General features: G+C 55.1%; 58 protein-coding genes and 1 other RNA gene (2 of these 59 only partly in view). 28 read left to right on the forward strand and 31 right to left on the reverse strand.

Annotation, left to right across the window (positions count from 1 at the left end; all coding sequences use genetic code 11):
• On the reverse strand, positions 1-356 hold the start of the coding sequence (gene ispA, locus AOY23_RS16660) for a (2E,6E)-farnesyl diphosphate synthase (RefSeq protein WP_054180476.1). It extends 544 nt beyond the left edge of the window; only the first 356 of its 900 coding nucleotides appear in the window; its start codon is at positions 354-356; its stop codon lies off the left edge, out of view.
• A complete protein-coding gene (gene xseB, locus AOY23_RS16665; protein WP_054180475.1) occupies positions 356-598 on the reverse strand; it encodes an exodeoxyribonuclease VII small subunit in 243 nt (80 codons plus the stop codon). Before xseB ends, ispA begins: the two co-directional genes overlap by 1 nt.
• Positions 599-793: 195 nt before the next feature.
• Here xseB and thiI point away from each other — a divergent pair, with 195 nt between their 5' ends.
• Positions 794-2,242 (forward strand): tRNA uracil 4-sulfurtransferase ThiI, encoded by a 1,449-nt coding sequence (thiI, locus tag AOY23_RS16670; protein WP_054180474.1) that lies wholly within the window; start codon positions 794-796, stop codon positions 2,240-2,242.
• A gap of 82 nt (positions 2,243-2,324) precedes the next feature.
• Here thiI and yajL read toward each other — a convergent pair whose 3' ends face one another.
• Positions 2,325-2,915, reverse strand: coding sequence for a protein deglycase YajL (gene yajL, locus AOY23_RS16675; protein ID WP_054180473.1), 591 nt, complete (start codon positions 2,913-2,915; stop codon positions 2,325-2,327).
• A complete protein-coding gene (gene panE, locus AOY23_RS16680) occupies positions 2,875-3,789 on the reverse strand; it encodes a 2-dehydropantoate 2-reductase (protein ID WP_054180472.1) in 915 nt (304 codons plus the stop codon). The genes yajL and panE overlap by 41 nt, the downstream gene beginning before the upstream one ends.
• Positions 3,790-3,934: 145 nt before the next feature.
• On the opposite strand from panE, the gene AOY23_RS16685 reads away from it, so the two are divergent.
• Entirely contained in the window at positions 3,935-4,426 is a 492-nt protein-coding gene (locus AOY23_RS16685) for a YajQ family cyclic di-GMP-binding protein (RefSeq protein ID WP_038155115.1), read from the forward strand.
• 26 nt (positions 4,427-4,452) lie between these two features.
• On the opposite strand, the gene AOY23_RS16690 is transcribed toward AOY23_RS16685, so the two are convergent.
• The 8 genes from AOY23_RS16690 to AOY23_RS16725 form a co-directional block, all read right to left on the reverse strand.
• Positions 4,453-5,817: an MFS transporter gene (locus AOY23_RS16690; RefSeq protein WP_054180471.1), complete on the reverse strand. Its 1,365-nt coding sequence runs from the start codon at positions 5,815-5,817 to the stop codon at positions 4,453-4,455.
• A gap of 172 nt (positions 5,818-5,989) precedes the next feature.
• Positions 5,990-6,877, reverse strand: a complete 888-nt coding sequence (cyoE, locus tag AOY23_RS16695) for a heme o synthase (protein WP_054180470.1) — start codon at positions 6,875-6,877, stop codon at positions 5,990-5,992.
• Between the two features lie 11 nt (positions 6,878-6,888).
• Positions 6,889-7,215: a cytochrome o ubiquinol oxidase subunit IV gene (locus AOY23_RS16700; protein WP_054180469.1), complete on the reverse strand. Its 327-nt coding sequence runs from the start codon at positions 7,213-7,215 to the stop codon at positions 6,889-6,891.
• Positions 7,215-7,829, reverse strand: coding sequence for a cytochrome o ubiquinol oxidase subunit III (locus tag AOY23_RS16705; RefSeq protein WP_054180468.1), 615 nt, complete (start codon positions 7,827-7,829; stop codon positions 7,215-7,217). The genes AOY23_RS16700 and AOY23_RS16705 overlap by 1 nt, the downstream gene beginning before the upstream one ends.
• Positions 7,819-9,810, reverse strand: a complete 1,992-nt coding sequence (gene cyoB / locus AOY23_RS16710) for a cytochrome o ubiquinol oxidase subunit I (protein ID WP_054180467.1) — start codon at positions 9,808-9,810, stop codon at positions 7,819-7,821. The genes AOY23_RS16705 and cyoB overlap by 11 nt, the downstream gene beginning before the upstream one ends.
• Positions 9,811-9,829: 19 nt before the next feature.
• The gene (gene cyoA, locus AOY23_RS16715; protein ID WP_054180466.1) at positions 9,830-10,774 is read right to left on the reverse strand and encodes a cytochrome o ubiquinol oxidase subunit II; all 945 of its coding nucleotides are present in this window, start codon (positions 10,772-10,774) and stop codon (positions 9,830-9,832) included.
• Positions 10,775-11,239: 465 nt separating this feature from the next.
• Positions 11,240-12,715 (reverse strand): muropeptide MFS transporter AmpG, encoded by a 1,476-nt coding sequence (ampG, locus tag AOY23_RS16720; protein WP_054180465.1) that lies wholly within the window; start codon positions 12,713-12,715, stop codon positions 11,240-11,242.
• A 47-nt stretch (positions 12,716-12,762) separates the two neighbouring features.
• Positions 12,763-13,341 carry a lipoprotein gene (locus AOY23_RS16725; RefSeq protein ID WP_038155100.1) on the reverse strand — a complete coding sequence of 193 codons (579 nt, stop codon included), beginning with the start codon at positions 13,339-13,341 and terminating at the stop codon, positions 12,763-12,765.
• Positions 13,342-13,646: 305 nt separating this feature from the next.
• On the opposite strand from AOY23_RS16725, the gene bolA reads away from it, so the two are divergent.
• The 11 genes from bolA to AOY23_RS16780 all read left to right on the forward strand — a co-directional run bounded on the left by bolA (position 13,647) and on the right by AOY23_RS16780 (position 24,673).
• The gene (bolA, locus tag AOY23_RS16730; RefSeq protein ID WP_038155098.1) at positions 13,647-13,964 is read left to right on the forward strand and encodes a transcriptional regulator BolA; all 318 of its coding nucleotides are present in this window, start codon (positions 13,647-13,649) and stop codon (positions 13,962-13,964) included.
• Between the two features lie 327 nt (positions 13,965-14,291).
• Positions 14,292-15,590: a trigger factor gene (tig, locus tag AOY23_RS16735; RefSeq protein ID WP_054180464.1), complete on the forward strand. Its 1,299-nt coding sequence runs from the start codon at positions 14,292-14,294 to the stop codon at positions 15,588-15,590.
• Between the two features lie 260 nt (positions 15,591-15,850).
• Complete coding sequence (gene clpP, locus AOY23_RS16740; RefSeq protein ID WP_038155095.1) at positions 15,851-16,474, forward strand: ATP-dependent Clp endopeptidase proteolytic subunit ClpP; 624 nt, start codon at positions 15,851-15,853, stop codon at positions 16,472-16,474.
• 126 nt (positions 16,475-16,600) lie between these two features.
• Complete coding sequence (clpX, locus tag AOY23_RS16745; protein ID WP_038155093.1) at positions 16,601-17,875, forward strand: ATP-dependent protease ATP-binding subunit ClpX; 1,275 nt, start codon at positions 16,601-16,603, stop codon at positions 17,873-17,875.
• A 185-nt stretch (positions 17,876-18,060) separates the two neighbouring features.
• Positions 18,061-20,415: an endopeptidase La gene (lon, locus tag AOY23_RS16750; protein ID WP_054180569.1), complete on the forward strand. Its 2,355-nt coding sequence runs from the start codon at positions 18,061-18,063 to the stop codon at positions 20,413-20,415.
• 210 nt (positions 20,416-20,625) lie between these two features.
• Positions 20,626-20,898 carry a nucleoid-associated protein HU-beta gene (gene hupB, locus AOY23_RS16755; protein WP_007373541.1) on the forward strand — a complete coding sequence of 91 codons (273 nt, stop codon included), beginning with the start codon at positions 20,626-20,628 and terminating at the stop codon, positions 20,896-20,898.
• Between the two features lie 201 nt (positions 20,899-21,099).
• Positions 21,100-22,974, forward strand: a complete 1,875-nt coding sequence (ppiD, locus tag AOY23_RS16760) for a peptidylprolyl isomerase (RefSeq protein WP_054180463.1) — start codon at positions 21,100-21,102, stop codon at positions 22,972-22,974.
• Positions 22,975-23,122: 148 nt separating this feature from the next.
• Positions 23,123-23,494: a helix-hairpin-helix domain-containing protein gene (locus tag AOY23_RS16765; protein WP_054180462.1), complete on the forward strand. Its 372-nt coding sequence runs from the start codon at positions 23,123-23,125 to the stop codon at positions 23,492-23,494.
• 107 nt (positions 23,495-23,601) lie between these two features.
• Positions 23,602-24,000: a YbgC/FadM family acyl-CoA thioesterase gene (locus AOY23_RS16770; protein WP_054180461.1), complete on the forward strand. Its 399-nt coding sequence runs from the start codon at positions 23,602-23,604 to the stop codon at positions 23,998-24,000.
• A 51-nt stretch (positions 24,001-24,051) separates the two neighbouring features.
• Positions 24,052-24,258 carry a type II toxin-antitoxin system HicA family toxin gene (locus AOY23_RS16775; protein WP_054180460.1) on the forward strand — a complete coding sequence of 69 codons (207 nt, stop codon included), beginning with the start codon at positions 24,052-24,054 and terminating at the stop codon, positions 24,256-24,258.
• Between the two features lies 1 nt (position 24,259).
• Positions 24,260-24,673 carry a type II toxin-antitoxin system HicB family antitoxin gene (locus AOY23_RS16780; RefSeq protein ID WP_054180459.1) on the forward strand — a complete coding sequence of 138 codons (414 nt, stop codon included), beginning with the start codon at positions 24,260-24,262 and terminating at the stop codon, positions 24,671-24,673.
• A gap of 30 nt (positions 24,674-24,703) precedes the next feature.
• Here AOY23_RS16780 and queC read toward each other — a convergent pair whose 3' ends face one another.
• A complete protein-coding gene (queC, locus tag AOY23_RS16785; RefSeq protein ID WP_054180458.1) occupies positions 24,704-25,399 on the reverse strand; it encodes a 7-cyano-7-deazaguanine synthase QueC in 696 nt (231 codons plus the stop codon).
• Between the two features lie 52 nt (positions 25,400-25,451).
• A complete protein-coding gene (locus tag AOY23_RS16790; RefSeq protein WP_054180457.1) occupies positions 25,452-27,167 on the reverse strand; it encodes an SgrR family transcriptional regulator in 1,716 nt (571 codons plus the stop codon).
• 125 nt (positions 27,168-27,292) lie between these two features.
• Here AOY23_RS16790 and cof point away from each other — a divergent pair, with 125 nt between their 5' ends.
• The 6 genes from cof (at position 27,293) to amtB (ending at position 34,159) form a co-directional block, all read left to right on the forward strand.
• Entirely contained in the window at positions 27,293-28,111 is an 819-nt protein-coding gene (cof, locus tag AOY23_RS16795) for an HMP-PP phosphatase (RefSeq protein ID WP_054180456.1), read from the forward strand.
• A 167-nt stretch (positions 28,112-28,278) separates the two neighbouring features.
• On the forward strand, positions 28,279-28,737 hold the full coding sequence (locus AOY23_RS16800) for an Lrp/AsnC family transcriptional regulator (RefSeq protein ID WP_054180455.1): 459 nt from the start codon (positions 28,279-28,281) through the stop codon (positions 28,735-28,737).
• Positions 28,738-28,781: 44 nt separating this feature from the next.
• Positions 28,782-30,554 (forward strand): SmdA family multidrug ABC transporter permease/ATP-binding protein, encoded by a 1,773-nt coding sequence (locus tag AOY23_RS16805; RefSeq protein WP_054180454.1) that lies wholly within the window; start codon positions 28,782-28,784, stop codon positions 30,552-30,554.
• Positions 30,541-32,325: a SmdB family multidrug efflux ABC transporter permease/ATP-binding protein gene (locus AOY23_RS16810; protein ID WP_054180453.1), complete on the forward strand. Its 1,785-nt coding sequence runs from the start codon at positions 30,541-30,543 to the stop codon at positions 32,323-32,325. The genes AOY23_RS16805 and AOY23_RS16810 overlap by 14 nt, the downstream gene beginning before the upstream one ends.
• Before the next feature lie 178 nt (positions 32,326-32,503).
• Positions 32,504-32,842 carry a P-II family nitrogen regulator gene (glnK, locus tag AOY23_RS16815; RefSeq protein ID WP_002891893.1) on the forward strand — a complete coding sequence of 113 codons (339 nt, stop codon included), beginning with the start codon at positions 32,504-32,506 and terminating at the stop codon, positions 32,840-32,842.
• A gap of 30 nt (positions 32,843-32,872) precedes the next feature.
• Positions 32,873-34,159, forward strand: coding sequence for an ammonium transporter AmtB (gene amtB / locus AOY23_RS16820; RefSeq protein WP_054180452.1), 1,287 nt, complete (start codon positions 32,873-32,875; stop codon positions 34,157-34,159).
• Positions 34,160-34,198: 39 nt separating this feature from the next.
• On the opposite strand, the gene tesB is transcribed toward amtB, so the two are convergent.
• On the reverse strand, positions 34,199-35,059 hold the full coding sequence (tesB, locus tag AOY23_RS16825; RefSeq protein WP_054180451.1) for an acyl-CoA thioesterase II: 861 nt from the start codon (positions 35,057-35,059) through the stop codon (positions 34,199-34,201).
• 213 nt (positions 35,060-35,272) lie between these two features.
• Between tesB and AOY23_RS16830 the strand changes: the two genes are divergently transcribed.
• Positions 35,273-35,845 (forward strand): YbaY family lipoprotein, encoded by a 573-nt coding sequence (locus AOY23_RS16830; RefSeq protein WP_038155073.1) that lies wholly within the window; start codon positions 35,273-35,275, stop codon positions 35,843-35,845.
• 34 nt (positions 35,846-35,879) lie between these two features.
• Here the strand turns inward: AOY23_RS16830 and AOY23_RS16835 are convergent, their stop codons facing one another.
• Positions 35,880-36,191, reverse strand: a complete 312-nt coding sequence (locus AOY23_RS16835) for an MGMT family protein (protein ID WP_054180450.1) — start codon at positions 36,189-36,191, stop codon at positions 35,880-35,882.
• A gap of 188 nt (positions 36,192-36,379) precedes the next feature.
• Between AOY23_RS16835 and ffs the strand changes: the two genes are divergently transcribed.
• Positions 36,380-36,476: signal recognition particle sRNA small type (ffs, locus tag AOY23_RS21975), an RNA gene on the forward strand.
• 50 nt (positions 36,477-36,526) lie between these two features.
• On the opposite strand, the gene AOY23_RS16840 is transcribed toward ffs, so the two are convergent.
• On the reverse strand, positions 36,527-36,925 hold the full coding sequence (locus AOY23_RS16840) for a RidA family protein (protein WP_054180449.1): 399 nt from the start codon (positions 36,923-36,925) through the stop codon (positions 36,527-36,529).
• Between the two features lie 140 nt (positions 36,926-37,065).
• On the opposite strand from AOY23_RS16840, the gene AOY23_RS16845 reads away from it, so the two are divergent.
• Positions 37,066-37,686, forward strand: coding sequence for a TetR/AcrR family transcriptional regulator (locus AOY23_RS16845; RefSeq protein ID WP_054180448.1), 621 nt, complete (start codon positions 37,066-37,068; stop codon positions 37,684-37,686).
• On the opposite strand, the gene AOY23_RS21980 is transcribed toward AOY23_RS16845, so the two are convergent.
• Complete coding sequence (locus AOY23_RS21980) at positions 37,650-38,078, reverse strand: GFA family protein (protein ID WP_072171039.1); 429 nt, start codon at positions 38,076-38,078, stop codon at positions 37,650-37,652. The genes AOY23_RS16845 and AOY23_RS21980 overlap by 37 nt on opposite strands.
• Positions 38,079-38,374: 296 nt before the next feature.
• On the opposite strand from AOY23_RS21980, the gene AOY23_RS16855 reads away from it, so the two are divergent.
• Positions 38,375-38,623, forward strand: a complete 249-nt coding sequence (locus AOY23_RS16855; RefSeq protein ID WP_054180446.1) for a hypothetical protein — start codon at positions 38,375-38,377, stop codon at positions 38,621-38,623.
• Positions 38,620-38,835: a hypothetical protein gene (locus tag AOY23_RS16860; protein WP_054180445.1), complete on the forward strand. Its 216-nt coding sequence runs from the start codon at positions 38,620-38,622 to the stop codon at positions 38,833-38,835. Before AOY23_RS16855 ends, AOY23_RS16860 begins: the two co-directional genes overlap by 4 nt.
• 129 nt (positions 38,836-38,964) lie before the next feature.
• Here AOY23_RS16860 and yczR read toward each other — a convergent pair whose 3' ends face one another.
• Positions 38,965-40,392: a MocR-like transcription factor YczR gene (gene yczR / locus AOY23_RS16865; protein WP_054180444.1), complete on the reverse strand. Its 1,428-nt coding sequence runs from the start codon at positions 40,390-40,392 to the stop codon at positions 38,965-38,967.
• Positions 40,393-40,479: 87 nt separating this feature from the next.
• On the opposite strand from yczR, the gene yczE reads away from it, so the two are divergent.
• From yczE to AOY23_RS16880, 3 genes are all read left to right on the forward strand, one after another.
• Positions 40,480-41,073: a membrane protein YczE gene (gene yczE / locus AOY23_RS22375; RefSeq protein WP_054180443.1), complete on the forward strand. Its 594-nt coding sequence runs from the start codon at positions 40,480-40,482 to the stop codon at positions 41,071-41,073.
• 94 nt (positions 41,074-41,167) lie between these two features.
• Entirely contained in the window at positions 41,168-44,239 is a 3,072-nt protein-coding gene (locus AOY23_RS16875; protein ID WP_054180568.1) for a beta-galactosidase, read from the forward strand.
• Positions 44,240-44,301: 62 nt separating this feature from the next.
• Complete coding sequence (locus AOY23_RS16880; RefSeq protein ID WP_054180442.1) at positions 44,302-44,655, forward strand: DUF1428 domain-containing protein; 354 nt, start codon at positions 44,302-44,304, stop codon at positions 44,653-44,655.
• A gap of 44 nt (positions 44,656-44,699) precedes the next feature.
• Here AOY23_RS16880 and AOY23_RS16885 read toward each other — a convergent pair whose 3' ends face one another.
• Positions 44,700-45,518, reverse strand: coding sequence for a nickel/cobalt efflux protein RcnA (locus tag AOY23_RS16885; protein ID WP_054180441.1), 819 nt, complete (start codon positions 45,516-45,518; stop codon positions 44,700-44,702).
• A gap of 132 nt (positions 45,519-45,650) precedes the next feature.
• On the opposite strand from AOY23_RS16885, the gene AOY23_RS16890 reads away from it, so the two are divergent.
• Entirely contained in the window at positions 45,651-45,923 is a 273-nt protein-coding gene (locus AOY23_RS16890) for a metal/formaldehyde-sensitive transcriptional repressor (RefSeq protein ID WP_054180440.1), read from the forward strand.
• A 3-nt stretch (positions 45,924-45,926) separates the two neighbouring features.
• Here the strand turns inward: AOY23_RS16890 and AOY23_RS16895 are convergent, their stop codons facing one another.
• The 11 genes from AOY23_RS16895 to acrB all read right to left on the reverse strand — a co-directional run.
• Positions 45,927-46,472: a flavin reductase family protein gene (locus AOY23_RS16895; protein WP_072171045.1), complete on the reverse strand. Its 546-nt coding sequence runs from the start codon at positions 46,470-46,472 to the stop codon at positions 45,927-45,929.
• A gap of 41 nt (positions 46,473-46,513) precedes the next feature.
• The gene (locus AOY23_RS16900) at positions 46,514-48,073 is read right to left on the reverse strand and encodes an EAL domain-containing protein (RefSeq protein ID WP_054180438.1); all 1,560 of its coding nucleotides are present in this window, start codon (positions 48,071-48,073) and stop codon (positions 46,514-46,516) included.
• Positions 48,074-48,190: 117 nt separating this feature from the next.
• Positions 48,191-48,850 (reverse strand): methionine ABC transporter permease, encoded by a 660-nt coding sequence (locus tag AOY23_RS16905; RefSeq protein ID WP_161804029.1) that lies wholly within the window; start codon positions 48,848-48,850, stop codon positions 48,191-48,193.
• Entirely contained in the window at positions 48,847-49,638 is a 792-nt protein-coding gene (locus AOY23_RS16910) for a methionine ABC transporter ATP-binding protein (protein WP_072171040.1), read from the reverse strand. Before AOY23_RS16910 ends, AOY23_RS16905 begins: the two co-directional genes overlap by 4 nt.
• Positions 49,635-50,441: a MetQ/NlpA family ABC transporter substrate-binding protein gene (locus AOY23_RS16915; RefSeq protein ID WP_054180436.1), complete on the reverse strand. Its 807-nt coding sequence runs from the start codon at positions 50,439-50,441 to the stop codon at positions 49,635-49,637. Before AOY23_RS16915 ends, AOY23_RS16910 begins: the two co-directional genes overlap by 4 nt.
• Before the next feature lie 20 nt (positions 50,442-50,461).
• Complete coding sequence (locus tag AOY23_RS16920) at positions 50,462-51,490, reverse strand: isopenicillin N synthase family dioxygenase (RefSeq protein WP_054180435.1); 1,029 nt, start codon at positions 51,488-51,490, stop codon at positions 50,462-50,464.
• A gap of 222 nt (positions 51,491-51,712) precedes the next feature.
• Positions 51,713-52,414: a GNAT family N-acetyltransferase gene (locus tag AOY23_RS16925; RefSeq protein ID WP_054180434.1), complete on the reverse strand. Its 702-nt coding sequence runs from the start codon at positions 52,412-52,414 to the stop codon at positions 51,713-51,715.
• Between the two features lie 78 nt (positions 52,415-52,492).
• A complete protein-coding gene (locus AOY23_RS16930) occupies positions 52,493-52,954 on the reverse strand; it encodes a YlaC family protein (RefSeq protein WP_054180433.1) in 462 nt (153 codons plus the stop codon).
• A gap of 210 nt (positions 52,955-53,164) precedes the next feature.
• On the reverse strand, positions 53,165-53,383 hold the full coding sequence (locus AOY23_RS16935; RefSeq protein ID WP_054180432.1) for an HHA domain-containing protein: 219 nt from the start codon (positions 53,381-53,383) through the stop codon (positions 53,165-53,167).
• A gap of 26 nt (positions 53,384-53,409) precedes the next feature.
• Complete coding sequence (gene tomB, locus AOY23_RS16940; protein WP_054180431.1) at positions 53,410-53,784, reverse strand: Hha toxicity modulator TomB; 375 nt, start codon at positions 53,782-53,784, stop codon at positions 53,410-53,412.
• Positions 53,785-54,293: 509 nt separating this feature from the next.
• A protein-coding gene (gene acrB / locus AOY23_RS16945; RefSeq protein ID WP_054180430.1) for a multidrug efflux RND transporter permease subunit AcrB crosses the window boundary here: on the reverse strand, positions 54,294-56,879 show its 3' portion. 564 nt of this gene lie beyond the right edge of the window; 2,586 of the gene's 3,150 nt are visible here — the last part of the coding sequence; the start codon falls outside the window, past its right edge; the stop codon is at positions 54,294-54,296.

Raw genomic sequence — 56,879 nt, forward strand, 5'->3', positions numbered from 1 at the left:
GTCTGCAGGGCATCACCCGCCAGAATGGCGTTCGCTTCGCCGAATTTAATATGACAGGTAGGTTGCCCGCGGCGTAAATCGTCATCATCCATCGCCGGAAGATCATCATGCATCAGCGAATAGGCATGAATGCATTCCACCGCGGCGGCCGGGGCATCAAGGGTTTCCAGGCTGACGCCGAACATACTGCCGGTCGCGTATACCAGGAACGGGCGCAGCCGCTTTCCCCCTAATAATGCACCGTAGTGCATGGCTTCAACCAGCGGAGTGTTCTGAAACGGCTGCGGATCGATAAAGCGATGCAGGGCGTCATTCGCCCGAACCACGCACGCCTGTAATTGTTGCGAAAAATCCATTACTCAGCGTCCGGGGTGAAAGGAGACAGTGGGGCCTCTTCGCTTTCCGCCAGCAGGATTTGCACACGCTGCTCGGCCTGTTGCAGTTTACTTTGCCCCTGACGCGCCAGCTGGACGCCGCGCTCAAATTCATTCAGCGCCTCTTCCAGCGGAAGCTCACCGCTTTCCAGGCGAGTGACGATTTGCTCAAGCTCATTCAGCGCAGTTTCAAAGCTGGCCGGGGCTTCATTTTTCTTTGGCATAGTGAATGTTTGACTCTGTTTTAGGGCGACCACGCTATGGTAACGAAGTCAGGTCGCTAAGCAAATAACGCATAATGGTAACGCGCAGGTTGGTGACGAAGGTGATATACTCCCGCGCCTGGATGCAGCTTCAGGTATGGGCTGCAATATTTTTTGTCATGCAAACCCAGAGTTTGCCAACGAACCATTACCGCCATGAAGTTTATCATTAAATTGTTCCCGGAAATCACAATCAAAAGCCAATCTGTGCGTTTGCGCTTTATTAAGATGCTAACCGGGAATATTCGTAACGTTCTGAAGCACTACGACGAGACGCTTGCCGTTGTTCGCCACTGGGATCACATCGAAGTCCGCGCGAAAGACGAAAACCAGCGTCCTGCCATCCGCGACGCGCTGACCCGTATCCCCGGTATCCACCATATTCTTGAAGTCGAAGATGTGCCGTTCACCTCGATGCACGATATCTTCGAGAAAACGCTGGATGCCTGGCGTGAGAAACTGGAAAACAAAACCTTTTGCGTGCGCGTAAAACGTCGCGGTAAGCATGAGTTTAGCTCCATTGAAGTGGAACGTTATGTCGGCGGCGGTCTGAATCAGCACGTTGAGTCCGCGCGCGTGAAGCTGACGAACCCGGACGTCACGGTCAATCTGGAGATTGAAGATGATCGTCTGCTGCTGGTGAAAGGGCGCTACGAAGGCATTGGCGGTTTCCCTATCGGTACGCAGGAAGATGTCCTGTCACTGATTTCCGGCGGTTTCGACTCCGGTGTTTCCAGTTATATGCTGATGCGTCGCGGTTGCCGCGTGCATTACTGCTTCTTTAACCTCGGCGGCGCGGCACATGAAATCGGTGTTCGTCAGGTGGCGCACTATCTGTGGAACCGCTTTGGCAGCTCGCATCGCGTGCGTTTCGTGGCGATCAATTTTGAGCCAGTGGTCGGCGAGATCCTCGAAAAAGTCGATGACGGCCAGATGGGCGTGGTGCTGAAACGCATGATGGTCCGTGCGGCGTCAAAAGTGGCTGAACGTTACGGCGTGCAAGCGCTGGTGACCGGCGAAGCGCTGGGGCAGGTCTCCAGCCAGACGCTGACCAACCTGCGCCTTATTGATAACGTGTCTGACACGCTGATCCTGCGCCCGCTGATTTCCTACGATAAAGAGCACATCATCAACCTGGCGCGTGAAATCGGCACCGAAGACTTTGCCCGTACAATGCCGGAATACTGCGGCGTGATTTCGAAAAGCCCGACCGTGAAGGCGGTAAAAGCGAAGATCGAAGCGGAAGAAGCGAACTTTGATTTCAGCATCCTCGATACCGTGGTTGCCGAAGCCAGCAATGTGGATATCCGCGACATCGCGCAGCAGACCGGTGAGGAAGTCGTCGAAGTTGAAACCGTGAAGGGTTTCGGTGCGAACGATGTGATCCTTGATATTCGTTCCATTGACGAGCAGGACGACAAGCCGCTGAAAGTGGAAGGCATTGATGTGGTATCGCTGCCGTTCTACAAGCTGAGCACCCAGTTCGGCAATCTCGATCAGAGCAAAACCTGGCTGCTGTGGTGTGAGCGTGGTGTGATGAGTCGCCTGCAGGCGCTCTACCTGCGTGAGCAGGGCTTTACCAACGTGAAAGTGTATCGTCCTTAATTCGTTGTGCCGGGTGGCGGCTGCGCCTTACCCGGCCTACGGACGTTGTAGGCCCGGCAAGCATAGCGCCGCCGGGCAAAACCTACTCGTAATAGTTATAGATCCCCGCCGCCATCACCAGTTGTGACGCCACCTCGTGCGCTTTCTCACGGCCGACCAGCAGATCAATAATCTTCAGCGCAAAATCAATCGCCGTGCCCGGCCCCTGGCTGGTGAGCAGATTCACCCGCGGATCCCAGACCACGCGTTTATCCTGCCATTGCTCATCGGGAATCGTCGCTTTAAGCCCCGGATAACCGGTCATATTGGCAATGGGAAAGAGATCGTGCGGCACCAGTACCGTCCCGGCGGCGGCACAGATTGCCGCGACGATGCGCCCGGAGAGATGAAACTGCCTGACGGTCTCCACCAGTAGCGGGCTGTCGCGGAACGCTTCCGCCCCTTTCAGACCGCCAGGCAGGACAATCACGTCATAGTCGCCGTCGGCGACCTGAACCAGCGGCGCATCGGCCAGCAGTTTCACGCCGCGTGAACAGGTTACCGTCAGGTTGCCATCGCTGGCGACGCTGGCCGTGGTGACGGCAATCCCGCCGCGCACCAGTAAATCGATAGTGGTGACCGCTTCGGTCTCTTCACTCCCAGGGGCGAGACATACCAGTGCTGACGCGCTCATATTCATTCTCCTTACGTTTAATCAGTTCGTAGAGTCTGGCGTTTTCCGGCACGCTGATGCCGTGGACGCGCGCACGTTTGAGCAGATAACCATTGATATAGTCTACTTCTGTATGACGCAGAGCCCGAACATCCTGCAGCATCGAGGAGATATTGCCCGCGGTGCTCTCCACCACCTGCCAGACGTAAAAAAGCAGATCGTCCTGGCTGGCGTGATGCCCTTCGCGCTGCATTACCGCGGCCACTTCATGACAAATGGCCGCCACTTCCTGCGGATAGTTCACCAGCGCCCCGTTAGGGCAGTCATAGACCACGGTCAGGGGATTAATGACACAGTTCACCGCCAGTTTTTTCCAGCTCGAGGCGCCCATGTCATCATGCCAGGCGACATCCGGTAACGCGGCCTGCAGCGTATCGGCCAGAAAGCTGTAATCCCGTGCAGCCGCATTGGCCGGGCCAATGTGGGTGGTGCCGTTGGCAACATGAACAATCACATTACCGTCACGGCGCGCCGCGTGCGTCGTCATGCCTGTCAGCAGCGGCTGTTGTATCGCACCCAGTTCATCCAGCGTTCCCATTCCGTTATGCAGCAACAGGACAGGACAACGGGCGGGCAACAGACCGACGAGATTTTTCACCGCCGTTGAGACCTGCCAGGCCTTGAGCGTGACCAGTAAAAGGTCGCTACTTTGCAGAAACTCAGGATCGTTGGCCGTCAGCAGTTCATTGAAGACGCTACCGTCGACTTCCTGCAGGTTCACGCTGCACCACGGTTGTGGGACGCGCAGCCATCCCTGCACTTCATGGCCCTGGCGATGCAACGCATTCAACCAGAGCTGCCCGAGGGCGCCGCATCCCAGCACGGTAATCTTCATTTTTCCTCCTCACCTGCAGCGATCACAGGCGTTATCCCTGTCAGTATAGCGCTATCAGCTATCCTTCAGACACAGGCATAACAGGTTGTGTTATCTCAGGTTGCAGGTATTATGCATCGCATCAAAAAGAGAGGGAGAGTAAAACATGCCATCTTTCGATATTGTTTCTGAGGTTGATATTCAGGAAGCGCGTAATGGCGTTGAAAACGCCGTGCGTGAGGTGGAGACCCGCTTCGACTTCCGTAACGTGGAAGCCACCATTGAACTGAATGAAAAGAATCAGACCATTAAGGTGCTGAGCGAGTCGGATTTCCAGGTCAATCAGTTGCTTGATATCCTGCGCGCAAAACTGCTCAAGCGCGGCATTGAAGGCAGTTCCATTGAGGTGCCGGAAGAGTTTCTGCACAGCGGCAAAACCTGGTCGGTGGAAGCGAAGCTGAAAACCGGCATTGATAGCGCCGTAGCGAAGAAAATCGTTAAGCTGATTAAAGACAGCAAGCTGAAAGTGCAGACGCAAATTCAGGGCGAGGAAATTCGCGTGACGGGCAAATCCCGCGACGATCTGCAATCCGTGATGGCGCTGGTACGCGGCGGTAATCTCGGCCAGCCGTTCCAGTTTAAAAACTTTCGCGATTAATAAAAAAGCGGGTTTTCCCGCTTTTTTTATGCCGGTTTCATCGCCTGCTCAACTTCAAAGCGATTCGTCACTTTGTTGTCGATTTTCACATACACCGTGCGTTCTTTAGGCACCACCAGCGCTTCGCTGACCCCGTTGGTTGCCAGCAAACGTGCCTGAAGCGACTCATCGGCATCAACGTCGTCAGGAATTTCCACCCGCAAGCTGCTGACGTACGGTGGTTCGCTCATTGTCATGGCAACCAGCAGCCAGAGCGTGGCCAGTAACGCGCCCGCTAAAAACACCGTTTGTGAGTCAAAGAACCCGTCGAGCCAGCCACCCAGTGAGCCGCCGATGGCCACGCCGAGGAACTGGCTGGTGGAGTAGACCCCCATCGCCGTGCCTTTATACCCGGCAGGCGACTCTTTGCTGATGAGCGACGGCAGCATCGCTTCCATCAGGTTAAAGGCGAGGAAGAAGATCTGTACGCCCGCCACCAGTTCCCAGAAATAATCGCCCGCACCCCACAGCACGATTTCGGCGATCAACAGGATTGCCACGCAGACCAGAAAGACGCGTTTCATGCGGCGTTTCACTTCCGCATAAATGATAAACGGTACGACGGAAACAAACGAAATCAGCATCGTCACCAGATAGAGTTTCCAGTGCTCTGCGGCAGGAAAACCGGCGGCTTCCAGTTGGCCGGGCAGGGCAACGAACGTCGACATCAACAGAATATGCAGGCACATGATGCCGAAGTTGAGCTTCAGCAGTTTGGGTTCGGCGAGCACCTGGCGGAAGCTGCCTTTGACCATTCCCGATTCGCGGTTCAGTACGTGGCTGCTGCTGTTCGGTACCACCCACAGTGTGAGAGCAATACCGACCATCGCCAGTACGGCAATCATCCAGAACAGGGCGTGCAGGCCCAGCGCATTGGTAATAATTGGCCCGAGCACCATGGCAATGGCGAAGGTAACGCCAAAGCTGACGCCGATAAAGGCCATCGCTTTGGTACGGTTCTGTTCGCGCGTCAGGTCAGACAGCAGCGCCATCACCGCGGCGGCAATGGCACCGGAACCCTGCAGGGCACGACCCAGAATCACCCCCCAGATGGAATGAGACAACGCGGCGATGACACTGCCGAAGGCAAAGACCAGCAACCCACTAACAATCAGCGGCTTGCGACCAATACGATCAGAAAGCAGGCCAAAGGGGATCTGAAAAATGGCCTGCATCAGTCCATAGATGCCGATAGCAATACCAATCAGCGCCTGGCTTGCCCCCTGAAGCGCCATGCCGTAGGTGGTCAGAACAGGCAGAACCATGAACATGCCAAGCATGCGCATTGAGAATACTGTCCCTAAACCCCAGGTCGCGCGCAATTCGACCGGCGTCATTTTAAAATCGTTCATTCCAACCTCAGCGTTTCAATTGCGCATAGTGTAAAGCGGGGAGAGAGCGGGGTAAACAAAGCCTTAGTGAACAAATATTAACCCCATCAATATTTCAGAGTGTCGCTCGGGGGAATTTGATAACGCGCATGAAAAAGGGTGCCGTAGCACCCTTTTTAAACTGTCCTGCCGCTTACCAGACGTAAGTCAGCAGGTGACGAGAATCCGGAACCATAAAGTCGACGGACATCATCACCGACAGCGACGTGATAGCCACGATAGAAAAGACGAACAGTTTACGTGCCCAGACACGGTCATCGGCCACTTTGTAGCCACGCAGCGCCATACCGAGCCACCAGACGCTTACCGCCGCTGCCACCACCAGATATTTATATCCGGCGTAGCCGCCCAGCGAGAGCATCAGCGTCGCCACAGCAAAGGCGATGATGTAAACCGTGATGTGGTTTTTCGCCACAGAGATACCTTTCACGACCGGCAGTACCGGAATGTTCGCCGCCTGATAATCCTTGAAACGGAAAATCGCGATGGCGTAAGAGTGAGGCATCTGCCACAGGCTGAAAATCGCCAGCAGGATCAGTGCGCCGCTGTCAAATTCACCGGTGACCGCGCAGTAGCCAATCACCGGCGGCGCCGCGCCGGAGAGAGAGCCAATCAGCGTGCCATAGACGGAGTGGCGCTTCATGTACAGGCTGTAAACGCCGACATAAACCACGAACCCCATCACCCCCAGCCAGCAGGCCAGAGGGTTGGCGCCAAACCACAGCAGCATGAAGCCAGCAATACCCAACAAGGTGGCGTACACCAGCGAGACCTTTGGTGATATCAGGCCTTTTACCAGCACCCGATTCTTGGTCCTTTCCATCTTCCTGTCGATATCGCGGTCGATGTAGTTGTTGAACACGCAACCTGAAGCCACCACCAGAGAGACCCCGACCAGCGTCCAGACGAACAGCGGGTAATCAATGCTGCCTTTTGAGGCCAGCAGGAAACCGCCGATCACCGAGATCAGGTTGCCAAAGATGATGCCAGGTTTTGTTACTTGCAGGTATTGCTTAAACATACGCGCCGCTCTTATCGAACCATCATGTTGTAGTTGAGGTTCCACATAATCCAGATTGAACCTATCACCACAATCGCAATGATCAGTATAGTGAAGACGAAGGCCGTCAGGTTCCAGCCCTCATCAGACTTGCTGTTCATATGCAGGAAGCAAACCAGGTGCACCAGAATCTGTACCACTGCGGTCGCCAGGATGGTGCCAAGAATGACACCGTGGGACGCAGTACCGTTCATCACCATCCAGAACGGAATGGCCGTCAGGATGATCGACAGGATAAAACCTGTCATGTACGTTTTTACGCTACCGTGGGAAGCGCCGTGATCGGTTGCATGACTCATTACATCGCCCCCATCAGATAAACTACAGAGAACACACAGATCCACACCACATCCAGGAAGTGCCAGAACAGGCTCAGGCACATGATGCGGGTGCGGTTAGTGCTGGTCAGGCCGCGACGCGCGATCTGAATCATCAGCACTGCCATCCAGATAAGACCAGACGTCACGTGCAGACCGTGGGTGCCGACCAGCGCGAAGAACGCTGACAGGAAGCCGCTGCGATCCGGACCCATACCTTCGACGATCAGGTGATGGAATTCATAGAGTTCCATCCCGATAAATCCGGCACCGAACAGCCAGGTCAACACCAGCCAGGAGATGACCTGGCTCTTGTTGTTCTTATACATGGCGATCGCCGCCATGCCATACGTGATGGAGCTGAACAGCAGCAGGGCGGTTTCAACCAGAACGAACGGCAGTTCGAAAATGTCCTTCCCTGTCGGGCCACCCGCAGTGCCGTTCACCAGAACGGCATAGGTCGCAAACAGGATGGAGAACAAAATACAGTCGCTCATCAGGTAGATCCAGAAGCCGAAGACTTTCGTCGACCCTGAATCATGGTGCCCATGTTCGTGCGCGTGGGCGTGCGCGTTGGTCAGAGTATCAGTTGCCATTTTTCAGCCCTGCTTTAGTGATTTCATCGAAATGCTGGTTTTCCAGTTTTTCGACTTCCGCAACCGGTACGTAGTAATCCACGTCCTCGTCAAAGCTCTTCACAATCCAGGAAATGATGATGCCGGCAAAGCTTGCGATCGCCAGCCACCAGATATGCCAGATCATGGCAAAACCGAAGACGGTTGCGAAAGCGGCGATGATAATGCCCGCGCCACTGTTTTTCGGCATGTGAATTTCTTCGTAGCCCGCAGGTTTCTTGTACGCTTCGCCTTTCTCTTTCATTTCCCAGAATGCATCACGCTCATGAATGTGCGGGACGTGGGCAAAGTTGTAGAACGGCGCAGGAGAGGAGATTGACCACTCCAGCGTACGACCGCCCCATGGGTCACCGGTCAGGTCACGGTTCTGCTCGCGGTCGCGGACAGAAACGAAGATCTGAATCAGCTGGCACAGGATGCCGCAGGCAATCAGCGCGGCGCCGCACGCGGCCACCATCAGCATCGGGTGGAACTGCGGATCAATCTGCTGGCTCAGGCGACGGGTCATGCCCATGAAGCCCAGCACGTACAGCGGCATAAACGCCACGAAGAAGCCGATGATCCAGAACCAGAATGCGCGTTTACCCCAGGTTTCGTTGAGCGTGTAACCAAAGGCTTTCGGCCACCAGTAGGTCATACCGGCGAAGCAACCGAACACCACGCCACCGATGATAACGTTGTGGAAGTGCGCGATCAGGAACAGGCTGTTATGCAGAACGAAGTCCGCGCCTGGTACCGCCAGCAGAACGCCAGTCATGCCGCCTACCGAGAAGGTCACGATGAAGCCAATGGTCCACAGCATTGCTGAGTGGAACACGATACGGCCCTGATACATGGTGAACAGCCAGTTGAAGATCTTCACCCCGGTCGGGATGGCGATAATCATGGTGGCAATACCGAAGAAGGCGTTTACGTTCGCGCCAGCACCCATGGTGAAGAAGTGGTGCAGCCAGACGATGAACGACAGTACGGTAATACAGATGGTTGCCCACACCAGTGAGGTGTAACCAAACAGACGCTTACGGGAGAAGGTCGCCGCCACTTCAGAGAAGACACCGAAGACCGGCAGAACCAGGATGTACACTTCCGGATGGCCCCAGGCCCAGATCAGGTTGATGTACATCATCATGTTGCCACCCATATCATTGGTAAAGAAATGGGTGCCCAGATAGCGGTCCAGGGTCAGCAACGCGACAGTGACGGTCAGGATCGGGAAGGAGGCGATAATCAGTATGTTGGCGCACAGTGATGCCCAGGTGAATACCGGCATTTTGAACATGCCCATACCTGGTGCGCGCATCTTGATGATCGTCACGAAGAAGTTAATACCGGTCAGCGTTGTACCAATACCGGAGAGCTGCAACGCCCATATCCAGTAATCGACCCCCACGCCCGGACTGTACTCAATTCCCGATAGCGGCGGATAAGCCAGCCAGCCGGTCTGCGCGAATTCACCCACGCCGAGAGACAGGTTAACCAGAATCACGCCGACAACCGTGAACCAGAAGCTCAGGTTGTTGAGGAACGGGAATGCCACGTCGCGTGCGCCGATCTGCAGCGGAACCACCAGGTTCATCAGACCGATAACAAACGGCATCGCCACGAAGAAGATCATGATCACGCCGTGGGCGGTGAAGACCTGATCGTAGTGATGAGGCGGCAGGAAGCCTGCTTCCCCGGCCGAGGCCAGCGCCTGTTGGCTACGCATCATGATCGCATCGGCAAAGCCGCGCAGCAGCATGACGATAGCGACGATGACATACATAATGCCAAGTCTTTTGTGGTCGACAGAGGTCAGCCACTCATTCCAGAGGTAAGACCACTTACCGAAGTAAGTGATCGCGGCGAGAAGCGCCAGACCCCCGATGATAATCGCAGCCACCGTAACCATGATAATGGGTTCATGGTAGGGCACTGCATCCAGTGTCAATTTTCCGAACATCGTTTTCTTCCTCGGCCCCTTAGTGAGCGGTTTCCGCGTGGCTCATGTCCATGCCTTCCATTCCGTCGTGTGACGCGTGTTCACCGTCGGTCTGGCCCATGTGCATGTCGCCGTGAGCCATGAATTTGTTGATGACATCAACAAACAGATCTGGCTTCACGCTGGAGAAGTATTCCACCTTGTTGTACTCGCTCGGTGCAGCCAGTTTCTCGAACGCCGCCATATCGCTGACGGTGTTCTGAGACTGCTTCACTTTCGCGACCCACTGATCGAATGCGGCGCGATCCGGTGTAGCGATGGCTTTGAACTTCATACCTGAGAAGCCCGGACCACTATAGCTGGCAGAGATACCGTCGTAGGTGCCTGTTTCATTTGCGATCAGGTGCAGGTTGGTCTGCATCCCGGCCATCGCGTAAATCTGGCTACCCAGACGAGGGATGAAGAACGAGTTCATCACGGAGTTGGAGGTCACTTTGAACTGAACCGGAACGTTCGCCGGGAAGGCAATTTCATTTACCGTTGCAATGCCCTGCTCCGGATAGATGAAGAACCATTTCCAGTCCATGGACACCACTTCGATGGTGATCGGTTGTTCGTCGTGCGCCAGCGGTTTGCTGGGTTCAAGCGAGTGAGTGGTTTTCCAGGTGAGTACGGCGAGGAACAGGATGATCAGAATCGGCACCGTCCAGACCACAGCTTCCACTTTATTGGAGTGTGACCAGTTAGGGCTGTACTTCGCATCTTTATTGCTTGCACGATACTTCCAGGCGAAACCAACTGCCATCAAGATGGCGGGAATAACGACAATTAACATCAGGCCGAATGCCGTCAGTATCAGTGAGCGTTGCTCCAGTCCAATCTGTCCTTTGGGGTCAAGCAGTGCAGAATCGCAGCCACTGAGTAAAACAGTGCCTGCGATTAATGACAACCATCCCAAACTTTTATTGTATTTCCTGAGTCTCATGTAACGACCTCAATTCCACAGGATCTGGTGGCGTTTAAAGTGTGTGGGCATTTTACGGGAAGGTTACATTACTGTAAACATGATTGGGGTTGTGTCTGTTATGTGTTACCGGGTTCTGCCGCTCATGTCACATATGTTACCTAATATGTCTAATTTTCAACCAGAAGCCGCATGCTGCCAGTGTTATAACGAAAGGGGACGCAATAAAATCCTAACGTGGTCAATTGGTATAACTATTGCCTGAAATATACAAATAATTAACAATAAATTAGCAAATAAAAGACATCGTCAGCATGGAAAAATAAACGCCTGATAGCTGAATCGTTAAGAAAATAGGATGTAGCCAGAAATTACCGATAATTTCCAAATTCTAAAGCGCACAAATTAACAAGTGATAATTATGCCCGTCATTCACCGTTATAATTACCTGATGTAATTACAACGGCGAATAACAACACGGAATTTTCAGGCGAATCGCGTCCTGCGCAGGGCCAGGAAATCCAGCACGCCACCGATGACGATACCGCCGACCGCGATCAACGCGGCGATTTCCAGCAGACCCGGAAGGAAGGAGAAGTCGGTGTAATCAAGGGCGTTGAGCGTCAGCATGAACAACCACAGCGCCAGTAACAAACAGCCCAGCATCAGCATATACAGCGCGAACTGATAACCGCCATTGAACTGACTGCGCGGCATAAAGTGCTCCGTCTGCTGGGTATATTCCAGCGTACGTCGACACACCAGCAACAGAATAAGCCCCGGAACCGCCGCCACAACAGAGAAGAGATAGAAGGTCGGCCAGCCGTGCGCTTCGACAAACCAGCCGGCGATGGGGCCGACATACACGCGCCCGACGGCAGATATCGCCGACAGCAGCGCAAATTGCGTGGCCGAGAAGGATTTATTGCACAGCGTCATCAGCAGGGCGACAAAAGCGGAAGTCCCCATGCCGCCGCACAGGTTTTCGAAAAAGACGGCCGTCGCCATGGAAATCAGGTGCTTATCGGTCACTGACAACAGCCAGTAACCAGCGTTGGATGCGCCCTGCAAAATGCCAAAAATGAGCAGCGCGCGAAACAGCGTCAGCCGCTGCATCAGTACGCCGCCGTACAGTGCGCCAATAATGGTGGCAAACAGTCCCAGCGTTTTATTGACCATTCCTACTTCACCCGCGTCAAACCCGACACCGCGAATGAGAAACGTGGTAGTCAGACTCATGGCAAACGCATCGCCGAGCTTATACATCACAATCAGCAGCAGGATAATCCACGCATTGTTGCGGCCGAAGAAATCGCGCAGAGGGGCGACGACTGCCTGTTCGAGCGTTTTAGGCACCGGGATCACGTCGCTGGGTTCCGGCGCCAGCAGGGTGGCGATGATACAAGGAATGAGCATGGCCGCCATCAGCCAGTACATGCCCTGCCAGCCGAGCCATTTGTCTGCCAGCCAGAGCGCCAGACCGCCGGACACCAGCATGCCGAGGCGATAACCCAGCACGCTGATCGCCGCGCCAGCGCCACGCTCTTCAGGCGGCAGTACGTCGGTTTTCCAGGCGTCAAAGACGATATCCTGCGAAGCAGAGCAGAAGGCAATGATTACTGCCAGCGCCGCCATCCAGCGCAACTGCGACGTCGGTTCGAGAAAACCCATGGCGGCGACGGATACCAGCAGCAATACCTGAGTCGTCAACAACCAGCCACGGCGGCGACCGAGAAACGGCGGTGTATAGCGATCCATCACCGGCGACCACAGGAATTTAAAGACGTACGCCTGCCCGACAAGGGAAAAGAAGCCGATGGTTTTAAGGTCGATATTTTCAACTGTCATCCACGCCTGCAGAGTGCCGGATGTCAGCGCCAGTGGTAGCCCGGAAGCAAAGCCGAGGATCAGCAGAATAGCGGCTTTAGGTTGCTGGAAGATGCGTAAGTATTGACTGGTCATGAGTCCTGACTGCTGACCCGGCGCCCAGCCGGGTCAGACAACGGCGATTAACGGGCGTTTTGCTTGATGAAGTCGTGGATGCTGGTGTCCTGAGCCATATCGGCGATGGTATCAGTCAGCACGCTATTCACTGCGTTAGCGATATTCTGGTTGTTTGCCGTGAAAGCACCTTCAACCGTGTAGCTGGCACGGTAGTTTTTCGTCATCTTATTGCCGTTTTTCGCGGTGGCGATGATCGCGACGTCAGCTTTGGTGGCGATGTTGTAACGCACGTTACCCTGAGACACATCGGCGTACAGCTGATTCACGATGATCTGCAGATCAACCGCGCCGCTTGGGCCAACCATATAACCGCGCGCGGTCATTTGTTTCTCCAGCACTTCCTGCAGCAGGAAACGCAGGTCGCGGGACGCGGTCAGGGTGACCAGCTGGTTGTCACGGGTGACTTTCGCCAGCGCCTGATCCTGACGCTGATCGGCACCGTTAATGCTCACGGTGACGCCCATCAGGCTAGGGTCCTGCTGCGGCAGAGCAATCTTCGGCGATACGTCGATGGTGGACGGTGGCGTGGCGCAACCCGCCAACATGAACAGGGCCACCAACGGGAAAAGGATTTTTTTCAACATGATGTCAGGCTCTCAACGCTTTGGTTAAGTAAAAGAAAAATTCTCGCCATCATAACATCGCCAACGGTAAGAGGAAGTAGCTGCGCATGTAAATTCATCGTGATGTGCGTTTTCTGACCGCTTCTTTACCGTTTTGCCGGCAGTCTGGCAGCGAAACGTTTGCATATATGAGTAAAGCGCATCCGTTTCGCTGACGAAATCGGACGAAAGCTAAATATTTGTTGTCTTCATGTAATGGAAACGGTAAAAGCGGCTAATATTTAAAGAGATGGGCGGCATCTCAGCGTCGTCGAAGGAGTAATGTCATGATGATACGCGAACAAATCGAAGCAAAACTAAGTGCAGCGTTTAAACCCGTAGTACTGGAAGTGGTTGATGAAAGTTATCGTCACAATGTTCCCGCCGGATCGGAAAGCCACTTCAAAGTGGTTCTGGTCAGCGACTGTTTTGCAGGCGAACGGTTTCTCAATCGTCATCGCATGATCTACAGCACGCTGGCTGATGAACTCGCTTCCACGGTTCATGCTCTGGCGTTACATACCTACACGATTAAAGAGTGGGAAGGGTTACAGGATACGGTATTTGCATCTCCGGCTTGCCGCGGTGCAGGAAGCATCGCCTGACAAACGCATTGCAACGGGCGGAAGTTTTCCAGTATGTTGCGTAAAGATTATGACAAAACGGCCACCTGGCCGTTTTATTTTGCCTGGAAAACGCACAGTACTGGCCGTATTCAGACAAAAAATCGCCGGGAACTGTGAAAAAAGCCGCATCAACATGCGACCGCTGTTCTCGACTCACTCCTGTGATGCCGCTATAATGCTGCGTCTTATTTTTCGGAATGTCTTCGGGATGATTCTGGCGACAGGGACGGTGATTCACCTTCATCCCGGTACTGCGCAGTCGAATTCAGAGTTGACCGAGCACTGTGATTTTTTTGAGGTAACAAGATGCAAGTTTCAGTTGAAACCACTCAGGGCCTTGGCCGCCGTGTAACGATTACTATCGCTGCTGACAGCATCGAAAACGCTGTAAAAAGCGAGCTGGTCAACGTTGCGAAAAAAGTACGCATCGACGGCTTCCGTAAGGGTAAAGTACCGATGAATGTTGTTGCTCAGCGTTATGGCGCTTCTGTTCGCCAGGATGTGCTGGGTGACCTGATGAGCCGCAACTTTGTTGATGCGATCATCAAAGAAAAAATCAATCCGGCTGGCGCGCCGAACTACGTTCCGGGCGAATACAAACTGGGTGAAGACTTCACCTACGCCGTTGAGTTCGAAGTGTACCCGGAAGTCGAGCTGAAAGGTCTGGAAACCATCGAAGTTGAAAAACCGCTGGTAGAAGTGACTGACGCTGACGTCGACACCATGCTGGACACCCTGCGCAAGCAGCAGGCGACCTGGAAAGACAAAGAAGGCGCGGTTGACGCTGAAGATCGTGTCACCATCGATTTCACCGGTTCTGTTGACGGCGAAGAGTTCGAAGGCGGCAAAGCCACTGATTTCGTTCTGGCAATGGGCCAGGGTCGTATGATCCCGGGCTTTGAAGACGGCATCAAGGGCCACAAAGCGGGAGAAGAATTCACTATCGACGTGACCTTCCCGGAAGAGTACCACGCGGAAAACCTGAAAGGTAAAGCGGCGAAATTCGTTATCAACCTGAAGAAAGTCGAAGAGCGTGAACTGCCGGAACTGACCGCGGAATTCATCAAACGTTTCGGCGTTGAAGATGGTTCCGTTGACGGTCTGCGCGCTGAAGTGCGTAAAAACATGGAACGCGAGCTGAAAGGCGCTGTGCGTAACCGCGTGAAGACTCAGGCGATTGAAGGCCTGGTGAACGCGAACAACATCGACGTACCGGCTGCACTGATCGACAGCGAAATCGACGTTCTGCGTCGTCAGGCTGCACAGCGTTTCGGTGGCAACGAGAAACAGGCTCTGGAACTGCCGCGTGAACTGTTCGAAGAGCAGGCGAAACGCCGCGTTGTTGTTGGCCTGCTGCTGGGCGAAGTGATTCGCACCAACGAGCTGAAAGCTGACGAAGAACGCGTTAAAGGCCTGATCGAAGAGATGGCGTCCGCTTACGAAGATCCGACTGAAGTCATCGAGTTCTACAGCAAAAACAAAGAACTGATGGACAACATGCGCAACGTGGCTCTGGAAGAACAGGCAGTTGAGACTGTTCTGAATAAAGCGAAAGTGACTGAAAAAGCCACTTCCTTTAACGAACTGATGAACCAGCAAGCATAATTTCGCTATACTGGGACAAAGTTTGAACAAAAACCCGTTGCCCTCTGGTGACGGGTTTTTTTTGTCATCGCAATTTGTTGTACATGAGTGCCAAATCCACGTTTCGGTGTTAGCGTAACAACAAAAGATTGTTATGCTTGAAATAGCGGATTGCCGTACCCATAACCAGCAATACGGCAATAAGTGACTGGCTGATGTTCCGTCGACAAGGTTACAATCAGTACAGCAGGTATTTTTCAATATTTATCCAGGAGACGGAAATGTCATACAGTGGCGAACGAGATAACTTTGCACCCCATATGGCCCTGGTGCCGATGGTCATTGAACAGACCTCACGTGGTGAGCGCTCATTTGATATCTATTCCCGTCTGCTCAAGGAACGCGTCATTTTTCTGACCGGCCAGGTGGAAGACCACATGGCGAACCTGATTGTGGCGCAGATGCTATTTCTGGAAGCGGAAAACCCGGAAAAAGACATTTATCTGTATATTAACTCACCGGGCGGCGTGATCACCGCGGGGATGTCCATTTATGACACCATGCAGTTCATCAAGCCGGACGTCAGCACGATTTGTATGGGGCAGGCCGCTTCTATGGGTGCCTTCCTGCTGACCGCAGGCGCGAAAGGTAAACGTTTCTGCCTGCCGAACTCCCGGGTGATGATTCACCAGCCGCTGGGCGGCTACCAGGGTCAGGCGACGGATATCGAAATCCACGCGAAAGAGATCCTGAAAGTTAAAGCGCGCATGAATGAACTCATGGCGCACCATACGGGTCAATCTCTTGAGCAGATTGAGCGCGACACCGAGCGTGACCGCTTCCTGACCTCAGGAGAAGCGGTTGAGTACGGCTTAGTCGACTCCATTTTGACCCATCGTAACTAATGCCAGGCGCGCGCGTGCCGCTATACTATGTATGGGCGGCACACTGCTTGTGAAGCGGATTGCGCTTGATAATGGCATTTGCGTCGTCATGTGCGGCACAAAGAACTTAAGAAGAGGTTTGGACTCATGACAGATAAACGCAAAGATGGATCGGGCAAGCTGTTGTACTGCTCTTTTTGCGGCAAAAGCCAGCATGAAGTGCGTAAATTGATTGCCGGACCGTCCGTGTATATCTGCGACGAATGTGTTGATTTATGTAACGACATTATTCGCGAAGAGATTAAAGAGGTAGCGCCGCATCGTGAACGCAGTGCTCTGCCAACGCCACATGAAATTCGCCATCATCTTGACGACTATGTTATCGGTCAGGAACAGGCGAAAAAAGTGCTGGCTGTAGCGGTGTACAACCATTACAAGCGTCTGCGTAACGGCGATTCCAGTAACGGTGTTGAACTCGGCAAAAGTAACATTCTGCTGATTGGCCCGACCGGCTCCGGTAAAACGCTGTTGGCGGAAACGCTGGCGCGTCTGCTGGACGTTCCGTTCACCATGGCGGATGCGACCACGCTGACCGAAGCGGGCTACGTCGGTGAAGACGTTGAAAACATCATCCAGAAACTGCTGCAGAAATGCGACTACGACGTACAGAAAGCGCAGCGCGGCATCGTTTACATCGATGAGATCGACAAAATTTCCCGTAAATCGGATAACCCGTCGATCACCCGCGATGTCTCCGGTGAAGGCGTGCAGCAGGCGTTGCTGAAGCTTATCGAAGGCACCGTGGCGGCAGTACCGCCGCAGGGTGGGCGTAAACATCCGCAGCAGGAATTCTTGCAGGTTGATACCTCAAAAATTCTGTTTATCTGTGGCGGTGCGTTTGCGGGCCTCGACAAAGTCATCGCTAACCGCGTGGAAACCGGAACCGGCATTGGTTTTGGCGCCACGGTGAAAGCGAAGTCAGAAAAAGCCAACGAAGGCGAACTGCTGACGCAGGTTGAACCGGAAGATTTGATTAAATTCGGTCTGATCCCTGAGTTCATCGGTCGTCTGCCGGTGGTGGCGACGCTGAAAGAGCTGAGCGAAGAAGCGCTGATTCAGATCCTGAAAGAACCGAAAAACGCCCTGACCAAACAGTATCAGGCGCTGTTTAATCTGGAAGGTGTTGACCTGGAGTTCCGTGACGAAGCGCTGGATGCGATTGCCCGTAAAGCAATGGCACGTAAAACCGGTGCGCGTGGGCTACGTTCCATCGTCGAAGCAGCACTGCTCGACACGATGTACGACCTGCCGTCAATGGAAGATGTCGAAAAAGTGGTTATCGACGAGTCAGTTATCGAAGGTCAAAGCAAACCGCTGTTGATCTACGGCACCTCGGAAACTCAACAGGCATCTGGCGAATAATTCGCCAAATTAGTCAATCAGTTAAGCGAAAAGGGGAGATTTTATCTCCCCTTTTATTTTTCCTGCATTCCCGGCGTTGAATGTGTGGGAAACATCCCCATATACTGGAATACATGTTAAACGGTGGCATGGGAATTGATCATGTCATCGGCTACCTGGCGGACACTAAACTAAGAGAGAGCTCTATGAATCCTGAGCGTTCTGAACGCATCGAAATCCCCGTATTGCCATTGCGCGATGTGGTGGTTTATCCGCACATGGTCATTCCCTTATTTGTAGGGCGGGAAAAATCTATCCGTTGTCTGGAAGCTGCCATGGATCATGATAAGAAAATCATGCTGGTGGCTCAGAAAGAAGCCTCAACGGATGAGCCGGGTGTAAACGATCTTTTCACCGTCGGGACCGTGGCCTCTATTCTGCAGATGCTGAAACTGCCTGACGGAACCGTCAAAGTGCTGGTTGAAGGCCTGCAGCGTGCGCGTATCACCACGCTTTCCGATGATGGCGAGCATTTTTCCTCCAAAGCGGAATACCTTGAATCTCCGGCGATTGATGAGCGCGAACAGGAAGTGCTGGTGCGTACAGCCATCAGTCAGTTCGAAGGCTACATCAAGCTGAACAAAAAGATCCCACCGGAAGTGCTGACGTCGCTGAACAGCATCGACGATCCGGCGCGTCTGGCGGACACTATCGCGGCCCACATGCCGCTGAAGCTTGCTGACAAGCAATCGGTACTCGAGATGTCCGACATCAACGAACGTCTGGAATACCTGATGGCGATGATGGAATCGGAAATCGATCTGCTGCAGGTTGAGAAACGCATTCGCAATCGCGTCAAAAAGCAGATGGAGAAATCCCAGCGCGAGTACTATCTGAACGAGCAAATGAAAGCCATTCAGAAAGAACTCGGCGAAATGGATGACGCGCCGGACGAAAACGAAGCGCTGAAGCGTAAGATCGACGCGGCGAAAATGCCGAAAGAGGCTAAAGAGAAGGCCGAAGCCGAGCTGCAAAAACTGAAAATGATGTCGCCAATGTCCGCGGAAGCGACCGTGGTGCGTGGTTACATCGACTGGATGGTGCAGGTGCCGTGGAATGCCCGTAGCAAGGTCAAAAAAGACCTGCGTCAGGCACAGGAAATCCTCGATACCGACCATTACGGTCTTGAGCGCGTTAAAGACCGCATCCTTGAGTATCTCGCGGTGCAGAGCCGTGTCAATAAAATCAAGGGGCCGATTCTGTGTCTGGTGGGACCGCCGGGGGTAGGTAAAACCTCTCTGGGTCAGTCCATCGCCAAAGCCACCGGGCGTAAATACATCCGTATGGCGCTGGGCGGGGTGCGTGATGAAGCGGAAATCCGCGGTCACCGTCGTACCTACATCGGCTCAATGCCGGGCAAGCTGATCCAGAAAATGGCGAAAGTGGGCGTTAAAAACCCGCTGTTCCTGCTTGATGAGATCGACAAGATGTCGTCCGACATGCGCGGCGATCCGGCTTCAGCGCTGCTGGAAGTGCTGGATCCTGAGCAGAACGTGGCGTTCAGCGATCACTACCTGGAAGTGGACTATGACCTCAGCGACGTGATGTTTGTCGCGACGTCTAACTCCATGAATATTCCGGCGCCGCTGCTGGACCGTATGGAAGTGATCCGCCTTTCCGGTTACACGGAAGACGAAAAACTGAACATCGCCAGACGCCACCTGCTGGCGAAGCAGATTGAGCGTAACGCGCTGAAACCGGGCGAACTGACTGTCGACGATAGCGCCATTGTGGGCATTATTCGTTACTACACCCGAGAAGCGGGCGTGCGTAGCCTCGAGCGTGAAATCTCGAAACTGTGCCGTAAAGCGGTGAAACAGCTGCTGCTGGATAAAACCCTCAAGCACATTGAGATTAACGGCGACAATCTGCACGAATACCTGGGCGTACAGCGCTTTGACTATGGTCGTGCAGACAGCGAAAACCGTGTTGGTCAGGTGACCGGGCTGGCGTGGACGGAAGTGGGCGGCGATCTGCTGACCATCGAAACCGCCTGCGTGCCGGGTAAAGGCAAGCTGACTTACACCGGCTCGCTGGGTGAAGTGATGCAGGAATCCATCCAGGCCGCGCTGACTGTGGTGCGTGCACGGGCGGAAAAACTGGGCATCAATGGCGATTTCTACGAGAAACGCGACATCCACGTTCACGTTCCGGAAGGGGCGACGCCGAAAGACGGCCCGAGCGCAGGTATCGCTATGTGTACCGCACTGGTTTCCTGCCTGACCGGTAACCCGGTACGTGCCGATGTGGCGATGACCGGTGAGATCACCCTCCGTGGTCAGGTTCTGCCGATCGGCGGGCTGAAGGAAAAACTGCTGGCGGCACATCGCGGCGGGATTAAGACAGTTCTGATCCCGGACGAAAACAAACGCGATCTGGAAGAGATTCCGGACAACGTTATCGCCGATCTGGACATCCATCCGGTGAAGCGAATTGAGGAAGTTCTGACTCTCGCCCTGCAGAATGAACCCTTCGGAATGCAGGTTGTGACCGCAAAATAGTGACCGCGCGCAAAGAGCGCTAAGAAAATAGAGGCTGGTGAGTCATTTCGTACTTGCCAGCCTTTTTTTGTATAGCTAATTTAGATTGTTGGTCGGGTATGTCATCATTTACGGGTGTTGTAAGGTTATGACACACCTGATATAACTGCTGCGCGGTCGTACTGTGAAGGATTCAGGTGCGATATAAATTATAAAGAGAGGAAGAAAACAGTGAATAAATCTCAACTGATTGACAAAATTGCTGCGGGTGCGGACATTTCTAAAGCTGCAGCTGGACGTGCATTAGATGCGCTGATCGCTTCTGTTACTGAATCTCTGAAATCTGGGGATGACGTTGCACTGGTTGGCTTTGGTACTTTTGCTGTTAAAGAGCGTGCTGCCCGTACTGGTCGCAACCCGCAAACAGGTAAAGAAATCACCATTGCTGCCGCTAAAGTGCCTGGTTTCCGTGCAGGTAAAGCACTGAAAGACGCAGTAAACTGATCGATTCCCGAAAAGGGAAGTGACTAAGTACAAGGGCGCATCGCTGGATGTGCCTTTTTTTATCCCATTTCTGCGAGAATTATGCGTAGTGGGCTGACAAGAGGCCCGTTTTCTTGTCAAAATACGACCTCACGCGCAGCGGTCATGACGTGCTATGCTGCGCGAGGTCTACAGTCACCTACAGCGGAGCGTTGTTACACCATGATGGACAACTTACGCACGGCAGCTAACAGCATCGTGCTCAAGATTATTTTCGGTATCATTATTGTGTCGTTCATTTTGACCGGCGTCAGTAGCTACCTGATTGGCGGTAACAATACCTATGCCGCGAAAGTGAATGGCCAGGAAATTGGCCGTCCGCAATTTGAAAATGCCGTTGCCAGCGAACGTAATCGTATGCAACAGCAGCTGGGTGACAGATTCTCCGAACTGGCCAGCAACGAAAACTACATGAAAACGATGCGTCAGCAGGTACTGAATCGCCTGATTGACGAGTCGTTACTCGACCAGTACGCCAAAGAGCTCGGACTGAATATCAGCGATGAGCAGGTGAAGAAAGCCATTTTCAGCACCCAGGCGTTCCAGACCGACGGTAAATTCGACAACGCGCGTTTCAACAGCATTGTGAGCCAGATGCGCATGACGGCGGATCAATACGCACAGGCGCTGCGTAATCAGCTGGTCACTCAGCAGCTCATCAACGCCGTTGCCGGTACCGATTTCATGCTGCCAGGCGAGACTGATGAACTGGCGGCGCTGGTCTCTCAGCAGCGCGTCGTGCGCGAAGCCACCATTGATGTTAACGCCCTGGCGGCAAAACAGCAGGTAAGCGATCAGGAAATCAACGCGTTCTACGAGCAGAACAAAGGCAACTTCATGTCGCCGGAGCAGTTCCGCGTCAGCTACATCAAGATGGATGCCGCTGAGATGCAGGAGAACGCCTCGGACGCTGAAATCCAGTCTTATTACGATCAGCACAAAGATCAGTACACGCAGCCGCAGCGTAGCCGCTACAGCGTGATCCAGACCAAAACCGAAGCGGATGCCAAGGCCGCGCTGGATGAGCTGAACAAAGGCGCAGATTTCGCCACCGTCGCGAAAGAGAAATCAACTGACATCATCTCTGCCCGCAACGGCGGCGATATGGGCTGGCTGGAAGAGTCCACCACCCCGGACGAACTGAAAAACGCGGGCCTGAAAGAGAAAGGGCAACTGTCAGGCGTGATCACCTCCTCTGTGGGCTTCCTTGTCGCGCGTCTGGATGACGTCCAGCCAGCGCAGGTAAAACCGCTGAGTGACGTGCGCGATGACATCGCGGCGAAAGTGAAACAGGAAAAAGCGCTGGATGCTTACTACGCGCTGCAGCAGAAAGTGAGTGACGCGGCCAGCAACGATAATGAATCCCTGGCAGGCGCTGCGCAGGTTTCGGGCCAGAAAGTGGTGGAAACCGACTGGTTTACGCAAAACACGCTGCCGGAAGCGCTGAATTTCAAACCGGTTGCTGACGCCATTTTCAATGGCGGGCTGGTGGGCGAAAACGGCACGCCGGGCAGCAACTCCGACATCATTACAGTTGATGGCGATCGCGCGTTCGTGCTGCGCATCAGCGAGCATAAAGCGGAAGCCGTTAAACCGCTGAGCGAGGTCAAAGACCAGGTCGCTGACATCGTGAAACACACCAAAGCGGAACAACAGGCGAAGCTGGATGCGGAAAAACTGCTGGCGGAACTGAACGCCGGTAAAGGTGCTGAGGCGCTGAAAGCGGCCGGGCTGAGCTTTGGTGACGCGAAGACGCTGAGCCGTGCCGGTCAGGATCCGGTAAGCCAGACGGCGTTCACGCTACCGTTGCCGCAGAAAGATAAGCCGAGCTATGGCATCGGTAGCGATCTGCAAGGCAACGTCGTGCTGCTGGCACTGGACGAAGTGAAAGCGGGTTCAATGCCGGAAGAGCAGAAGAAAGCGATGGTTCAGGGCATCACGCAGAATAACGCGCAGATCGCCTTCGAAGCGTTAATGAGTAACCTGCGCAAACAGGCCAAAATCAAGCTGGGTGATGTCGTCGAACAGCAGCAATAAGCGGAATCCGCTTCGCAGAATAAAGTAACACCATGTAATACCGAAAGGCCGCGCTCGCGGCCTTTTCCATTTCTGATATTTGCCTTTTGTTCTGTTTTTTTCTTCCAGTTATCGTGGCCTCGCTGTCAACAAACAAGGAGAAAACAGCATGAAACGTGGAATTAAAACTCTCATCATCACCGCCAGTCTTGTGTTTGCCGGTATGGGTCATAACGCGCTGGCTGCAGGCTCAACGGCGAAACCGCAGGCTGCGCAAACACAATCTGAAGCGCAAACGGCGCAGGTGAAAAAAGCCGATGCCGCAAAACCGGCCGATGAGGAAGGCACCAAAGTCAGCATCAATACCGCCCCGGCGGAGGAACTGGCGCGGGTGATGAACGGCGTAGGGCTGAAAAAAGCGCAGGCCATCGTCAGCTTTCGTGAGGAATACGGCCCCTTCAAAACACTTGACGATCTTCGCCAGGTGCCGGGAATGGGGAATTCACTGGTTGAACGCAACCTGGCCCATCTGATGCTCTGATCCTGACGCAAGTTTGCAGAGTGGCCGTTTTTTGCCAGACTAGAGAGGTCATACCAGTGGTGTGACCTCTGATTCTATTAAACATAAAAAGATAAGGCTATTGCGCTATGCAGACTCAAATCAAAGTTCGTGGATACCATCTCGATGTTTATCAGCACGTCAACAACGCCCGCTACCTGGAGTTCCTTGAAGAAGCTCGTTGGGACGGGCTGGAAAACAGCGCCGGTTTTCAGTGGATGACCGCCCATAACATCGCGTTCGTGGTGGTTAACATCAATATCAACTACCGGCGCCCGGCGGTGCTGGGTGACTTACTGACGGTGACCAGCGCCGTAAAACAGCTCAACGGTAAAAGCGGTGTGCTGAGCCAGGTCGTCACGCTGGAACCCGACGGCGAAGTGGTGGCGGATGCCCTGATTACGTTTGTCTGTATCGATCTGAAAACACAAAAGGCGCTCATGCTGGAAGGCGAACTGCGTGAGCACCTGGAGCAGATGGTGGCGTAAATCCCTTCATTGGGAGTTATTGGAGTTATTTAAAAATCCAGGATATCATGGATGAATAGCAAAGCATTGATCGCTGAACTCGTTGCTGACGGCTGGATCTTAATCAGGGTGACCGGAAGTCATCATCATTTCCGTCACCCGATTAAGCGTGGACTGGTAACCGTTCCACATCCGAAAAAAGATTTGCCCGTCGGAACCGTAAAAAGTATCCGCCGTCAGGCCAGTTACGAAAATCCACTTGCGTTACCCTGGAGATAGTATGTATTACCCAATTGCAGTTGAAAGTGGCGACGAAAAGCATGCATGGGGTGTCATTGTGCCGGATCTTCCTGGCTGTTTCTCTGCGGGAGATACGCTGGATGAAGCCATCGTAAACGCTCGGGAAGCGATTACCGCACATATCGAACTGCTCGTTGAAATGGGGGAGGATATTCCGCTTATCTCGACAGTCAATGATCTGGTGGCACAACCGCAGTATCAGGGAATGACGTGGGCACTGGTGGATATTGATGTGAGCCGTTTGCTGGGAGGGTCGGAGAAAATCAACGTTACGTTGCCGAAATCACTCATTGATCGAATTGATCGCTGCGTCGCACGGCATCCTGAGTTTAAGAGCCGCTCCGGGTTTCTTGCTCAGGCAGCACTTGAACGTATCACAAAGCCATTTTCATAACCCCGGCAAACCTATTGCCGGGGTCACGAATCACTTCAGCCCGGTCTTCGCTTTCATCGCCGCCATAACGCCAGGTTTATCGCCCAGATAGTGGTTCAGACCGTTGGCGCGCAGGTTACAGGCTGCGCAGTGTCCGCAACCGTCGCCTTTAATGCCGTTATAGCAGGTGAGCGTTTCGCTGCGCACCAGATCCAGTTTTCCCCAATAGTCTGCCAGCGCCCAGGTTTCGGCTTTGTCTATCCACATCAGCGGTGTTTCGAAGCGGATTTCTTTTGCCATGCCCAGATTTACCGCATGGTTCAGCGCTTTGACGAACTCATCGCGGCAGTCCGGGTAGCCGGAAAAATCGGTTTCACAGACGCCGGTGATCACTGCTTCGGCTTTGACCTGATAAGCATAAATAGCCGCCAGCGTGAGAAACAGAATGTTGCGGCCTGGCACAAAGGTATTGGGGATACCGTCGGCGTCCGGTTCGTAATCCGGCACCGGAATGCTGTCGCGGGTCAGGCTGCTGACGGCCAGTTCATTGAGCAGCGTCGTATCCAGCACTTTATGCGCTTTTGCGCCAAGCGTCAGCGCCAGGTCGCGCGCAACGTCAATTTCGGCCCGATGACGCTGGCCATAATCGAACGTGACGCAATGAACTTCATCGTACTGGTGCAAAGCCTGCACCAGGCAGGTGGTGGAATCTTGTCCTCCGCTAAAGACGACAACGGCGCGTTTCATAGCAATTCCTGACAGTCAAAAAATGAGGCAGCTATGGTAGCGCCAGAATGTCTCAGCGACCAGCTTCTTCACCGGAAGAGGCCGGAAGCCAGGCTTCGGTAAAATCAAACCAGCCGCGCGGTGTCAGCCGAATACCGTTCACACCTGGCGGCGCGCTGACCCGATAGTGATAGTTGAACAGCGGCGTTAGCGTCGCGCTTTCCATCAAATTACTGACCACACCCAGTAAAGCGGTGGCGCGGGAGACGTCATCGCGCTGACGCTGGACCGCATCCAGCGTGGCCTGCAAATGGGCATATTGCGGGTGCGTCAGAACGTTCAGCCAGAGCGGATCGCAACGCATCCATTGCTCCAGCGTATATTCCGGCGTTTCGCCAATCAGCCTGTCGCCCATCATCAGATCGGCGGAGGCCAGCGCCAGGCAACCATCCCAGGTTTTGGCATCATGAAAAATCACCGTTAACTGGCAACCCCGCGCGGCCAGCGCCTGACGGAGTTGTTCTGCCATCGTGTGAAGCTCCACCGGCAGATGGTAAACCAGTGTTAAGGCTGTCGGCAGTGCCACTTGCTCGTCTTCCGCCCATTGCGGGATAGGCCACCCTGGCAGCAGTTCATCGCAGGGCGTAATCAGGTTTTCATCGAGCGGCAGCGTTTGTAAAAGCGTCGTGCGGTGGATCAGCGCAATAACCCGCTGTGCCTGCGCGGGCGTGAGTCGTTCGCTCTGGCGGAGCGCCAGATAGCAAAATCCGAGGCTGATACTGTTGCTGACCAGTCGCAGTTGATCCTGCTCTTCGGGTTTCCCGATGGCGATTTCGATCGGGTGGCGGCAACTGGAACCCATGTCTTTGATGAACAGTTGTGGGGTGATCCAGTATTCGATTGCCTGCAACAACGGGTGGCTCAGATGATAGCGGGCGTGGCTCTCCAGCCTGACCAGTTCCGGTTCGAAAATTTTCAGCTTAAACGGTCCGGTGCCTAGTTCCGGGTGATCCGGGTGTGCCAGCAGGCTGCAGTAACTGGCAAGCCGCCACGGAAGCCAGTAGTCGGGGTGATGCAGCGTAAAGGTCAGGCATTGCGCATGGGTGATTTCAATCGCTTTGACGCTGGCAAACAATTCGCGCATCCGCGGCAGGGTAAGCAGCATCATCAGGCGTTGCTGAAGCTGCGCGGTTTCAACCGCATCACCGTTATGCCAGTGCAGTGTGGAGCGAATGTAAAAGTGCCAGTGCAGCCCGTCGTCGCTGGCTTCCCAGTGATGAGCCAGATCGCCAACCGGCCGGGCTGAATCCAGCGAGAAACGTGTTAAACCGGAAAAAATCTGCCCGACCAGATGTTGCTCCGCACGGCCAGGCAGAAAACCCGGATGCAGCGGATCGAGCGGGCGATAGTAGGGGATACGCAGTGTCGGCGTGTTGTTCTGCCACTGACCACCGAGAAAGGGATGCAGCAGCGCCCGAAGCTCCACCGGCGCCAGCTGTGCCAGTTCCAGCGCGTTATGCTGTTGTCCCTCGCGGAGCGCCTGTTCCATCATCTGATTACGCAGGGTATCGGGGGTTGTCAGAAAACGTAACGTCCCGCGCTTACCGCGCCCGGATTGCGCCTGCCATTCCAGCCAGCCAGCGTCCTGTGCCTGACGCAATAACGTTCTGACGTGGCGCTCGCTGCAAAAACAGCGTTCAGCGAGTTCTGCTACCGTCACTTGTTGCGGCGCGCCCTGACCAGGTTGCCACAGGCGCTGGAACTGATTCAGTCGGTTTAACACTCTCATCGCAAATCGGCCTCTCCGGCGGAACAGAAACCCGGAACAATAAAAATGAACTATTCACTATTACTTCCGTATATCCCGGATAATACTACCTCGCAATAGCTCATTTTTCACTCCGGGAAACGATCATGGCAAAACTGGCTGCATTCGATATGGACGGTACGCTGTTGATGCCAAATCATCTGCTGGGTGATGAAACGCTGTCGACACTGAAACGTCTGCGTGAGCGTGATATCACGCTGGCGTTTGCCACGGGTCGCCATGTGCTGGAAATGCGTCATCTGATAGGGCGCTTTGCGCTGGATGCGTTTCTGATCACCGGCAATGGTACGCGCATCCATTCGCTGGAGGGTGAGGTGCTTCATCGTAGTGATCTGGCGCCTGATGTCGCCCACCGCGTTCTGCATACAGTCTGGGATACCCGCGCCAGTATTCACGCCTTCAATGACAGCGGCTGGCTGACGAATAAAGAAATCCCCGAAATGCTTCATGCGCATGTCTACAGCGGTTTCCATTATCAGCTTTGCGATCTCCAGGCGCTGCCTGCCAGCGACGTCACCAAGATTTGTTTCTGTGGCGATCACGACGATCTGGTCCGTTTACAGGAGCAACTGCGCGAGGCGCTGGGCGAGCGTGCCAACCTCTGCTTCTCGGCCGTCGATTGCCTGGAGGTGCTGCCGGTGGGTTGCAACAAAGGCGCGGCGCTTTCGGTGCTGAGCGGGCATCTCGGCATGACGATGCAGGACTGCATGGCCTTTGGCGACGCAATGAACGATCGGGAAATGCTGGGGCTGGTCGGGCGCGGCCTGATCATGGGCAATGCCATGCCGCAACTCAAAGCGGAACTGCCTCATTTAACGGTTATCGGACACTGCCAGAATCAGGCGGTTTCCCACTTTTTAACGCATTGGCTGGACACACCACATCTTCCTTATTCCCCCGAATGACGAGATCCCTTCCAGCAAGCCGGATATCCTCTGATACCCGGCTTTTTTTATGCCGCTTGCCTGCGTTCAGATGACTTATCATTTTGTGCCCGATGCCCGGAAAAAATTGTCGCGATTTAGCCTTTGAAATAGAATAAAAGGAGAAAAAAATTCTCCTGAGGTGCGCTGTGTTAGATAAAATTGACCGAAAGCTGCTTTCCCTGCTGCAGTCTGACTGCACCCTCTCTTTGCAGGAGCTGGCGGATGCCGTTAATCTGACCACCACACCCTGCTGGAAACGGCTGAAACGCCTCGAAGATGACGGCATTTTGCTCGGGCGGGTCGCGTTGCTGGATGCCGAAAAACTGGGGCTGGGCCTCACCGCTTTTGTGCTGATCAAAACGCAGCACCACAGCAGCGACTGGTATTGCCGTTTTGTCAGCGAAGTCTCGCAAATGCCGGAAGTACTGGGGTTCTGGCGCATGGCAGGTGAATACGATTACCTGATGCGCGTACAGGTCGCTGACATGAAACGCTATGACGACTTTTATAAACGGCTGGTGAACAATGTGCCTGGTTTATCGGATGTGACCTCCAGTTTTGCCATGGAACAGATAAAATTCACCACCGCATTACCGATTGACTAATTCTCCCGGTTGCAACCGGACAATCACGTTCAGGATCAAACTGTTTGCGTTTATTTGCTCAATTAAGCTGGTATTTCCGTCGGGAGTGGCGACGCTACCTCGGGGCCGTATCACTGCTTATTATCATCGCCTTTTTACAGCTCATCCCGCCGAAAGTCGTCGGGATCATCGTAGACGGCGTCACCGAACAACATTACACCACCGAACGCGTGTTGATGTGGATCGGCACGATGCTGCTGATTGCCGTGGTGGTTTATCTGCTGCGTTATGTCTGGCGCGTGCTGCTGTTTGGCGCGTCTTATCAACTGGCAGTGGAACTGCGGGAAGACTTCTACCGTCAGCTCAGTCGTCAGCACCCGGAATTTTATCTCCGTCATCGTACCGGTGACTTAATGGCCCGCGCGACCAACGACGTCGACCGCGTGGTGTTTGCCGCCGGGGAAGGCGTGCTGACGCTGGTCGATTCGATGGTCACGGGGCTGGCGGTGCTGATCGTAATGTCGACGCAAATCAGCTGGCAATTAACGCTGCTGGCGCTGGTACCAATGCCGATTATGGCGCTGGTAATCAAGCGCTACGGCGACATGCTGCACGAACGCTTCAAACTGGCGCAGGCGGCGTTCTCCACGCTCAACGATCGTACGCAGGAGAGCATGACCAGCATCCGCATGATCAAAGCTTTCGGGCTTGAAGATCGCCAGTCGGCGCTGTTTGCTGCCGATGCGGCGGATACCGGCGTGAAAAACATGCGCGTGGCCCGCGTCGATGCCCGTTTTGATCCGACGATTTATATCGCCATTGGGATGGCAAACCTGCTGGCGATTGGCGGCGGGAGCTGGATGGTCACCCAGGGCACGATCACGCTCGGACAGCTCACCAGTTTCATGATGTACCTCGGGCTGATGATTTGGCCGATGCTGGCGCTGGCGTGGATGTTTAACATCGTTGAACGTGGCAGCGCCGCCTACAGCCGCATTCGCACGATGCTGGCGGAAGCGCCAGTGGTGAACGATGGCGAAGAAACCATTCCTGACGGGCGTGGCGCGCTGGCGGTGGCTATCCGTGAGTTTCATTATCCGCACACCGATGCCGTGACGCTGGAGAAGGTCAACTTCACGTTGCAGCCCGGCCAGATGCTTGGGATCTGCGGCCCGACCGGCGCGGGTAAATCCACCGTGCTGTCGCTGATCCAGCGCCATTTCGATGTGACGCAGGGCGATATTCGTTATCACGATATTCCCTTGCCACGCCTGAAGCTGGATAGCTGGCGCAGCCGTCTGGCGGTGGTGAGTCAGACCCCGTTCCTGTTTTCCGATACCGTGGCGAGCAATATCGCCCTCGGTAAACCCGGCGCGACGCAACAGGAGATTGAACACGCGGCGCGACTGGCGAGCGTCCATGACGACATCCTGCGCTTGCCGCAAGGGTATGACACTGAAGTGGGCGAGCGCGGCGTGATGCTCTCCGGCGGGCAAAAACAGCGTATCGCGATTGCCCGCGCGCTGCTGCTGGAAGCGGAAATCCTGATCCTCGACGACGCGCTGTCGGCAGTGGATGGCCGCACGGAGCATCAGATCCTGCACAATCTGCGTCAGTGGGGCGAAGGACGTACGGTGATTATCAGTGCGCACCGGCTGTCGGCACTGACCGACGCCAGTGAAATTATCGTCATGCAGCACGGCCATATCGCCCAGCGCGGAAGGCATGAGCAACTGGCGGCGCAGTCGGGATGGTATCGCGATATGTATCGCTATCAGCAACTGGAAGCGGCGCTGAACGATGCACCGGTGGAGGAGGCGACCCATGAAGAATCGTAACCGGGCGCAGCTCTGGCCGACGCTGAAACGGTTGCTGGCGTACGGTTCGCCATGGCGCAAACCGCTGGCCATCGCGGTGGTGATGATGTGGATTGCCGCCGCCGCTGAGGTGAGCGGCCCGATGCTCATCAGCTATTTTATCGACAACATGGTGGCGAAGGATTATCTGCCGCTGGGGATCATTACTGGTCTGGCGGCGGCTTACGTCGGGCTGCAACTGCTGGCAGCCAGCCTTCACTACGCGCAATCGCTGCTGTTTAACCGCGCCGCGGTGGGCGTCGTTCAGCAGTTACGTATTGATGTGATGGATGCTGCTCTGCGCCAGCCACTGAGCGCGTTCGATACGCAACCGGTAGGCGAGATTATCTCCCGCGTCACCAACGACACCGAAGTGATCCGCGATCTCTACGTTATGGTTGTCGCGACCGTGTTGCGCAGCGCCGCATTAATTGGCGCGATGCTGGTCGCGATGTTCAGTCTCGACTGGCGCATGGCGCTGGTGGCAATCGGCATCTTCCCGGCGGTAATTGTGGTGATGCTGATCTACCAGCGCTACAGCACGCCGATCGTGCGCCGCGTGCGTGCTTATCTGGCGGATATCAACGATGGCTTTAACGAGGTCATCAACGGCATGAGCGTTATTCAGCAGTTCCGGCAGCAGGCACGTTTTGGCGAGCGGATGAACGAGGCAAGCCGCTCGCATTATCTCGCGCGGATGCAGACGTTACGGCTCGACGGCTTTTTGCTGCGCCCGCTGCTGAGTCTGTTTTCCGCCATGGTGCTGTGCGGCTTGCTGTTGTTGTTTGGCTTTACGTCGGTCGGAACGATTGAGGTGGGCGTGTTGTATGCATTCATCAGCTATCTCGGGCGTCTGAACGAGCCGCTGATTGAACTCACCACTCAGCAGTCCATCATGCAGCAGGCGGTGGTGGCGGGCGAACGCGTGTTTGAGATGATGGACAGACCGCGCCAGACCTACGGCAGCGACAGCGCGCCGCTGCAGAGCGGTGCCGTAGAGTTTGATAACGTTTCCTTCGCCTATCGCGATGACCGTCTGGTGTTGCGGGATATCAATCTGACCATTCCATCGCGCAGCTTTGTGGCGCTGGTAGGGCACACCGGCAGCGGTAAAAGCACGCTGGCCAGTCTGCTGATGGGCTATTACCCGCTGACTCAGGGTGAAATTCGCCTCGACGGGCGTCCGCTTTCCTCGCTGAGCCATTCCGCGCTGCGACAGGGCGTCGCGATGGTGCAACAGGATCCGGTCGTCATGGCCGACTCGTTCTTTGCCAACGTCGCGCTGGGGCGCGACATCAGCGAAGCGAGTGTCTGGCACGCGCTGGAAACGGTACAACTGGCGCCGCTGGCACGCAGTCTGCCGGAAGGCATTTATACCCGGTTGGGCGAGCAGGGGAACACGCTGTCCGTCGGGCAGAAACAGCTGCTGGCGCTGGCGCGCGTGCTGGTGGAAACGCCGCAGGTGCTGATCCTCGACGAGGCGACAGCGAACATTGATTCCGGCACCGAGCGGGCGATCCAGCAGGCGCTGGTCGCCGTGCGCCAGCATACGACGCTGGTGGTCATCGCTCACCGGCTCTCGACGATTGTCGATGCGGACACCATCATGGTGCTGCATCGTGGTGAAGCGGTAGAGCAGGGGACGCATCAGCAACTGCTGGCAGCGAAAGGCCGCTACTGGCAGATGTATCAACTGCAACTGGCGGGCGAAGAGCTGGCCGCCAGCGCTCACGATGAGTCGCTTATCGCCTGATGCACCAGTATCAGGCAATCTTTTAAACATTAAACGCACCTGCACTGTCATGGTGCGTTTTCTTTACCATTCCTGCCTGTTTATCACGCGCGATGCCCGTTTTCCTGCCCCTTTCATTTCTGGCATGCCCCTTGCTTTACTCTTCTCGCCATTACCGAATTCTGACTGGAGAGGAACTATGAAGCTGGTTACCGTGGTAATCAAACCATTCAAACTCGAAGACGTTCGCGAAGCGCTGTCTTCTATTGGTATTCAGGGACTGACCGTTACAGAAGTAAAAGGCTTCGGACGCCAGAAAGGTCACGCCGAGCTTTATCGCGGTGCAGAGTACAGCGTCAATTTCCTGCCCAAAGTAAAAATTGATGTGGCGATTGCTGACGATCAGCTTGATGAAGTGATCGACGTGATCAGCAAAGCGGCCTACACCGGAAAAATTGGCGACGGCAAAATCTTCGTCGCCGAACTGCAACGCGTGATTCGCATTCGTACCGGCGAAGCCGACGAAGCGGCGCTCTAATTCCAGGTACACAGCGATAGGGATCGAAAAATGAAAATAGCTTCAATGAAAACGGGCCTGGGGGCACTGGCGCTGATGCCGGGCCTGGCGATGGCCGCACCGGCAGTTGCCGACAAAGCCGACAATGCCTTTATGATGATATGTACCGCGCTGGTGCTGTTTATGTCGATTCCCGGCATTGCGCTGTTTTACGGCGGTCTGATTCGCAGTAAAAACGTACTGTCGATGTTAACGCAGGTCGCGGTCACCTTCGCGCTGGTCTGCATTTTGTGGGTGGTTTATGGCTATACGCTGGCGTTCGGTACTGGCGGCAGCTTCTTCGGCAGCTTCGACTGGGTGATGCTGAAAAATATCCAGCTCACGGCGCTGATGGGCACGTTTTATCAGTATATCCATGTCGCGTTCCAGGGCTCGTTTGCCTGCATCACCGTCGGCCTGATTGTCGGTTCGCTTGCTGAGCGTATCCGCTTCTCCGCCGTGCTGATTTTTGTGGTGGTGTGGCTGACGCTCTCCTATGTGCCGATTGCACACATGGTCTGGGGCGGTGGTCTGCTGGCTTCCCACGGCGCGCTGGATTTCGCCGGTGGTACGGTAGTACACATCAACGCCGCGATTGCGGGCCTGGTGGGGGCATACCTGATTGGCAAACGTGTGGGCTTTGGCAAAGAAGCCTTTAAACCGCACAACCTGCCGATGGTATTCACCGGTACCGCGATCCTCTATGTCGGCTGGTTCGGCTTCAACGCCGGTTCCGCGAGCTCGGCGAATGAAATCTCCGCGCTGGCGTTCGTGAATACCGTTGTGGCGACTGCTGCGGCGATCCTCGGCTGGGTCTTCGGCGAATGGGCGCTGCGTGGTAAACCGTCGCTGCTGGGCGCGTGTTCTGGCGCGATTGCCGGTCTGGTTGCGGTTACACCGGCCTGTGGCTACATCGGTGTCGGTGGCGCGCTGATCCTCGGTATCCTGGCGGGTCTGGCAGGGCTGTGGGGGGTTACCGCGCTGAAACGCTGGCTGCGCGTGGACGATCCTTGCGACGTGTTCGGCGTCCATGGCGTCTGCGGCATCATCGGTTGTCTGCTGACTGGCGTCTTTGCCTCAACATCGCTGGGCGGCGTCGGGTACGCAGAAGGCGTGACGATGGGCCATCAAGTGCTGGTACAGCTCGAGAGCGTGGCCGTCACTATCGTCTGGTCTGGCGTCGTGTCTTATATCGGCTACAAGCTGGCGGATTTGACCGTTGGTCTGCGCGTGCCGGAAGAGCAGGAACGCGAAGGGCTGGACGTCAACAGCCACGGTGAAAACGCCTACAATGCCTAAAACAGAAAAGCCTCCCGTCGGGAGGCTTTTCCCTTACCCTTATCCCCGGTTTCGCATTACCCCTTCCTGCACCGCAGAAGCGACCAGCACACCGTCCTGAGTGAAGAATTCACCCCGCACAAAGCCGCGCGCACTGGAGGCGGACGTACTTTCCACGCTGTAGAGCAGCCATTCGTTCATATTGAACGGACGGTGGAACCACATGGAGTGATCGATGGTCGCCACCTGCATGCCTTTCTCGAGGAAACCCACGCCGTGAGGCTGAAGGGCGACGGGCAGGAAGTTGAAGTCGGAGGCATAGCTCAGCAGATACTGATGGATGCGGAAATCTTCCGGCAGAGTGCCGTTCGCGCGGATCCACACCTGGCGTTTGGGCTCGGCGACATGGCCTTTCAGCGGGTTATGAAACTCCACCGGGCGGATCTCCAGCGGTTTATCGCTCAAAAACTTTTCTTGCACGGCGGGCGGCAGCAAATGCGCCAGCGAACGGGCGATGTCGGTTTCCGATTTCAGTGAGTCCGGTGCCGGAGCGGGCGGCATCGGCATCTGGTGTTCATAACCGGGTTCTGGTGCCTGGAATGAGGCGGTCAGATAGAAGATCGGTTTACCATTCTGGATCGCCGCCACACGGCGGGCGCTGAAGCTGTTGCCATCGCGCAGCACTTCAACGTCATAAACAATCGGTTTAGCGCTGTCGCCGGGACGCAGGAAATAGCTGTGGAAAGAGTGCACCAGACGATCCGCCGGTACGGTTTCTTTTGCTGCGTACAGCGCCTGTCCCACGACCTGGCCGCCGAACACCTGACGTAAGCCAAGATCCTCGCTTTGGCCGCGAAACAGTCCTTCTTCAATTTTTTCCAGATTCAACAACGTCAGCAGGTTCGTTAATGCCAGACTCATAGATAACCTCAGTAATAGAAACGCGGCGGCATGAGAATAACCAGATTATAACGCAGAATCAAAAATGGCCTGTCGGGTGCAATAGTCTGAATTACGGGTCCTTTCCAGGCACAAATGTGAGATCTGTGCCACAATTATGCTCGTAAAGATTGTTCAGACCACTCAGTCTGCAGAATTAACCTCTGTGGATGCATGGATGATAAGGAGAACATAATGAAACTCGTGCATATGTTAAGTGGTTTAGCGGTTGCGGTCGCGCTGAGTGCCTGCGCAGATAAAAGCGCAGATATCCAGACCCCGGCGCCGAACCCCAATACGTCTGGTGTGGCTACACAACCCGCTATTCAGCAGCCTAATGTGTCAGGTACTGTCTGGATCCGTCAGAAAGTGGCGTTGCCGCCGGATGCCGTGCTGACTGTGACGCTGTCGGATGCCTCTCTGGCGGATGCACCGTCTAAAGTATTATCGCAGAAGGCCGTTCGTACCGAGGGTAAACAGGCGCCGTTCAGCTTCGTGCTGCCGTATAACCCTGCTGACGTCCAGCCGAATGCGCGCATTCTGTTGAGTGCAGCCATCACCGTCAATGACAAACTGGTGTTTATCACCGATACCGTCCAGCCGGTGATTAACAATGGCGGAACCAAAGCGGATCTGACGCTGGTGCCGGTTCAGCAGACGGCGATCCCGATGCAGGCGAGCGGTGGTGCGGCGACCACAGTACCGTCAACCTCGCCCACTCAGGTGAGCCCGTCCAGCGCAACCCCTGCGCCGACGCAAATTCCATAATCTGCCTTCCGGTCCTCTCCCTGCGAGAGGACCGTCAGTACACCCAGCGATACTTCTGCATATCAATCTTCCCGCCGCCGGAGACCTGCACACCTTCGGAGAGTAACGCCTGCCGTTGTCGTTGCAGATCCGGGCCAGTGAGCGAAATGGTACCATGACGGTTCACCACCCGGTGCCACGGCAGGGTCGAGCCTTCCGGTAAGCGTTTGAGTACACCGCCCACCTGACGCGCGGCACGCGGCGATCCCGCCAGTCGAGCGACATCACCGTAGGTCGTAACGCAGCCTTCGGGAATGGAGGCGACAATTTGCCAGACCCGTTGCGGGAAGCTGTCGAGGGGTTCCATAGCACGTCCGGTAGCAGTGAAAAACACAGGATAAGCTACGGCTCAGCCATTGTGAAGACAGCCTGCCGCCTGCGTTTTTATTCTGTTGCACAATAATCCAGCATCCGCACTGCCCCGGCTTGCAATTGCCGGACGGCACAGGGATAATGCGCCAGCGCGTTGGTTATCAACGCTCTCAATGGGGGCTCTGTTGGTTCTCCCGCAACGCTACTCTGTTTACCAGGTCAGGTCCGGAAGGAAGCAGCCAGAGCAGACGACGTGTGTGCCGGGATGTAGCTGGCAGGGCCCCCACCCAATTCTGCGACATGCAGAATGTCCGCCACGCAGATCCTCTTTCAGCCTGTCACCGGAATCCGGGCAATGACCTTAATTTCAAAATCGAATCCTGCAAGCCAGGTAACCCCAACGGCTGTCCAGTTAGGATAGGGTGGTTGCGGGAAAATAGCCTGTTTCACCTGCATAATCGCTGGAAACTGATTTTCAGGATCGGTATGAAAGGTGGTGACATCGATCAGATCGTCGAAGGTGCACCCTGCGGCTGCAAGGGTTGCTCTCAGATTATCAAACGCAAGCTGTACCTGGGCAGAGAAATCCGGCTCCGGCGTGCCGTCGGCGCGACTACCGACCTGGCCGGAAACAAACAGCAAATCGCCGGAACGGATGGCGGCAGAGTAACCATGCGCTTCATACAGCGCGTGTCGGTTAGCAGGAAAAACAGGTTCGCGCGGGATCATAACGTGTCCTTTTTTCAGTGAATGGAAAATGCGGGAAGCGCGACACGTATAGTTGGTTTAATATACGAGGCGTATGTGAAACGTATCTCACATACGCTGTGTATGTCAAATGATATGCAATATTCGTCGAAGGGGAACTTATGGCAGCCAGACGCCGCAGTGAAACGATGGAAGAGAACCGCGCCAAATTGATTAAGGCAGCACGAAAAGCCTTTGCTGAGAAGGGATTTGCCGCGGCATCGATGGATGAATTAACCGCCAGCGTTGGCCTGACGCGTGGGGCGCTGTACCACAACTTTGGCGATAAAAAAGGGCTGCTCGCGGCGGTTGTCGACCAGGTCGATGGTGAAATGGCGCAACGCGCTAAATCTGTCGCCGCGACCGCGGGTGATGACTGGCAAAAGCTGCTGGCTGAAGGGATCGCCTATATTAAAATGGCGCTGGATCCGGAAGTCCGGCGCATTGTTCTGCTTGATGGGCCAGCTTTTCTCGGGGATCCCTCGCAATGGCCTGGTCAGAATAGCTGCCTGGAATCCACCCGGCAGACGCTGACAACCCTGATTGAACGTGGCGTACTTAAACCGATGGACGCTGGTGCTGCGGCACATCTGTTGAATAGTGCCGCGCTGAATGCAGCGCTTTGGGTGGCGGCCAGCGACGATCCGCAACGGGCGCTGCCAAAGATTATTGACGTTTTTACACAACTGGCGAGCGGCTTATATGCTCATGCTTCCTTATCCGCCACGTCTGCCGGGGAATAATGCAGATACCCCGCAACGCCGCCTCCGCCATCGGAGGGATGATGGATGCCGTTGGAAACGACAACTTCGCGGAAATCGAAGGGCGAGACACCTTCAATGCAGGCGACATTAACGCCATACTGCTCAGGGTTCGAACGCCGCTGGTGGAACGTGTAAATGCCGCACACCGAGCAAAAATAGTGCACCGCCTGACGGGTGTTGAAGCGGTACTCCGTTAGCTTGTCCTTTCCTTTGAGAACTTCAATACCCGACAACGGTGCCGAGACGGTGATCGCGCCGCGCATCCGGCAAAACGAGCAGTCACACCGGCGAATGGTGTGATAGCCGTCAGATAACTGAACAGAAAACTCCACCGCGCCGCAATGGCATCGCGCTAATAATTTTTCTGGCATCGTTTCTCTCTCCGAATGAAAGTATCGCTAGATATTGCTCCGTTAATTATAGGATCTTAATGGAGTTTATTGCCCGGTACTGAAGCCGGGTTATCTGTTAGCTATAGCATGAATAAAATACATTGTCATATGGCTGAAATAATAGTGTCATAATAACGTCATTATTTCGTCATAAATAAAAGGCAGAGTGAGATGAGGCGTATTCTTTTTGGGTATAAGTAAAAAATATACCTCTGGAACAATGTGTTAACTTAGTGTATTAAATACTGGATATTTTCATACGGGGACACGTTAACATGGCCACTGTAGTTTTGAATGTTAAAATTGACGAAGCCTTAAAAGAAAGACTGCGCCATTATGCAGAAGTCAATAACGAGAATTTGAGTACCGCAACAGAGAAACTGCTGCTGCTCGCCTTCGATGCGGCAGAAGAGGCGGGAGTATCAGAAGATGACGTGGACAGTCAGCATACCGAAGAAGATGTAACTCCTTTTACTCCTAAAGAAATCAAAGCGTTACGTAAACTTCTGAAGAAGAAAAAATGAAACAGCAACTCTCAACAGCCAGCAACTATAACGAAGCCTGTGAGCTGCTACGCTCGGGTTACGTTAAACATGTTCGACTGAACTGGAACATCGGGAGCGATGAATTTTTCCGCATTGCTTCCGACTGGTGTGATACCGGTGCGAAAATCAAAAAAGATGGCGACGGGTTTATTATCTCGCTGAAAGGTTTTCCTGTCCCACGGCAACACTAATTTCGTCATCTTTCTTTCACAATATGATGGGATGATGAACTGTAATTAAGACACTCTAATCATCTCATATCATCATGGACGGTGATTTAGACGAACTCTTCGGAGTTCGTCAATTTCTCTTTTCCCCGGTTATATTATTTTACGCATTCGCATCACGTTATGTTGACCTGCCAGTGAATCCCATAACGGCTGTAAGGTATTAAATGCCGCCCGTAATGCGTTATCTTCCAGCGTAAAAGGAATGCGCAAATAACGATCAAAAGCACCCGCCAGGCCAAACCGTGTGCCGGTACCCAAATGGATCCCGCTGCTTTCCGCGCGCGCGGCAAACAGCGTCGCCAGCATATCCGGCAGCTCAACCCAGAACGAAAGACCGCCGTCTGGCTGCGTAAACCGCCACTGCGGGAAATACTCTTCCATCAGTTGACGGCACATATCCCGTCGGGCCGTGAGCATCTGGCGGCGCGCAGGCAGCAGCGTTGATGCGTTTTCCACCAGCCAGCAGGAGGCGAGCTGTTCCAGCAGCGGCGAACCGAGATCCAGCGTATCGCGGGTCTGGATAAGCGACGCAATGGTGCGTGATGACGCGCGGATCCAGCCGAGCCGCAGCCCACCCCAGAAACTTTTTCCCGCCGAACCCAGCGTAATCACCGGTGCGTCGACATTGAATGCCGCCAGCGGTGGCGGCGGTGGCGCGTTGTACCACAGATCCACCATCGTCTCGTCGATCACCAGCGTAGTACGCGAGCGGGCGGCGAGGTCCGCAACGCGCTGCCGCGTGGCGCTGTCCATACAACGGCCGGTGGGGTTATGGAAATCGGGCATCAGGTAGGCCAGACGCGGGGCGGTTTGCGCGAACGTCGCGGTCAGCCCGTCCACATCCCAGCCCTGTTCCGGCAACGACACGCCGACCGGGCGGCAGGAGGCGCCCTGAATGGCGGCGATGGCCAGCGGATAGGTCGGGTTATCGACCACCACGCGATCCCCCGGCCCGGTCAGATGGCGCAGGATCAGCGCCAGACCGCTGACGGCGCCGTTGACAATCATCACCTCGTCGGCGCGCGTCGCCAGCCCCCGTTCGCAGTAACGCCGGGCGATGGCTTCACGCAGGGCCAGCAGACCCTGCTGATCGTAGCCGGTACTGGTGAGGTGCTGCGGTAACACTGTCAACGCATGGCTGAATGCCTGATGAATTTCCGGCCCGGCAGCCAGTGCGGCGGTGGAGAGGTCCAGCGCCTGCGTCGCTGACATGCGGGTCGGTACCGCCGGACGGCTCTCCGGCAGGATCACCCGTGAACCGCTGCCGTGACGACTGACAATATAGCCTTCGTCGCGCAACTGCCCGAGCGCGGTGGCGATGGTGGTACGACTGACCGCCAGCGCGCTCGCCAGTTCACGTTCGCCAGGCAAACGGCTATCCAGCGCCAGCCGGCCGTCGAGGATCAACAGGCGCAGCGCGTCAGCCAACTGCCGCCACAGCGGTGTGCGTGAGGTGGTTTCCTGCCAGTGGCCGAGCAGGCGCACCAGCGATTGGGTTCCGGAACGACGAGGTGACATAGCAGTCCACTTTCTAAAAACTGGTCATTAATCATAACGCCATTTTTCCGCATGATGAAAGCATAACGCGGTTAACTGAGGTGAAAAATGGGGCGTCGTTTGATTCAACTTTATACTGGCCTGATGTTATATGGCGTCTCCATTGCGCTGTTTGTGCGCGCCGATCTGGGGCTGGATCCCTGGGATGTATTTCACCAGGGCGTGTCATTCCTGCTGTCGATGAAAATCGGTCAGGTGGTGATCCTCACCGGCGTGCTGGTGCTGCTCCTGTGGGTCCCGTTGCGGCAACGCCCCGGTCTCGGCACCATCAGCAATGTCATCGTGCTGGGGCTGGTGGCAGACGCGACGCTGGCTATCGTCTCGCCAGTGACATCACTGACGGTTCGCATCACGCTGCTGGTTTCCGCCGTGGTGATGAATGCGCTGGCGACGGCGCTTTATATCGGCGCCGGGTTTGGCGCGGGCCCGCGCGACGGGCTGATGACCGGGCTTCATGCGCGCACCGGTTGGTCGGTGCGGGCGATCCGGACTTGTATTGAGCTGTCTGTTTTACTCATTGGCTGGTTGCTGGGCGGTTCGATTGGTGTGGGTACCGTATTTTATGCGCTGGCGATTGGCCCGCTGATCCAGTTCTGCCTGCCGTGGTTCGTCCGTCTACCCGCAAGGCCGACACCGGCGTGATCTGACTCTCCTCCTGTGCGTGCGCCGCTTTACCCGCCGCGTTGAAAACGGCAATGTGGCAGAAGCTTTTTTGACGCATCACGATGAGGACAACATGACACTACTTCTGACGCTGCTGGCGCGCCGGGACTGGGAGAATCCGCAGGTGACTCACTGGCACCGACTTCCCGCTCACGCGCCATTTCACAGCTGGCGCGATCTGCATTCGGCCTGTCGCGATGCGCCTTCAGCCTCGCGTCGTTCGCTGAATGGCGAATGGCAATTCTCGTTTTTTGCCGCGCCGGAAGCGGTGCCGGAGAGCTGGCTGGATCAGGACTGTGATGATGCGGTGGCGATGCCGGTACCCTCGAACTGGCAGATGCAAGGGTTTGATACGCCGATTTACACCAACGTGACCTATCCGATCCCGGTGACGCCACCACGGGTCCCTGCACATAATCCCACCGGTTGTTACTCACGAACGATAGACATCGACGCGGCATGGCTGGCGAGCGGCCAGACGCGCATTATCTTCGACGGGGTGAATGCCGCGTTTCATCTGTGGTGTAACGGACGCTGGGTAGGTTATTCCCAGGACAGCCGTTTGCCCGCCGAATTTGATCTGAGTGACGTGCTCGTGCCCGGCGTCAACCGGCTGGCAGTGATGGTGCTGCGCTGGTGCGACGGCAGCTACCTGGAAGATCAGGATATGTGGCGGATGAGCGGTATTTTCCGTGACGTGACGCTGCTGCACAAACCCCTCATGCAGATCGCCGATTATCATGTCGACACGCAGCTTAGCGCCGGTTTTCGCCATGCCACGCTGGCGGTACACCTGACGTTACAGGGCGAGGCGATGGCCGATGCAGAGGTTGAGGCTTCGCTGTGGTGGGGCGATACGCAGGTGACGCAACAGCGCCAGCGCCCCGGCAGCGAGATTGTCGATGAACGTGGTGGCTGGGCGGAACGCCTGACCCTCTCGCTGCCCGTGGAAAACCCACATTTGTGGAGTGCTGAGCAACCGAACCTCTACCGGCTGGTGATGGCGCTGTATGACACGCAGGGGCAACTTCAGGAAAGCGAAGCCTGCGACGTTGGTTTTCGTCACGTGGCGATCGACAACGGGCTATTAACGCTCAACGGCAAACCGCTGCTGATCCGCGGTGTAAACCGCCATGAGCATCACCCGGAAAACGGTCAGGTGGTCGATGAAGCCACCATGCGCCGCGATATCGAACTGATGAAGCAGCACAATTTCAACGCCGTACGCTGCTCGCATTATCCCAATCATCCCCTGTGGTACACACTCTGCGATCGCTACGGGTTGTACGTGGTGGATGAGGCGAATATCGAAACTCACGGCATGGTACCGATGAGCCGTCTGGCGGACGATCCGCAGTGGCTGCCCGCGATGAGCGAGCGCGTGACCCGCATGGTGATGCGCGATCGCAACCATCCGTCTGTCATCATCTGGTCGCTGGGCAATGAGTCCGGGCATGGCGCGAACCACGATGCGCTGTACCGTTGGCTGAAAACCACCGATCCCACGCGGCCGGTGCAGTACGAGGGTGGCGGCGCCAACACCGCTGCCACCGACATTGTTTGCCCGATGTATGCCCGGGTCGATCAGGATCAGCCGTTCCCGGCGGTGCCGAAATGGTCAATTAAAAAGTGGCTGACCTTACCCGGTGAAACGCGGCCGCTCATCCTCTGCGAATATGCCCATGCGATGGGCAACAGCTTTGGCGGTTTTGCCAAATACTGGCAAGCCTTTCGCGCTTACCCGCGTCTGCAGGGTGGGTTCGTCTGGGACTGGGTGGATCAGGCGCTGAGCAAAACCGATGCCGACGGCAAAACCTTCTGGGCCTACGGCGGCGATTTTGGCGATACGCCGAACGATCGCCAGTTCTGCATGAACGGGCTGGTGTTTCCCGATCGTACGCCGCATCCGGCATTGTACGAAGCACAGCGCGCACAGCAGTTTTTCCAGTTCCGTCTGCTGAGTACCTCACCGCTGGTGGTGGAGGTCGAAAGCGAATTTCTGTTCCGTACCTGCGATAACGAACAACTGCGCTGGTGGATTGAACATGACGGCGAACGGCTGGCAGAAGGTGAGTGCGCGCTTACTCTGGCGCCGCAGGGCACGCAACGCCTGACCCTGCCGCTGCCTGCGTTGTCGGCGACGCCGGGCGAGGTCTGGCTCAATGTAGAAGTCTACCAGCGCGCCGCCACCGCCTGGTCCCCGGCGGAACATCTCTGTGCCTGGGATCAGTGGCTGCTTCCGGCACCACTGGCGCTGCCTGAGCAGCTTCCGGCCGGAGAGTTACCCGCGTTGCACACCAGCGACGCTTTTTACGAGATCGTTCATCGCCAGCAACGCTGGCGGTTCTGCCGTGAAAGCGGCGATCTCATCCAGTGGTGGCGCGACGAACAACCGACGCTGTTAAGCCCGCTGCGCGATAACTTTACCCGCGCGCCACTCGATAACGACATCGGCGTCAGCGAAGCCGCCCGCATCGATCCCAGTGCCTGGGTTGAGCGCTGGAAAGCGGCCGGTTTGTATCAGATGACCTCCCGGCTGCTCACCTGTCAGGCGCACCTCTGTGGTGCGGAGGCGGTGGTTGAGACGCAGCAGGCGTGGTGTTATCAGGAACAGCCGCTGTTTATCAGTCAAAAGCGCTGGCGCATTGACGGGCAGGGGATTTTGCATGGCGATGTAGACGTGCAGGTTGCCGCGGATATCCCGCCGCCCGCGCGCATCGGCTTACATTGCCAACTGGACGAAACCGCAGCGGACGTCAGCTGGCTGGGCCTGGGGCCGCATGAAAACTACCCGGATCGCAAGCTGGCGGCACGACAGGGTCGCTGGACGTTGCCGCTGTCAGAACTGTTTACGCCGTACGTGTTCCCGTCAGAAAACGGTTTACGCTGTGATACCCGTGAACTGCATTATGGCGTACACCATTTACAGGGTGCGTTCCATTTTGGCCTCAGCCGTTACAGTCAACGCCAGTTGCATGAAACAACACACCGTCATCTCCTGCGCGAAGAGCCGGGCACATGGTTGAATCTGGATGCGTTCCACATGGGTGTCGGCGGGGATGACTCCTGGAGCCCCAGCGTCTCGCCGGAGTTTTTACTGCCGCAACGGCGTGTGTATTACGCGTTTAGCTGGCATCAGGACTAAACTTATCGACGACAGATGCGGTCAGACACGCTGGCCGCACTGCTCACTTCGGAGGTTCTCTCATGAAGTATGTTGATGGTTTTGTTGTTGCCGTACCGGCGAAAAATAAGGAGGCGTATCGCCAGATGGCGGCAAAAGCGGCGCCGTTGTTTAAGGAGTTTGGCGCCACCCGCGTGGTGGAGTGTTGGGCAGACGATGTCCCTGACGGGAAACTGACCGATTTCCGCATGGCGGTGAAAGCGGAGGACGACGAAGAGGTGGTTTTCAGTTGGATTGAGTACCCCTCGAAAGAGGTGCGCGATGCCGCAAACGCCAAAATGATGGCCGACCCGCGGATGAAAGAGTTCGGCGAAACAATGCCGTTTGACGGCAAACGTATGATCTACGGCGGCTTTGCGCCACTTCTCGACGAGTAGTTTGTCTGGCTGTGCGGCGTGACCGCCAGCCAGTTGTCTGTGTTTTACCGAATACCGCTCAGACCGTGCACCATCATGTAAATCCCGACCGCAATGATCAATACGCCTGAAATCCACGGTGCTTTCTGCGACAGTTCCCCAAACCCTTGCCAGCGCGAAGAAACATGCTTCAGACTCAGTGCCGCGATGGCACCGGAGGCGACCAGCGTCAGCGCCAGCCCGACACTAAAACTCAGCACCAGCGTGGCGCCCAGCGCGACCTGCTTCAGTTGCAGGCAAATCAGCAACACGGTGATCGAGGCCGGGCAGGGGATCAACCCGCCCGTCAGGCCAAACAGCGCAATCTGCCCGGTGGTGACGTTCTGCCCCTGAAAGCGACGGTTTATTTCTTTGGCATGGGCGAAGGCGTGGGCATCCAGCCCTTCTGCCGTCACCAGTTCATCATGATGATGGTGATCGTGGTGATGGTCGTGCTCATGATCATGATGATGATCGTGGTCGTGATGATGGTGATCATGCGGCTGCGTCGCGCGCCAGGTGCGCCACAGCATCCAGATGGCGATCAGAATAATGACGATACCGGAAATCAGCTGGAACCAGGGCTCGGACGTTTGCGCGTCCCAGCCGCGGCCAAACCACATTCCCGCCATGGCAATGATCCAGACAACGAGCGTATGCGACACCGTTGCCGCCAGCCCCAGCAACACCGCCTGCCTGAGCGTTCCCCGAATCGCCACAATAAAAGCGGCCATCATCGTTTTCGAGTGGCCGGGCTCCAGGCCGTGCAGCGCGCCGAGCAAAATCGCACTGGGAATGAACAGCCAGGCGTTTCCCTGCTGCAGCAATGAGGAGAAGTCGTTCATAAAAAGATCCTTGCCATAAAGTGGCGTTATCATACTCCCCCCGGGTATAATTATACTACCCCCCAGTAGAAAAATGGGCCGCTGAGGGAGAGCATGATATGCTGGCAACCGAATTAACAGCAGGATCCCGCTATGTCGCATACCGTTCGTCACAAGAAGATGTTATTGACTCGCCTGAAGAAAATTCAGGGGCAGAGCAGTGCGCTGGAAAAAATGCTCAATCGCGAGCATGAGTGTGCAGAAGTCCTGCAACAGCTCGCCGCCATCCGCGGGGCGGTGAACGGCATGATGTTGCAGGTGATTCAGGGACATCTGACCGATCATGTGGTCAAAGAATCCGCCGAAGAACAGCGCGAGGCGGATCTTGAGGTAGTGATGCAGGTGATCAAATCCTATCTGAAATAGGGTTTACGACACCTTAGTAAACAGCTTGCGACGGTCGATCACCTCGCCATCCGTCCGGAAAAGTCCGCCGCCGGGGTAATGCAGCGTTTGTGGCCATTCGGGCTCAGGTTTCACGCGGGCTGCCACCACTTCGAAAATAAAAAAGTTGTAGTTATCGACCAGCGCATCGTCATATAAACGGCACTCAAAACTGCCGTGGCATTCGGCTATCGCGCTGGCGTGAACATGTTCGCATTTTTCCGCCGTCAGGCCGAATTCAGAAAATTTATCGACACGATCGCCATCGCAATTACCGATTTTCGCCACGGTGTCGGCCATGCTGGCATCAGGAAGGTTTATCACGCACTCGCCACTCTGGCGGATCATGTCAAAGCTGATATTACCGGCGGAGATCATGCAGCCAACCAGCGACGGGGTGAATTCCAGAATCGTGTGCCAGCCGAGGGTCATTATATTATTGCGACCCTGCCAGCGGCTGCTGATCAGTACCACCGGACCGGGTTCCAGCCAGTGGCGGACGTCGTGCAACGGCCAGGGTTTCTTTTGCATCATGATTAATCCTCATCAGGAGAACACCATGACGGTGCGGCTCACGGTGCTCTGAGGTTCTCTTCTGCCCACAGCATAAAATCTGCTTTAGGCAGTGCCTTACTGTACAACCAGCCCTGACCGTACTGCACACCATGCGCCCGCAGCCAGTCGCGCTGGGCTGTCGTTTCCACACCTTCGGCAACCATCGCCAGTTTCAGCGATTTTGCCATCTCAATAATATGCGGCGTCACCTGTTTATATTCCAGCGCATCAACAAAAGACTTGTCGATTTTGAGCGTATCCACGTCCAGATCCTGTAAATAGCTCAGGCTGGAGTAGCCAGTGCCGAAATCATCAATATAGATGGCGTGACCGTTTTTACGATATTGCGTCAGTGCTGGCAACGTGGCATTCGGATCGGCAAACCCGCGTTCGGTCAGCTCAAGGGCGATTTGCGACGGCGCCACCTGCCACTGGTTGAGCTGCTTGCTGAGAAACGCCGCCAGCGCCGGAGACAGTAAATCCTCTGCTGACAGATTGATCGAGACGTGAAAATCCGGGTGCAGATGCAGCCACTTGCCCAGATCCTGAAAGACGTTGGCAATGACCCGCTCGGTGAGTCTGGTGATAAGCCCGGTCTGTTCTGCCAGCGGAACGAAAATTTCGGGCGACAGCCAGCTACCGTCCGGCTGCTGCCAGCGCGCCAGTGCTTCGGCGCCGACGATTTTGCCGCTGCTCAGCGACACAATTGGCTGGTAATGCACCGAGATATCGTTGGCGTTGATCGCGTCCAGCATCCGGTGATGAGGCGACTGCAAACGGCGCAGCAAACGCACGATAAAAAAGCAGGTTAACAGGCTGACCAGAATGCCAATCGGCATCCACACCAGTAACTGACGATGCCACTGTACTTCCAGTGGCTTAAGGGATGACCAGGTCAGGATCGCCAGACCGAGGTCCGGGTATTCCCGCAGATTGTAAATGGCGCTTTTGTTTTTCAGCGTCGGTAATTGCGCTTTCAGCATCTGCTGCCAGATGGCCAGGTCTACCGGTGTTGTCGAGGCAATAACACGTTGTCCTTTGATGCCAATCAGCGCGGCCTCAATCTTATTCGTGCCTGCCGGAAGCACATCGATAAGCGAGCCGGGATCAATCATTACCATATAATTCCCCAAACCCATCGCGCCCATGAAGTGCCTGATACCAAGGTCGTTTTGCTGGGTTAACCAGGCTTTGTAGCCGTCCGGCGTCATGTGATCAGGGGGAGGAAAGGTGAACTCCTGGCTGTGGCGCTCAAGCGATGAGCATTGCGGTACCGCATTTTCTGTCCACAGGACTTCCTGAACATAACGGTGGGTATAGGAAATCTGACGCATCGAACGCAGGTGCGCTCTGCTGCAGGGGACGCCGGTGAAGGTGTTTGCCTGATCCAGTGCCTCTTTTGCCTGTTGCGTCACCATGTTAGTGCGCATCAGGACCCGTTCGGTGTAGGAATTCAGCTCCTGGATAAAAGCGTCATGAGCCTGACGATTCGCCAGCCAGACGCTGAGGATGATGGGAGCAAAAACAGAAAGGATCAAAACACCTGTTACCAGGCTCACCAGATGTCGCGTCGTCACAGACCTTCCCTTTTAAAAGGCTGATATCAGTAAAACTATTATACGCGATGGTGGAAAATACTACCTGCGGTCATGGGGAAAAGGGAGCGCCTGGCGGTCACTCCCGGAAGAGAAGGCTTAGCGCCGATGCGCCAGTGCGCGAACCAGTCGGTCGCCCGCCATTTGCACGCCCTGCACCAGCAATATGAGGATGGCGACGGTGCCAAACATGATCTGATTATTAAAGCGCTGATAGCCGTAACGGATCGCCAGATCGCCAAGCCCGCCGCCGCCAATGACGCCTGCCATTGATGAGAAACCAATCAGCATTACCACCGTTAAGGTGATAGCGGCCAGTAGCGTCGGTAGCGCTTCCGGCAGTAGCGCTTTGGCGATCACCTGCCAGAGATTACCGCCCATCGACAAAATCGCTTCGATGCGACCGTAATCCACCTCATCCAGCGCGTTTTCCGTCAGGCGCGCAAAAAATGGAAACGCGCCGATGGTGACCGGAACAATGGCCGCCGTGCTGCCAAGCGTCGTACCGACCAGCAACCGTGTGAAGGGGATCATGGCGATCAGCAACACGATAAACGGCAGTGAACGACCGACGTTAATGACCGCCCCCAGCACGGCGTTGATTTTTGGCAACGGCAGTAGTCCGTCACGGCGCGAAACGAACAACAGAACACCGAGCGGCAGACCGATAAGCACGGTGAACAGCGCGGCGAAGCCTACCATGTACAGCGTCTCCAGCGTGCCGTTGAGCAGCACTGGCCATAAATCTTCCCAGCTCATGCGACTCCCCATAACAGCCTCCTGTCGACGTTGTGACGCGCCAGAAAACGCCGTTCGGCGTCCGGGTCGGCAAGCAATGCCTGGCGTAGACGCGACCACGGCGACACCAGCAAATCAGCAATACGCCCGCTTTCAATCAGTTCGCCGTTTTCCAGCAATGCCGCGTGATCGCAAAGCGTTTTAACCACCTCCAGTTGATGGGTGATCAGAACGATCGTCAGGCCGAGCTGCTGGTTGATTTGCTCCAGCAGAGAAAGCACCGATGCGGTGGTTTCCGGATCAAGGGCGCTGGTGGCTTCGTCGCACAGCAACACGTCAGGCCGGGCCGCCAGCGCTCTGGCGATACCGACACGCTGTTTTTGCCCGCCGGAAAGTTGCGACGGAAAAGCGGCGGCTTTTTCGCTGAGCCCGACCAGCGAAAGCAGTTCCGCCACCCGCGCCTGCCGCTGGCTTTTTGACACCCCGGCAATCTCCAGTGGAACGGCGATGTTATCGGCCACATTGCGGGCATGGAGTAAATTGAAGTGCTGAAAAATCATCCCGGTACGCAGCCGGTGCGCCCGCAGCGCGCGGCTGTCAAACAGACTGATGTCTTTACCATCGAACAGAACACGGCCCGAGGAGGGCCGTTCCAGCATGTTCAGACAGCGGATCAGGGTGCTCTTTCCCGCACCGCTACGACCCAGAATGCCGTAAATGGCGCCGCGCGGGATCGTCAACGAGATGTCCTGAAGCGCCGGTCGGCCTGTTCCGGCATACTGCTTGCTCAGCCCTTCAATCTGGATCATGACTGCGGCGTCGCCACCGGGATCACCGACCCGTGGTAATGCTGACGGATAAACTCCGCCACCTGCGGTGAGGCCAGATCTTTCGCCAGTTCTTTGATGCGCGGATCATTCTCCAGTCGCGGCGTGGTGACCAGAATATTGGCGTACGGATTATGCTCCGCCTTCTCCAGCCCCAGTGCGTCTTTGGCCGGTGACAGGCCCGCTTCCAGGGCGTAGTTGCCGTTGATCACCGCGAGGTCAACGTCGTCCAGCGAACGGGGGATTTGCGGTGATTCAATCTCCAGGATCTTCAGCTTTTTCGGGTTATCGACGATATCTTTCGGCGTCGCCAGGGTGGTTGCCGGATCGGTGAATTTCGCGTTGAGCTTGATCAGCCCCTGGCTTTGCAGCAGGAACAGCGAACGGCTCAGGTTGGTGGCATTGTTCGGTACGGCAACCGTGGCGCCGTCGGGCAGCGATGTAAAATCTTTATGCTTGTGGGAATAGATCCCGAGCGGCTCAATATGCACCGTCGCCGCGACAGCAAAGGTTTTGCCCAGCGCCTTTTCCTGATCTTTCAGATATGGCAGATGCTGGAAATAGTTGGCATCCACATCGCCATTCGCCAGCAACTCGTTGGCGTTCACGCCGCTGGTCAGTTCGACAATTTTCAGATCCAGTTTCGGATCCTGCTTTTTGATGAAGTTGAGGATTTCGGCGTGCGGCACCGGATCGGCGGCGATGCGTAATGCGTCGGCCTGAGCGCCCCATGCCAGTGAAAGCGCCAGCGTTACCCCTGCCAGTTTGAAAGCGGCATTTTTCATGATCTTATTCCTGTTGTTATTTAAGCGATTAACTGTTCAGTACGTTCGCGCAGCACGTCGCGATAGTAGCGTTCGGCCACATCCGGGTGTGAACGCAGTCGTCCTTTGAGGTAGTTCCAGCCCACATCGCGCAGCAGCGGGTTTTGCGGATCACTTTGTGGGCCATGAGCTTCTTGCGCCAGCGCCTCCGGCAGCGCGTAGACAGGTACCACGGCGTCCAGTTGGGCACCGAGGAAGAAGGCAATCGACAGTCGCTCCTGATCTGCTGGCGGTGAGACGACGCGGTGAACCGTGGCGCGCAGATAACCGTTGGTCGCCAGTTCCAGCAGTTCGCCAATGTTCACGACAAAACTGCCGGGCAGTGGCGCGGCGTCGATCCATTCGCCTTCACTCACTTCCACCTGCAATCCTTTTTGCGCATCCTGCAGCAGAAAACTGAGGAAACCGGAATCTTTATGGGCGCCCACGCCCTGCGAACTTTGGCTTTCCTGTTGCCCGGGATAGCGGATCAGTTTGATGTGCTCGTTGGGTTTTTCGCCGTACAGCGCATCGAACGCCGTGACCGGCAGAAAGAGCGCTTCAGCAAATGCGCGCAGCAGATCGATAGCCATCCCGGTCATTGCCTGTTGCCACGTCAGCAGCGCGGGTTTCAGTGTCGGCAGGGCGGCAGGCCACAGATTGGGGCCCTGAAGCTGTTGCCAGCGCGGTGCGTCATCAGCAAGCTGAAGGGCAGGGCGTTCAGCGCCGATGTCGAACTGTTCGCGCCAGTCGGGTTGCCCGCGCGTCAGCTCGGCTGCCGCCCGGTTGTAACCGCGAAAATGGGGGGAGTGGATCATCGCCACCTGCTGTTTTTGCGCCTCGCTGAGGGCAAAAAAGCGGCGGGCTTCCTGCTGCAATGTCCGCTGCAGTTCGTCTTCAATACCGTGATTGGTGAGATAGAAAAAGCCGACATCACGCGCGGCGTGGCGCAGCTGTTGCAGGAACGCAGGGCGTTCGGCGGGATTATGGTAGCGGGCAAAGTCCAGTACGGGCAGCGAGGTAATGCTCATTGTTATCTCCTGAAAACAGGTGCGATGAAAATGTTCTTATGGGGAGTGTCGGGGAGTAACAACAACAGCGCTGCATGGTGAATTCCTCATGACGGGTTTCTGAATGCAGAGTGCCTGAAGCGGAATTTTTCAACCAATACCGTTCTTTTCTAACTTATGACGGCGCGGGGTTCGGTGCTTTTGCATAAAACGCATAACGCAAAGGCACCGGCGTGGGGAGAATTACTGGCGGCAGCTTTCCAGCGTGTTCAGTTGCTTGCCGTCGGTGGTGAAGTTGTCGGCTGACAGCCACTGACGAAAGGCGCGATCGAGGGCGGGCCATTCTTTGTCGATAACGGAAAACCAGTCGGTGTCGCGGTTATGGCCTTTCGCCACCAGTGCCTGACGGAACCGTCCTTCATACTGAAATCCCAGACGTGCTGCCGCGAGGCGCGACGGTTCATTGAGGCTGTTGCATTTCCATTCATAGCGTCGATAACCCAGCGTGTCGAAGGCGTAGCGCATCAGCAGCCACTGGGCTTCTGTCGACAACGGCGTGCGCGTCATCAGAGAAGAGAAATGCACACTGCCAACTTCCATCACGCCGTTTCTGGCATCAATACGCATCAGGGCCAGCGAGCCGACCGGGGCGTTAGATTGCTTGTCGATAACGGCAAAATGGAGCGGATCCTGCAGCGCACTGATGCTCTCAACCCAACGGGTAAAGTCCCCGGCATTGCTGTCCGGTTCACGGGCGAGCCACGTCCAGCTGCGGGTATCGGGCGACAGGCGATAAGCAGCAAACAGCGCGCTGGCATGACGAACCTGCAACGGTTCAAGGCGACATAAACGCCCCTCCAGGGTCACACGTTCAGGGAAGGGGCGGGGTTGCCAGTCAGGAAGCGCGTCGCCAACGGGCTGGCCAAACTGATTAAACTGAGTCATGGGAATATCCTAATGGGAACACGCTATGAGCGTATGCTGTTCCGCGTCGGATGAAAAGATGCTCAGTGGGTGCCAGCATCAGCTGGCACGGGTGAGGGTATAGATATCGTAGAAAGAGAGCTCGCCTTTAGTGGCAACCATTTTTTGTAGCTGTGATTTTTGCTGTTCTGCGACGTCGGGTGACTGGAGAATATTGTCAATTAACTGCGAAGGCACGAAACGGGTGTTGTACCATTCGCCGTTATAACAAACGCGGAAATCCAGCACATCGATATCTTCATAGTGATAACGCGGGAAAACATCGAAAAAGAAAAACCCGTTCAACAGAATAAATAATACCAGCAGCAACCAGACCGAATCGGCCAGCGTTTCGCTGCGCAGCATCACAATCAGCGTGGCCAGAAACGCTGCATACATACCGAGAAACAGACCAGGATGATTGCGAATAAAACTGATACTGAAGCGCGGTCGGTTGTCGCGCTTCTCCTGAAGATTGAGCTCATCAATGGTGTTGGTGAGCAGCCGCTGGATCTCTGTCATCCGGACCTCGGGTTTGGCTATGGTATAGGGAAACAGCCTATTTTATGTTGCGAAAACCGAGGTGGAAAGTAACAGATTGGTTGCAGAAAAGCATAACAGTTGGCTGCAAAAACCGTTGCAGGGAACAATCCCGATAATGCTGTATGTACGCAGAGGCCACAGGTCTGGAAGCAGAAGCGAAGACAAACATACGGTGAAGTGAACGCAAAATTACCGGATAAACTTCCATACGGAGGTCGGGATCTTGTCGTAAAGTTTATTCATCGTCAATTCAGCGAGACGATGATCGGCCGCTGAGTAAAATACAGCCAGTTCATTGTCGGGAAGTTCATATTTATTTTTTTCGATAACACGTTCAAGGGTATCAATAGACTGACAACGTCGCAGACGCAACAAATAATCATTTTTGGTTAGTGGTTTATCTGACATAAATTCACCTGTTGTTTGTAATATCTTTAACATGAAAGACTGACGGGATTAGCCCTGCTCGCATTGGTGAAACAACGAAAAAGTCTGTTCCCGGACTTCCGCCATTTCTGCAGATCCTCTGCATTAATCCCATAGTTACCGAACAACATAAAAGTGTCGTCCAGGTATTCATCAATCTGAGCAATCAGTTTATTGTCTTCATTATACTTAATTTTATAATTAAGTGCGAAGGTCGCAATGTGCTCGATCAGCTCATTCAACTGAAGATTAACCGCGGAGGTTGGGTCGTTAACCCAGCCGTGGTTACTCTCCTCAAGGTTAGCAAGACAATCATGATACAGGGTTTCACAGAGAAATTTAAGCTGTGCGATATCATGTCTTTTTGGCGAATATTCGTCCATAACGCATCCCCTTATGAGTGGTATACACGACGACGATAAAACACCGTTTCGGGATGGAGACTACTGACTGACCTGAGGCATTAGCTGTAAACCTGATTAGCTATTACTATAATCTACTCTTATAAAGATTTCACTGGCCTATTACGAAAAATTACAAATATTCGTTGTTATTAAAGTTAATCTTCTGGCTCTGTAAGTAAAACTAAACCGTGAGACACAGGATTAAAGGCTAAGTTCCATGTATGGCCCTTTAAATTCATTAAGTTAGTATTATTACCCACCATTTAATGGCAATTCTTTGAGTGATCACTCAGCCAAGAATATTCCTGGTGGTCTGCTCAGTTCCCGTAGAAAGCATATTTAGTCCACACAGGCTAAAGGGAAAAATCGCTATAATGTATATTATATACTTTAATCACCTTATCTTAAATATATCTTAACGCAATAAGTTCATTTTGAGATTCAGTCGATAAAAAAAGGGCCGCATACGCGGCCCTTGATTGGCAGGATTAGTGATGCTCAACCGTATGGCTGTGCTCAATATCCTCGTTTTTGCGGTTAAAGCGGCGGCGAACCACCACGAAGAACACCGGTACGAAGAAGATAGCGAGAATGGTGGCGGTCACCATCCCGCCCATTACGCCCGTACCTACGGCGTTCTGCGCGCCGGAGCCTGCACCGGAGCTGATAACCAGCGGCAGCACCCCAAGGATGAACGCCAGCGAGGTCATCAGAATCGGACGCAGACGCATACGAACCGCTTCCAGCGTCGCTTCAATCAGACCTTTGCCCTCTTTCTCCATCAGGTCTTTGGCGAATTCCACGATCAATATCGCGTTCTTCGCCGACAAGCCAATGGTGGTCAGCAGGCCCACCTGGAAGTAAACGTCATTGGTCAACCCGCGGAAGGTCGCAGCCAGCAGCGCACCGATAACCCCCAGCGGCACCACCAGCATGACCGAGAACGGAATCGACCAGCTCTCGTACAGCGCCGCCAGACAGAGGAAGACCACAATCAGCGAGATGGCATACAGCGACGGCGCCTGGTTACCGGAGAGGCGTTCCTGATAGGACATGCCTGTCCAGTCATAACCGATACCGGTCGGCAGTTTACCCGCCAGCTCTTCCATCATCGCCATGGCTTCACCGGTACTCTTACCTGGTGCGGCCTGGCCCAGTATTTCCATCGATGGCAAACCGTTATAACGCTCCAGACGCGGTGAACCGTATTCCCAGCGTGAGGTTGAGAACGCCGAGAACGGCACCATTTGCCCGTCACTGCCGCGCACGTACCAGTTGTTGATATCGTCCGGCAGCATGCGGTATTTCGCTTCAGACATCACGTACACTTTCTTCACACGACCACGGTCGATGAAGTCGTTGACGTAGCTACCGCCCCAGGCAGAACCCAGCGTGGTATTGATGTCGCTGATGGAAACACCCAGCGCCTGGGCTTTTTCCTGATCGATATCGATCTTGTACTGCGGCGTATCTTCCAGGCCGTTAGGACGAACACCGACCAGCAGATCAGGATGCTTCGCAATCTCACCAAACAGCTGGTTACGCGCCTGCGTCAGTTTCTCGTGGCCCAGGTTCGCCTGGTCAATCAGCTCGAAGTCAAAGCCGGTCGCCGTACCCAGTTCCACGATCGCGGGCAGGTTAAAGGCGAAGACCATCGCATCTTTGATCCCAGCGAAATGTCCGCTGGCGCGTTCGGCGATAGCCGGGACTTTATTCTCTTCACCCGGACGCTCATCCCAGTTTTTCAGTGAGATAAACGCCAGACCGGAGTTCTGACCACGACCGGAGAAACCGAAACCGTTAACGGTAAAGACAGAGTTAACGTTGTCTTTCTCGTTTTTCAGGTAGTAATCGGTCACTTCATCCAGCACTTTCTGCGTACGCTCCTGCGTCGCACCAGCGGGAAGTTGCGCCATGGTCAGGAACACGCCCTGGTCTTCGTCCGGCAGGAACGAACTTGGCAGGCGAACAAACAGATACGCCATGCCTACCACGATGATGATATAGAGCAGCAGATAACGACCGGTGCTGCGCAGAATGTTGCCTACGCTGTCGGTGTAATGGTGCGTGCTCTTTTCGAACATGCGGTTAAACCAGCCGAAGAAGCCTTTTTTGCCTTCGCCATGATCGCCTTTGGCGACCGGTTTCAGCATCGTGGCGCACAGGGCAGGGGTGAGGATCATCGCCACCAGTACGGACAGCACCATCGCGGAAACGATAGTGATCGAGAACTGACGGTAGATGGCCCCGGTCGACCCGCCGAAGAAGGCCATCGGGATGAACACCGCGGAAAGTACCATCGCGATACCGACCAGTGCGCCCTGAATCTGGCCCATGGATTTACGCGTGGCTTCTTTCGGTGGTAGCCCTTCCTCCATCATCACACGTTCGACGTTTTCCACCACGACGATGGCGTCATCCACGAGCAGGCCTATCGCCAGCACCATCCCGAACATCGTGAGGGTGTTTATCGAGTAACCAAACGCGGCGAGTATCGCAAACGTCCCCAACAGAACAACCGGCACCGCGATGGTTGGGATCAGCGTCGCACGGAAGTTTTGCAGGAACAGGTACATCACCAGGAATACCAGCACGATCGCTTCAACCAGCGTTTTCACCACTTCGTTGATAGAGATCTTAACGAACGGGGTGGTGTCGTACGGGTAAACCACTTTCAGGCCATGCGGGAAGTACGGTTCCAGTTTCGCGATGGTCGCACGCACGGCTTCAGCGGTATCCAGCGCGTTGGCGCCGGTTGCCAGTTTAATCCCCAGACCGGAAGCTGGCTGGCCGTTAAAGCGGGCAATAACGTCGTAGTTTTCACCGCCCAGCTCGATTTTCGCCACATCACGCAGACGAACCTGAGAGCCATCCTGGTTCACTTTCAGCAGGATTTTGCCGAACTCGTCAGTGTTGGTCAGACGGGTTTGCGCGATGATCGAGGCGTTAAGCTGCTGGCCTTTCACCGGCGGCGTACCACCAAGCTGACCGGCCGCCACCTGGGCGTTCTGCGCTTTGATCGCGTTAATGACGTCGACAGGCGTTAACTGGAAATTATTCAGTTTGTTCGGATC

This window comes from Trabulsiella odontotermitis (assembly GCF_001297775.1).
In the GTDB taxonomy this organism is placed as follows: Bacteria; Pseudomonadota; Gammaproteobacteria; order Enterobacterales; family Enterobacteriaceae; genus Trabulsiella; species Trabulsiella odontotermitis.

Bases quoted from the DNA above. Each gene is read 5' to 3' on its own strand.
- xseB (WP_054180475.1), bottom strand. From the start codon at position 598: ATGCCAAAGAAAAATGAAGCCCCGGCCAGCTTTGAAACTGCGCTGAAT.
- thiI (WP_054180474.1), top strand. From the start codon at position 794: ATGAAGTTTATCATTAAATTGTTCCCGGAAATCACAATCAAAAGCCAA.
- yajL (WP_054180473.1), bottom strand. From the start codon at position 2,915: ATGAGCGCGTCAGCACTGGTATGTCTCGCCCCTGGGAGTGAAGAGACC.
- panE (WP_054180472.1), bottom strand. From the start codon at position 3,789: ATGAAGATTACCGTGCTGGGATGCGGCGCCCTCGGGCAGCTCTGGTTG.
- AOY23_RS16685 (WP_038155115.1), top strand. From the start codon at position 3,935: ATGCCATCTTTCGATATTGTTTCTGAGGTTGATATTCAGGAAGCGCGT.
- AOY23_RS16690 (WP_054180471.1), bottom strand. From the start codon at position 5,817: ATGAACGATTTTAAAATGACGCCGGTCGAATTGCGCGCGACCTGGGGT.
- cyoE (WP_054180470.1), bottom strand. From the start codon at position 6,877: ATGTTTAAGCAATACCTGCAAGTAACAAAACCTGGCATCATCTTTGGC.
- AOY23_RS16700 (WP_054180469.1), bottom strand. From the start codon at position 7,215: ATGAGTCATGCAACCGATCACGGCGCTTCCCACGGTAGCGTAAAAACG.
- AOY23_RS16705 (WP_054180468.1), bottom strand. From the start codon at position 7,829: ATGGCAACTGATACTCTGACCAACGCGCACGCCCACGCGCACGAACAT.
- cyoB (WP_054180467.1), bottom strand. From the start codon at position 9,810: ATGTTCGGAAAATTGACACTGGATGCAGTGCCCTACCATGAACCCATT.
- cyoA (WP_054180466.1), bottom strand. From the start codon at position 10,774: ATGAGACTCAGGAAATACAATAAAAGTTTGGGATGGTTGTCATTAATC.
- ampG (WP_054180465.1), bottom strand. From the start codon at position 12,715: ATGACCAGTCAATACTTACGCATCTTCCAGCAACCTAAAGCCGCTATT.
- AOY23_RS16725 (WP_038155100.1), bottom strand. From the start codon at position 13,341: ATGTTGAAAAAAATCCTTTTCCCGTTGGTGGCCCTGTTCATGTTGGCG.
- bolA (WP_038155098.1), top strand. From the start codon at position 13,647: ATGATGATACGCGAACAAATCGAAGCAAAACTAAGTGCAGCGTTTAAA.
- tig (WP_054180464.1), top strand. From the start codon at position 14,292: ATGCAAGTTTCAGTTGAAACCACTCAGGGCCTTGGCCGCCGTGTAACG.
- clpP (WP_038155095.1), top strand. From the start codon at position 15,851: ATGTCATACAGTGGCGAACGAGATAACTTTGCACCCCATATGGCCCTG.
- clpX (WP_038155093.1), top strand. From the start codon at position 16,601: ATGACAGATAAACGCAAAGATGGATCGGGCAAGCTGTTGTACTGCTCT.
- lon (WP_054180569.1), top strand. From the start codon at position 18,061: ATGAATCCTGAGCGTTCTGAACGCATCGAAATCCCCGTATTGCCATTG.
- ppiD (WP_054180463.1), top strand. From the start codon at position 21,100: ATGATGGACAACTTACGCACGGCAGCTAACAGCATCGTGCTCAAGATT.
- AOY23_RS16765 (WP_054180462.1), top strand. From the start codon at position 23,123: ATGAAACGTGGAATTAAAACTCTCATCATCACCGCCAGTCTTGTGTTT.
- AOY23_RS16770 (WP_054180461.1), top strand. From the start codon at position 23,602: ATGCAGACTCAAATCAAAGTTCGTGGATACCATCTCGATGTTTATCAG.
- AOY23_RS16775 (WP_054180460.1), top strand. From the start codon at position 24,052: ATGAATAGCAAAGCATTGATCGCTGAACTCGTTGCTGACGGCTGGATC.
- AOY23_RS16780 (WP_054180459.1), top strand. From the start codon at position 24,260: ATGTATTACCCAATTGCAGTTGAAAGTGGCGACGAAAAGCATGCATGG.
- queC (WP_054180458.1), bottom strand. From the start codon at position 25,399: ATGAAACGCGCCGTTGTCGTCTTTAGCGGAGGACAAGATTCCACCACC.
- AOY23_RS16790 (WP_054180457.1), bottom strand. From the start codon at position 27,167: ATGAGAGTGTTAAACCGACTGAATCAGTTCCAGCGCCTGTGGCAACCT.
- cof (WP_054180456.1), top strand. From the start codon at position 27,293: ATGGCAAAACTGGCTGCATTCGATATGGACGGTACGCTGTTGATGCCA.
- AOY23_RS16810 (WP_054180453.1), top strand. From the start codon at position 30,541: ATGAAGAATCGTAACCGGGCGCAGCTCTGGCCGACGCTGAAACGGTTG.
- glnK (WP_002891893.1), top strand. From the start codon at position 32,504: ATGAAGCTGGTTACCGTGGTAATCAAACCATTCAAACTCGAAGACGTT.
- amtB (WP_054180452.1), top strand. From the start codon at position 32,873: ATGAAAATAGCTTCAATGAAAACGGGCCTGGGGGCACTGGCGCTGATG.
- tesB (WP_054180451.1), bottom strand. From the start codon at position 35,059: ATGAGTCTGGCATTAACGAACCTGCTGACGTTGTTGAATCTGGAAAAA.
- AOY23_RS16830 (WP_038155073.1), top strand. From the start codon at position 35,273: ATGAAACTCGTGCATATGTTAAGTGGTTTAGCGGTTGCGGTCGCGCTG.
- AOY23_RS16835 (WP_054180450.1), bottom strand. From the start codon at position 36,191: ATGGAACCCCTCGACAGCTTCCCGCAACGGGTCTGGCAAATTGTCGCC.
- AOY23_RS16840 (WP_054180449.1), bottom strand. From the start codon at position 36,925: ATGATCCCGCGCGAACCTGTTTTTCCTGCTAACCGACACGCGCTGTAT.
- AOY23_RS16845 (WP_054180448.1), top strand. From the start codon at position 37,066: ATGGCAGCCAGACGCCGCAGTGAAACGATGGAAGAGAACCGCGCCAAA.
- AOY23_RS21980 (WP_072171039.1), bottom strand. From the start codon at position 38,078: ATGCCAGAAAAATTATTAGCGCGATGCCATTGCGGCGCGGTGGAGTTT.
- AOY23_RS16855 (WP_054180446.1), top strand. From the start codon at position 38,375: ATGGCCACTGTAGTTTTGAATGTTAAAATTGACGAAGCCTTAAAAGAA.
- AOY23_RS16860 (WP_054180445.1), top strand. From the start codon at position 38,620: ATGAAACAGCAACTCTCAACAGCCAGCAACTATAACGAAGCCTGTGAG.
- yczR (WP_054180444.1), bottom strand. From the start codon at position 40,392: ATGTCACCTCGTCGTTCCGGAACCCAATCGCTGGTGCGCCTGCTCGGC.
- yczE (WP_054180443.1), top strand. From the start codon at position 40,480: ATGGGGCGTCGTTTGATTCAACTTTATACTGGCCTGATGTTATATGGC.
- AOY23_RS16875 (WP_054180568.1), top strand. From the start codon at position 41,168: ATGACACTACTTCTGACGCTGCTGGCGCGCCGGGACTGGGAGAATCCG.
- AOY23_RS16880 (WP_054180442.1), top strand. From the start codon at position 44,302: ATGAAGTATGTTGATGGTTTTGTTGTTGCCGTACCGGCGAAAAATAAG.
- AOY23_RS16885 (WP_054180441.1), bottom strand. From the start codon at position 45,518: ATGAACGACTTCTCCTCATTGCTGCAGCAGGGAAACGCCTGGCTGTTC.
- AOY23_RS16890 (WP_054180440.1), top strand. From the start codon at position 45,651: ATGTCGCATACCGTTCGTCACAAGAAGATGTTATTGACTCGCCTGAAG.
- AOY23_RS16895 (WP_072171045.1), bottom strand. From the start codon at position 46,472: ATGCAAAAGAAACCCTGGCCGTTGCACGACGTCCGCCACTGGCTGGAA.
- AOY23_RS16905 (WP_161804029.1), bottom strand. From the start codon at position 48,850: ATGAGCTGGGAAGATTTATGGCCAGTGCTGCTCAACGGCACGCTGGAG.
- AOY23_RS16910 (WP_072171040.1), bottom strand. From the start codon at position 49,638: ATGATCCAGATTGAAGGGCTGAGCAAGCAGTATGCCGGAACAGGCCGA.
- AOY23_RS16915 (WP_054180436.1), bottom strand. From the start codon at position 50,441: ATGAAAAATGCCGCTTTCAAACTGGCAGGGGTAACGCTGGCGCTTTCA.
- AOY23_RS16920 (WP_054180435.1), bottom strand. From the start codon at position 51,490: ATGAGCATTACCTCGCTGCCCGTACTGGACTTTGCCCGCTACCATAAT.
- AOY23_RS16925 (WP_054180434.1), bottom strand. From the start codon at position 52,414: ATGACTCAGTTTAATCAGTTTGGCCAGCCCGTTGGCGACGCGCTTCCT.
- AOY23_RS16930 (WP_054180433.1), bottom strand. From the start codon at position 52,954: ATGACAGAGATCCAGCGGCTGCTCACCAACACCATTGATGAGCTCAAT.
- AOY23_RS16935 (WP_054180432.1), bottom strand. From the start codon at position 53,383: ATGTCAGATAAACCACTAACCAAAAATGATTATTTGTTGCGTCTGCGA.
- tomB (WP_054180431.1), bottom strand. From the start codon at position 53,784: ATGGACGAATATTCGCCAAAAAGACATGATATCGCACAGCTTAAATTT.